This is a genomic window from Glutamicibacter creatinolyticus (assembly GCF_006094275.1).
Lineage (GTDB): Bacteria > Actinomycetota > Actinomycetes > Actinomycetales > Micrococcaceae > Glutamicibacter > Glutamicibacter creatinolyticus.
The window spans coordinates 2,679,550-2,733,961 of sequence record NZ_CP034412.1; the positions used below are offsets into that span (position 1 = coordinate 2,679,550).

Annotated in this window: 57 protein-coding genes and 1 pseudogene (1 of these 58 cut by a window edge); 20 read left to right on the forward strand and 38 right to left on the reverse strand. The window is 64.9% G+C overall.

All coding sequences use genetic code 11. From position 1 onward, the window contains the following. The first annotated feature begins 196 nt into the window (after positions 1 to 196). Positions 197 to 976 (forward strand): MerR family transcriptional regulator, encoded by a 780-nt coding sequence (locus GcLGCM259_RS12295; protein WP_138926769.1) that lies wholly within the window; start codon positions 197 to 199, stop codon positions 974 to 976. Between the two features lie 43 nt (positions 977 to 1,019). Here the strand turns inward: GcLGCM259_RS12295 and GcLGCM259_RS12300 are convergent, their stop codons facing one another. After that, positions 1,020 to 1,223: a helix-turn-helix domain-containing protein gene (locus tag GcLGCM259_RS12300; RefSeq protein ID WP_175419421.1), complete on the reverse strand. Its 204-nt coding sequence runs from the start codon at positions 1,221 to 1,223 to the stop codon at positions 1,020 to 1,022. Between the two features lie 220 nt (positions 1,224 to 1,443). Here GcLGCM259_RS12300 and GcLGCM259_RS12305 point away from each other — a divergent pair, with 220 nt between their 5' ends. After that, complete coding sequence (locus GcLGCM259_RS12305) at positions 1,444 to 1,929, forward strand: Lrp/AsnC family transcriptional regulator (protein ID WP_138175877.1); 486 nt, start codon at positions 1,444 to 1,446, stop codon at positions 1,927 to 1,929. Between the two features lie 29 nt (positions 1,930 to 1,958). On the opposite strand, the gene GcLGCM259_RS12310 is transcribed toward GcLGCM259_RS12305, so the two are convergent. The 6 genes from GcLGCM259_RS12310 to GcLGCM259_RS12335 form a co-directional block, all read right to left on the reverse strand. Next, positions 1,959 to 2,576: a TetR/AcrR family transcriptional regulator gene (locus tag GcLGCM259_RS12310; protein WP_138926771.1), complete on the reverse strand. Its 618-nt coding sequence runs from the start codon at positions 2,574 to 2,576 to the stop codon at positions 1,959 to 1,961. 120 nt (positions 2,577 to 2,696) lie between these two features. Next, positions 2,697 to 3,896, reverse strand: a complete 1,200-nt coding sequence (locus tag GcLGCM259_RS12315; protein WP_175419422.1) for an MFS transporter — start codon at positions 3,894 to 3,896, stop codon at positions 2,697 to 2,699. Between the two features lie 10 nt (positions 3,897 to 3,906). Next, complete coding sequence (locus GcLGCM259_RS12320; RefSeq protein ID WP_138175873.1) at positions 3,907 to 4,311, reverse strand: arsenate reductase/protein-tyrosine-phosphatase family protein; 405 nt, start codon at positions 4,309 to 4,311, stop codon at positions 3,907 to 3,909. 120 nt (positions 4,312 to 4,431) lie between these two features. Then, positions 4,432 to 5,943, reverse strand: coding sequence for an APC family permease (locus tag GcLGCM259_RS12325; protein ID WP_138175871.1), 1,512 nt, complete (start codon positions 5,941 to 5,943; stop codon positions 4,432 to 4,434). A gap of 70 nt (positions 5,944 to 6,013) precedes the next feature. Then, positions 6,014 to 6,883: a universal stress protein gene (locus GcLGCM259_RS12330; protein WP_138926773.1), complete on the reverse strand. Its 870-nt coding sequence runs from the start codon at positions 6,881 to 6,883 to the stop codon at positions 6,014 to 6,016. Continuing rightward, positions 6,880 to 8,304: a flavin monoamine oxidase family protein gene (locus GcLGCM259_RS12335; RefSeq protein WP_138926774.1), complete on the reverse strand. Its 1,425-nt coding sequence runs from the start codon at positions 8,302 to 8,304 to the stop codon at positions 6,880 to 6,882. Before GcLGCM259_RS12335 ends, GcLGCM259_RS12330 begins: the two co-directional genes overlap by 4 nt. Positions 8,305 to 8,411: 107 nt before the next feature. On the opposite strand from GcLGCM259_RS12335, the gene GcLGCM259_RS12340 reads away from it, so the two are divergent. Both GcLGCM259_RS12340 and GcLGCM259_RS12345 read left to right on the forward strand, forming a co-directional pair. After that, a complete protein-coding gene (locus tag GcLGCM259_RS12340; RefSeq protein ID WP_138926775.1) occupies positions 8,412 to 9,056 on the forward strand; it encodes a TetR/AcrR family transcriptional regulator in 645 nt (214 codons plus the stop codon). A 2-nt stretch (positions 9,057 to 9,058) separates the two neighbouring features. After that, on the forward strand, positions 9,059 to 9,274 hold the full coding sequence (locus GcLGCM259_RS12345) for a LapA family protein (RefSeq protein ID WP_138926776.1): 216 nt from the start codon (positions 9,059 to 9,061) through the stop codon (positions 9,272 to 9,274). A 41-nt stretch (positions 9,275 to 9,315) separates the two neighbouring features. Here the strand turns inward: GcLGCM259_RS12345 and GcLGCM259_RS12350 are convergent, their stop codons facing one another. The 3 genes from GcLGCM259_RS12350 to GcLGCM259_RS12360 form a co-directional block, all read right to left on the reverse strand. After that, complete coding sequence (locus tag GcLGCM259_RS12350) at positions 9,316 to 9,504, reverse strand: hypothetical protein (protein WP_138926777.1); 189 nt, start codon at positions 9,502 to 9,504, stop codon at positions 9,316 to 9,318. 172 nt (positions 9,505 to 9,676) lie between these two features. Beyond that, the gene (locus tag GcLGCM259_RS12355) at positions 9,677 to 10,048 is read right to left on the reverse strand and encodes a hypothetical protein (RefSeq protein WP_054821156.1); all 372 of its coding nucleotides are present in this window, start codon (positions 10,046 to 10,048) and stop codon (positions 9,677 to 9,679) included. A 418-nt stretch (positions 10,049 to 10,466) separates the two neighbouring features. After that, entirely contained in the window at positions 10,467 to 10,709 is a 243-nt protein-coding gene (locus GcLGCM259_RS12360; protein ID WP_138926778.1) for a hypothetical protein, read from the reverse strand. Between the two features lie 471 nt (positions 10,710 to 11,180). Between GcLGCM259_RS12360 and GcLGCM259_RS12365 the strand changes: the two genes are divergently transcribed. Then, positions 11,181 to 11,867 (forward strand): SDR family oxidoreductase, encoded by a 687-nt coding sequence (locus GcLGCM259_RS12365; RefSeq protein WP_138175857.1) that lies wholly within the window; start codon positions 11,181 to 11,183, stop codon positions 11,865 to 11,867. Between the two features lie 96 nt (positions 11,868 to 11,963). Here GcLGCM259_RS12365 and GcLGCM259_RS12370 read toward each other — a convergent pair whose 3' ends face one another. From GcLGCM259_RS12370 to GcLGCM259_RS12390, 5 genes are all read right to left on the reverse strand, one after another. Further along, positions 11,964 to 12,452, reverse strand: a complete 489-nt coding sequence (locus GcLGCM259_RS12370; protein WP_374700247.1) for an Lrp/AsnC family transcriptional regulator — start codon at positions 12,450 to 12,452, stop codon at positions 11,964 to 11,966. Between the two features lie 97 nt (positions 12,453 to 12,549). Then, positions 12,550 to 13,032: a DedA family protein gene (locus GcLGCM259_RS12375; protein ID WP_246049576.1), complete on the reverse strand. Its 483-nt coding sequence runs from the start codon at positions 13,030 to 13,032 to the stop codon at positions 12,550 to 12,552. A gap of 10 nt (positions 13,033 to 13,042) precedes the next feature. Next, positions 13,043 to 14,290 carry an MFS transporter gene (locus GcLGCM259_RS12380; protein ID WP_138926779.1) on the reverse strand — a complete coding sequence of 416 codons (1,248 nt, stop codon included), beginning with the start codon at positions 14,288 to 14,290 and terminating at the stop codon, positions 13,043 to 13,045. 16 nt (positions 14,291 to 14,306) lie between these two features. Then, positions 14,307 to 15,443, reverse strand: coding sequence for an NAD(P)/FAD-dependent oxidoreductase (locus GcLGCM259_RS12385; protein ID WP_138926780.1), 1,137 nt, complete (start codon positions 15,441 to 15,443; stop codon positions 14,307 to 14,309). After that, complete coding sequence (locus GcLGCM259_RS12390) at positions 15,444 to 15,761, reverse strand: bifunctional 3-phenylpropionate/cinnamic acid dioxygenase ferredoxin subunit (protein WP_246049577.1); 318 nt, start codon at positions 15,759 to 15,761, stop codon at positions 15,444 to 15,446. A gap of 183 nt (positions 15,762 to 15,944) precedes the next feature. Between GcLGCM259_RS12390 and GcLGCM259_RS12395 the strand changes: the two genes are divergently transcribed. Further along, positions 15,945 to 16,394, forward strand: coding sequence for a MarR family winged helix-turn-helix transcriptional regulator (locus GcLGCM259_RS12395; protein ID WP_054821294.1), 450 nt, complete (start codon positions 15,945 to 15,947; stop codon positions 16,392 to 16,394). A gap of 203 nt (positions 16,395 to 16,597) precedes the next feature. Continuing rightward, positions 16,598 to 17,029, forward strand: a pseudogene (locus GcLGCM259_RS12400) (transposase); the annotation flags it as partial. Between the two features lie 87 nt (positions 17,030 to 17,116). Here the strand turns inward: GcLGCM259_RS12400 and GcLGCM259_RS12405 are convergent. Continuing rightward, complete coding sequence (locus GcLGCM259_RS12405; protein ID WP_138926781.1) at positions 17,117 to 17,476, reverse strand: hypothetical protein; 360 nt, start codon at positions 17,474 to 17,476, stop codon at positions 17,117 to 17,119. 203 nt (positions 17,477 to 17,679) lie between these two features. On the opposite strand from GcLGCM259_RS12405, the gene GcLGCM259_RS12410 reads away from it, so the two are divergent. After that, complete coding sequence (locus GcLGCM259_RS12410) at positions 17,680 to 17,988, forward strand: hypothetical protein (protein ID WP_138926782.1); 309 nt, start codon at positions 17,680 to 17,682, stop codon at positions 17,986 to 17,988. Between the two features lie 266 nt (positions 17,989 to 18,254). Here GcLGCM259_RS12410 and GcLGCM259_RS12415 read toward each other — a convergent pair whose 3' ends face one another. Beyond that, positions 18,255 to 18,701, reverse strand: coding sequence for a hypothetical protein (locus tag GcLGCM259_RS12415; RefSeq protein WP_138926783.1), 447 nt, complete (start codon positions 18,699 to 18,701; stop codon positions 18,255 to 18,257). Positions 18,702 to 18,901: 200 nt separating this feature from the next. On the opposite strand from GcLGCM259_RS12415, the gene GcLGCM259_RS12420 reads away from it, so the two are divergent. Beyond that, the gene (locus GcLGCM259_RS12420) at positions 18,902 to 20,059 is read left to right on the forward strand and encodes a cytochrome P450 (RefSeq protein ID WP_138926784.1); all 1,158 of its coding nucleotides are present in this window, start codon (positions 18,902 to 18,904) and stop codon (positions 20,057 to 20,059) included. A gap of 97 nt (positions 20,060 to 20,156) precedes the next feature. Here GcLGCM259_RS12420 and GcLGCM259_RS12425 read toward each other — a convergent pair whose 3' ends face one another. Continuing rightward, positions 20,157 to 20,867, reverse strand: coding sequence for a FadR/GntR family transcriptional regulator (locus GcLGCM259_RS12425; protein WP_138926785.1), 711 nt, complete (start codon positions 20,865 to 20,867; stop codon positions 20,157 to 20,159). 45 nt (positions 20,868 to 20,912) lie between these two features. After that, entirely contained in the window at positions 20,913 to 22,592 is a 1,680-nt protein-coding gene (locus GcLGCM259_RS12430) for an L-lactate permease (RefSeq protein WP_138175843.1), read from the reverse strand. A gap of 145 nt (positions 22,593 to 22,737) precedes the next feature. On the opposite strand from GcLGCM259_RS12430, the gene GcLGCM259_RS12435 reads away from it, so the two are divergent. The 3 genes from GcLGCM259_RS12435 to GcLGCM259_RS12445 are packed head-to-tail and all read left to right on the forward strand — an operon-like array spanning position 22,738 to position 25,600. Beyond that, positions 22,738 to 23,502 (forward strand): (Fe-S)-binding protein, encoded by a 765-nt coding sequence (locus tag GcLGCM259_RS12435; RefSeq protein WP_054821375.1) that lies wholly within the window; start codon positions 22,738 to 22,740, stop codon positions 23,500 to 23,502. Continuing rightward, positions 23,499 to 24,971, forward strand: coding sequence for a LutB/LldF family L-lactate oxidation iron-sulfur protein (locus GcLGCM259_RS12440; protein ID WP_212743883.1), 1,473 nt, complete (start codon positions 23,499 to 23,501; stop codon positions 24,969 to 24,971). The genes GcLGCM259_RS12435 and GcLGCM259_RS12440 overlap by 4 nt, the downstream gene beginning before the upstream one ends. Further along, on the forward strand, positions 24,968 to 25,600 hold the full coding sequence (locus tag GcLGCM259_RS12445) for a LutC/YkgG family protein (RefSeq protein ID WP_138175841.1): 633 nt from the start codon (positions 24,968 to 24,970) through the stop codon (positions 25,598 to 25,600). Before GcLGCM259_RS12440 ends, GcLGCM259_RS12445 begins: the two co-directional genes overlap by 4 nt. Before the next feature lie 316 nt (positions 25,601 to 25,916). On the opposite strand, the gene GcLGCM259_RS12450 is transcribed toward GcLGCM259_RS12445, so the two are convergent. Next, positions 25,917 to 27,743: an L-aspartate oxidase gene (locus tag GcLGCM259_RS12450; protein ID WP_246049579.1), complete on the reverse strand. Its 1,827-nt coding sequence runs from the start codon at positions 27,741 to 27,743 to the stop codon at positions 25,917 to 25,919. A 92-nt stretch (positions 27,744 to 27,835) separates the two neighbouring features. Between GcLGCM259_RS12450 and GcLGCM259_RS12455 the strand changes: the two genes are divergently transcribed. Then, on the forward strand, positions 27,836 to 28,783 hold the full coding sequence (locus GcLGCM259_RS12455; protein ID WP_138926786.1) for a LysR family transcriptional regulator: 948 nt from the start codon (positions 27,836 to 27,838) through the stop codon (positions 28,781 to 28,783). On the opposite strand, the gene bioD is transcribed toward GcLGCM259_RS12455, so the two are convergent. The 6 genes from bioD to arfB form a co-directional block, all read right to left on the reverse strand. Beyond that, the gene (gene bioD, locus GcLGCM259_RS12460) at positions 28,749 to 29,537 is read right to left on the reverse strand and encodes a dethiobiotin synthase (protein WP_138926787.1); all 789 of its coding nucleotides are present in this window, start codon (positions 29,535 to 29,537) and stop codon (positions 28,749 to 28,751) included. The two genes, GcLGCM259_RS12455 and bioD, sit on opposite strands and share 35 nt — an antisense overlap. Then, positions 29,534 to 30,721, reverse strand: coding sequence for a cytochrome P450 (locus GcLGCM259_RS12465; RefSeq protein ID WP_246049581.1), 1,188 nt, complete (start codon positions 30,719 to 30,721; stop codon positions 29,534 to 29,536). The genes bioD and GcLGCM259_RS12465 overlap by 4 nt, the downstream gene beginning before the upstream one ends. After that, positions 30,718 to 31,947, reverse strand: a complete 1,230-nt coding sequence (locus tag GcLGCM259_RS12470; RefSeq protein WP_138926788.1) for an aminotransferase class I/II-fold pyridoxal phosphate-dependent enzyme — start codon at positions 31,945 to 31,947, stop codon at positions 30,718 to 30,720. Before GcLGCM259_RS12470 ends, GcLGCM259_RS12465 begins: the two co-directional genes overlap by 4 nt. Next, positions 31,937 to 33,277, reverse strand: coding sequence for an adenosylmethionine--8-amino-7-oxononanoate transaminase (gene bioA, locus GcLGCM259_RS12475; protein WP_246049583.1), 1,341 nt, complete (start codon positions 33,275 to 33,277; stop codon positions 31,937 to 31,939). The genes GcLGCM259_RS12470 and bioA overlap by 11 nt, the downstream gene beginning before the upstream one ends. Positions 33,278 to 33,330: 53 nt before the next feature. Beyond that, on the reverse strand, positions 33,331 to 34,599 hold the full coding sequence (gene bioB / locus GcLGCM259_RS12480; protein ID WP_138926790.1) for a biotin synthase BioB: 1,269 nt from the start codon (positions 34,597 to 34,599) through the stop codon (positions 33,331 to 33,333). Positions 34,600 to 35,115: 516 nt separating this feature from the next. Then, a complete protein-coding gene (arfB, locus tag GcLGCM259_RS12485) occupies positions 35,116 to 35,535 on the reverse strand; it encodes an alternative ribosome rescue aminoacyl-tRNA hydrolase ArfB (protein WP_138926791.1) in 420 nt (139 codons plus the stop codon). Between the two features lie 128 nt (positions 35,536 to 35,663). Between arfB and GcLGCM259_RS12490 the strand changes: the two genes are divergently transcribed. Together GcLGCM259_RS12490 and GcLGCM259_RS12495 are read left to right on the forward strand one after the other, a co-directional pair. Beyond that, entirely contained in the window at positions 35,664 to 36,056 is a 393-nt protein-coding gene (locus tag GcLGCM259_RS12490; protein WP_138926792.1) for a DUF4190 domain-containing protein, read from the forward strand. Between the two features lie 124 nt (positions 36,057 to 36,180). Continuing rightward, positions 36,181 to 37,164 carry a diaminopimelate dehydrogenase gene (locus tag GcLGCM259_RS12495; RefSeq protein WP_138926793.1) on the forward strand — a complete coding sequence of 328 codons (984 nt, stop codon included), beginning with the start codon at positions 36,181 to 36,183 and terminating at the stop codon, positions 37,162 to 37,164. Positions 37,165 to 37,274: 110 nt separating this feature from the next. Here GcLGCM259_RS12495 and GcLGCM259_RS12500 read toward each other — a convergent pair whose 3' ends face one another. Beyond that, positions 37,275 to 37,829 (reverse strand): YceI family protein, encoded by a 555-nt coding sequence (locus GcLGCM259_RS12500; RefSeq protein ID WP_246049585.1) that lies wholly within the window; start codon positions 37,827 to 37,829, stop codon positions 37,275 to 37,277. A 369-nt stretch (positions 37,830 to 38,198) separates the two neighbouring features. Here GcLGCM259_RS12500 and GcLGCM259_RS12505 point away from each other — a divergent pair, with 369 nt between their 5' ends. Next, positions 38,199 to 38,852, forward strand: a complete 654-nt coding sequence (locus tag GcLGCM259_RS12505; protein ID WP_138926794.1) for an isochorismatase family protein — start codon at positions 38,199 to 38,201, stop codon at positions 38,850 to 38,852. A gap of 197 nt (positions 38,853 to 39,049) precedes the next feature. Here GcLGCM259_RS12505 and GcLGCM259_RS12510 read toward each other — a convergent pair whose 3' ends face one another. The 4 genes from GcLGCM259_RS12510 to GcLGCM259_RS12525 all read right to left on the reverse strand — a co-directional run bounded on the left by GcLGCM259_RS12510 (position 39,050) and on the right by GcLGCM259_RS12525 (position 42,699). Beyond that, positions 39,050 to 40,030, reverse strand: a complete 981-nt coding sequence (locus GcLGCM259_RS12510; RefSeq protein ID WP_138926795.1) for a glycine betaine ABC transporter substrate-binding protein — start codon at positions 40,028 to 40,030, stop codon at positions 39,050 to 39,052. Next, entirely contained in the window at positions 40,027 to 40,755 is a 729-nt protein-coding gene (locus tag GcLGCM259_RS12515) for an ABC transporter permease (RefSeq protein WP_138926796.1), read from the reverse strand. Before GcLGCM259_RS12515 ends, GcLGCM259_RS12510 begins: the two co-directional genes overlap by 4 nt. After that, positions 40,752 to 41,936 (reverse strand): ABC transporter ATP-binding protein, encoded by a 1,185-nt coding sequence (locus tag GcLGCM259_RS12520; protein ID WP_138176147.1) that lies wholly within the window; start codon positions 41,934 to 41,936, stop codon positions 40,752 to 40,754. Before GcLGCM259_RS12520 ends, GcLGCM259_RS12515 begins: the two co-directional genes overlap by 4 nt. Positions 41,937 to 42,057: 121 nt before the next feature. Continuing rightward, complete coding sequence (locus GcLGCM259_RS12525; protein ID WP_138926797.1) at positions 42,058 to 42,699, reverse strand: ABC transporter permease; 642 nt, start codon at positions 42,697 to 42,699, stop codon at positions 42,058 to 42,060. Positions 42,700 to 42,911: 212 nt separating this feature from the next. Between GcLGCM259_RS12525 and GcLGCM259_RS12530 the strand changes: the two genes are divergently transcribed. From GcLGCM259_RS12530 to GcLGCM259_RS12540, 3 genes are all read left to right on the forward strand, one after another. Next, the gene (locus tag GcLGCM259_RS12530) at positions 42,912 to 43,769 is read left to right on the forward strand and encodes a fumarylacetoacetate hydrolase family protein (RefSeq protein ID WP_138926798.1); all 858 of its coding nucleotides are present in this window, start codon (positions 42,912 to 42,914) and stop codon (positions 43,767 to 43,769) included. A gap of 2 nt (positions 43,770 to 43,771) precedes the next feature. Beyond that, complete coding sequence (gene rraA, locus GcLGCM259_RS12535) at positions 43,772 to 44,269, forward strand: ribonuclease E activity regulator RraA (protein ID WP_138926799.1); 498 nt, start codon at positions 43,772 to 43,774, stop codon at positions 44,267 to 44,269. A 103-nt stretch (positions 44,270 to 44,372) separates the two neighbouring features. Next, positions 44,373 to 45,878 carry an alanine/glycine:cation symporter family protein gene (locus GcLGCM259_RS12540; protein WP_138926800.1) on the forward strand — a complete coding sequence of 502 codons (1,506 nt, stop codon included), beginning with the start codon at positions 44,373 to 44,375 and terminating at the stop codon, positions 45,876 to 45,878. A gap of 129 nt (positions 45,879 to 46,007) precedes the next feature. On the opposite strand, the gene GcLGCM259_RS12545 is transcribed toward GcLGCM259_RS12540, so the two are convergent. Beyond that, positions 46,008 to 46,853: an HpcH/HpaI aldolase/citrate lyase family protein gene (locus tag GcLGCM259_RS12545; RefSeq protein ID WP_138175807.1), complete on the reverse strand. Its 846-nt coding sequence runs from the start codon at positions 46,851 to 46,853 to the stop codon at positions 46,008 to 46,010. Between the two features lie 219 nt (positions 46,854 to 47,072). Here GcLGCM259_RS12545 and cycA point away from each other — a divergent pair, with 219 nt between their 5' ends. Continuing rightward, the gene (gene cycA / locus GcLGCM259_RS12550; RefSeq protein ID WP_175419423.1) at positions 47,073 to 48,533 is read left to right on the forward strand and encodes a D-serine/D-alanine/glycine transporter; all 1,461 of its coding nucleotides are present in this window, start codon (positions 47,073 to 47,075) and stop codon (positions 48,531 to 48,533) included. Positions 48,534 to 48,571: 38 nt separating this feature from the next. Here cycA and GcLGCM259_RS12555 read toward each other — a convergent pair whose 3' ends face one another. The 6 genes from GcLGCM259_RS12555 to GcLGCM259_RS12580 all read right to left on the reverse strand — a co-directional run. After that, positions 48,572 to 48,988 (reverse strand): DUF4262 domain-containing protein, encoded by a 417-nt coding sequence (locus tag GcLGCM259_RS12555; protein ID WP_175419424.1) that lies wholly within the window; start codon positions 48,986 to 48,988, stop codon positions 48,572 to 48,574. 159 nt (positions 48,989 to 49,147) lie between these two features. After that, positions 49,148 to 49,597: a DUF4262 domain-containing protein gene (locus GcLGCM259_RS12560; protein ID WP_138926803.1), complete on the reverse strand. Its 450-nt coding sequence runs from the start codon at positions 49,595 to 49,597 to the stop codon at positions 49,148 to 49,150. Between the two features lie 217 nt (positions 49,598 to 49,814). Further along, complete coding sequence (locus GcLGCM259_RS12565; protein WP_138926804.1) at positions 49,815 to 50,990, reverse strand: NAD(P)-dependent malic enzyme; 1,176 nt, start codon at positions 50,988 to 50,990, stop codon at positions 49,815 to 49,817. A gap of 338 nt (positions 50,991 to 51,328) precedes the next feature. Beyond that, a complete protein-coding gene (locus GcLGCM259_RS12570) occupies positions 51,329 to 52,930 on the reverse strand; it encodes a sulfatase family protein (protein ID WP_138175797.1) in 1,602 nt (533 codons plus the stop codon). After that, on the reverse strand, positions 52,927 to 53,748 hold the full coding sequence (locus GcLGCM259_RS12575; protein WP_054820595.1) for an ABC transporter ATP-binding protein: 822 nt from the start codon (positions 53,746 to 53,748) through the stop codon (positions 52,927 to 52,929). The genes GcLGCM259_RS12570 and GcLGCM259_RS12575 overlap by 4 nt, the downstream gene beginning before the upstream one ends. Further along, positions 53,745 to 54,412 carry the 3' portion of an ABC transporter permease gene (locus GcLGCM259_RS12580; RefSeq protein ID WP_054820594.1) on the reverse strand. Its footprint extends 109 nt past the window's final position, so 668 of the gene's 777 nt are visible here — the last part of the coding sequence; its start codon lies beyond the right edge, outside the window; it ends in the stop codon at positions 53,745 to 53,747. Before GcLGCM259_RS12580 ends, GcLGCM259_RS12575 begins: the two co-directional genes overlap by 4 nt.

The following is a 54,412-nucleotide window of genomic DNA, read 5'->3' on the forward strand; positions in this document are numbered from 1 at the left end:
GTTCTAGTAAATACGCATTCGACAGACTGAGCAATAGGCACATTAATCATTGATCAATCTGATCAAGCGACGACGAATCGCCTACCGATTCCTGGTCATTCTGCCGAAAAAGCTAGTGGATGTGACTTGCGACATATCTTATTGGACGCGAAACCCCCTTGACCCTGACGTTGCGTCAACCTTTAGCGTTGTGGGCATGCAAGCCAATTCCTCCCGCCCAGTCGAGCGCTACTCGATCCAACAGGTCGCCAAGGCCGCGTCGGTCACCAGCCGCACCCTGCGGCACTATGACCACATCGGGCTGCTTGAGCCGGTTGAGGTTTCCACCGCCGGATACCGCCTCTACGACCAGGCGTCGATCGTGCGGCTGCAACGGATTCTGCTGCTGCGCAACATGGGCATGGAGCTCAAAGCCATTGGCGCCATCCTGGATCAGGAGCAGGACCAGATTGCGGCACTCACCGAACACATTGAGGTATTGAAAGGACAGCGCGCGGCCTTGGATCGGCAATTGGAAACCCTGCAGAAAACCATTGAAAGGCTCAACCGAGGAGAGAGCATGGACTTAAATGAATCCTTCGAAGGAATCAACGAACAATACCGGAAGGAGGTCATCGAGCGCTGGGGTGAAGAGAGCTACACCGCTTCTGACCGCTGGTGGAAAGCCTTGTCCGCAGACGAGCGGGGAGATTTCATGGCGCAGTCCAAGGCCCTGATCGCGGCGTGGACCAATGCCGGGACACGGGGCCTGAGCCCCGATTCGGCCGAGGCCAAGCAGCTGGCGGCAGAACACGTGCGGTGGCTGCGTGGCATTCCCGGCACCCCGGGCCACGGGAGTGACGACCCCAGCGTCCTGCACCGGTACGTGCGCAACCTCGCGGAAATGTACGTGGCGGATCAGCGCTTTGGCGATACCTACGGGGGCCAGGCACAGTTTGTGCACGATGCCCTGATCCACCATCTCGACCAGCAGTAGCCCCGACCGGGCACCGGTCAATCCCCGGTGCCCGGAAGGGTTCTCACTTGGTTTCGCGGGCGACGTCCTCCCGCGCCTCCGCGTAACGCCGTTGAATGTAGTTCTCCAGCTCCACACGCTCCACCCGCCACATCCCGCGTCCACCGATCTGGATCGCCGGCAGCTCTCCGCTTTTGACCAGGGCACGCACCTGGGGCAGCTTCACATTCAACTCTTCGGCAACATCTTCGAGGCGTAGGAATCTCATAACCAACACGTTACGTCCATTAGCTGTCTTTGGGTTCGATTTATTGCGGTTTTGTGGATAACCGTGCGTTTCGGTTAGCCGAGAGGACCTTCCGGGCAGCCGACACATTACCGGGCATACCGTGCAACACGCTTGGGGATGGCTGATCATTTTGACTAGTATTTCACGAAGGCAACCCGCCTGATTGTTCGATTTGACGCTACCGCGCAGGAGAGACCCCATGATCCCGGAGACGTATCAGCTCGATGAAACCGACCGGCGGATCCTGCTGGCGCTGGACAATGATCCCCGGGTGCCGATCATGATGTTGGCCCAGCAGTTGGGCCTGGCCCGCGGAACCGTGCAGACCCGACTGGAGCGCCTGGCGCACTCCGGCGCCCTGCGCCCTAACACTGCACGCATTCGTCCGGCCGCACTGGGGCGTGGGGTCTCCGCTGTGGTCAGCGCCGAGCTGGATCAGGCGCGGCTGGATGAATCGATTGAGGCCCTGCGCCAGATTCCCGAGGTATTGGAGTGTGTGGCTCCGGCCGGGGACACCGACCTGCTGATCCGGGTGGCCGCCAAGGACCCGGATGACCTTTACCGCGTCAGCGAGGTCATCCGGCTGTGCCCGGGCATCACCCGCACCTCGACCTCGATGATCCTGCGCGACGTGATCCCCTACCGCACCACCGCCATGCTCAAGCACGACACCGCCACCAAGTAGCCGTGAGCCTTCCGGCTGCCCTGCCGGGCCTAGTTCACCGCAGCTTCTTCAGGCACATCCGCCCGCAATTCGCTGATGCGCCGGCGCAGGTGCCCGGCATGCTGTTGAATTGTTTCTTCCCGGTCATCAAGCTGAACCATCACGTGTGCCCCCACCGTCAGCGTCAGCAGCTCATCGGCCACCGTTGACGGGTCCCACCGGCTGTGCAGCTGCCCAAGGCTCACTGCCTGATGCAGGTACATCACGGCCAGGTTGCGCCAGGGACTGAGGTTGCGCAAGAATGCCTTGCTCAGTTCCAGGTTGCCAATGGACTGCTCCCAAAAGGTCAGCAGCACCCGGGCCAGTTCCTTGTTGTCCTGCCGGTCGGGCAGGGTCTGCTCGAAGATCGCCGAGACCGCGTCCATCCCCTGCAGCCCGGAGACGGTGCGCTGCAGACGCTCAACCAGGACCGCGGTGGCGTACTGGCTGGTGGCCATCAGGATCTCGTCCTTGCCCTCGAAGTATCGTTTGAGGGCACCATTGGCGTACCCGGCGGCCGCCGCGATCTCGCGCATGGTCGCCGCCCGGAAGCCGCCGTCGATGATCAGCTTTTTGGTGGCCAGCACGATTTCCAGGCGCCGCTGATCATGGTCGATAATTTTCGGCACCAAGTACCTCCTCGGGCTGAAGTTCAGCGTCGGGGTTTCCAGCTGGGAATTTCATGAGTGCAGTCCTCGTTCCCAGGGAACCTGTGATAGCGGGCCACACCAGCTTACTGAGCGTTGGGGTTAACTACCAGATTTTACCGGCTGCATCTTGGGTCCGGCCAACAGTGTCCGATTGCTGAGCACGCAAACCAAGCTGAGCACGCACAGCACCCCCAGCAGGAGGATGAAATATAGCGGGTCGGCGAACAGCCGCCACAGTGAGAGCAGCGTGGGAATCAGGAAGCCGATGTAGCACACCGAGTAAAACCGTCCAGTCAGCTTGCCCACCTCGCCGGGACCGGCCAACGCCAGCACCTGGCCCAGCCCACCCAGCAGCAGGATCCCGTTCGCGCAGCCGGCCAGCACCGAGGCCACCAGGCCCAGGGCGGTGGAACCGGTCAACGCCACGGGGATCATCACCAGGTAGGTGGTGATCGCGGTCAGCAGTCCAATGACCAGCAGCCTTGCCGTTCCCGGCCGGTCCCAGCGCCGGGCAAAGGGCTGGATCAGGGCCCCCAGGCCCATGGTGACCGCCACGGTGATGGTGGAGAACAACAGGCTCGCCCCGGCACCCCTACCGGTCAGCGCCGGGACCACCGCGAAGCCGCTGGTGGCCAGGCCAAAGACCCAGGGGGCCATGGGCAGTACCAGGCGGTTGAAGATCTTCAGGCCCTGCGCGCTGGTGCCCTGCACCGCCTGCTGCACCGGTTCCCGCCGGGGAGTGCCGGGTTGGAAGGCAATGAGCACCAGCCAGGCTGCGGCCGTGATCGCGTGCACCAGGTAGGCCAGTTCCGGGTTCCAGGTCGCCCCCACCAGGGCACCGGAGATCACCGGTCCGACCGCGAAGCCCAGCGACGTGCACAGTCCGGCGCGCACCGCACCGCTGGCCCCGGGGCTGACCTCCTTGATCCAGCTGGTCGCCGCAACCATGGCCAGGCCCATGCCCACCCCGGTCAGCACCCGGCCGGCATGCAGCCACACCTCGGCCTGGGCGCCGAGCATCAGCAGCACCGATCCCCCAATCGAGGCGATCAGCGCCAGCAGGGTGAAGGGCTTGCGTCCCAGCCGGTCCGCCCAGGAACCGGCGAACACCAGCATCGGCAGCAGACCCACCACGTAGCTGGCCAGCACCAGGAACGCGGCCACCTCGCTCAGCTCGCGGTGCTGCTGGTACCAGCCGATCAGGGAGACGTACTGGTTGGCGCACCAGCCGGTGAGCACCAGACAAATTCCGGGGAACCACCAGGAGCCGGCGCGCTGCGTCCGGATGGCCGCGGTCACCGCCGTGATGCTACTGCCCCAGGTCGTAGCTCAGCGAGCGGACACGCTCGGCGATCTCGTCACGGATCCGGCGCATCCGCTCGGCCCCGGTGTAGCCCTCGTCGCTGGGTTCGGAAAGGATCCAGCGTTCGGTGCGCACCGAGGAGTCGAACGTCGGCTGCGCCTCGCTGCCCAGGATCACCACCCGGTCCACGGTGGCCACCACCTGCGGGTCGATGGCCTTGGGTGTTCCGGCGGACATGTCCGCCCCGGTTTCGGCGATCACCTGCACCGATTCGGGGTTGATGCCCCCGCCCGGGTTGGTCCCTGCGGAGTAGGCGGTGATCTTCCCGTCGGAGAAGTGCTCCATCAGCGCGGCGGCCATCTGGGATTTGCCGGCGTTGCGCGAGCAGATGAACAGTACTGAGTTACCCATGCAGTCATTCAACCACCCCAACGAACAATAGCGGCAACCCGCCGTCCAATTGTTATGCCGTGGCCATGGTGGCCGTCCGGCGCAACAACCTGGCCGGTGCCGTTATTGCGTGGGGGGGTGCTAGCGCTTGGTCTTGATCGTCTCCCCGCGGAAGAACGCCGGGTGCTTGACGCGCATGACCAGCATGATCACCACGCCCAGGGCCAGCACGCCGACCCCGAGAATGAACACCATGCCCACCCCGCCAATCGAGGAGCCCGAACCGTAGGCGGGGTCCATGGAGTCGATGCAGGTGCGCACGAACATCACCAGCAGCACCACGCCGCCGATCAGCGGAGCCAGGAACTTGAACAGGATGTTGCGCACCGAGTCGAACAGTTCGGTGCGGAAGTACCACACGCAGGCCAGCGCGGTCAGCCCGTAGTAGAAGCAGATCATCATGCCCAGTGCGGTAATGGTGTCCCACAGCGCGTTCTCGGACAGGATGCGGGTCACCACGTAGAACCCGGCCGCGGCCACGGCCGCGGTGACGGTGGCCACCGACGGGGACATGAAGCGCGGGGAGATCCGCGCGTACTTCTCCGGCAGCGCCTTGTAGTAGCCCATGGACAGGATGGTGCGCGCCGGGGAGACCAGGGTGGACTGCAGCGAGGCGGCGGAGGAGGAGAGGATCGCCAGGCTCATCAGGATGGCCAGCGGACCCATCACCGGCCCGGAGAGCACCGCGAAGATCGATTCCTGGTTCTCCGGGTTGCCGGCGCCCAGGCCCTCGGTGCCGATGCCGGCGTAGTAGATCACGCCCAGGGACACGGCCATGTACAGGGCGATGATGATCAGCACCGTCAAGGTGGCCGCGCGCCCCGGAACCTTCTCCGGATCGGTGGTCTCCTCGTTCATGGTCAAGGTGACGTCCCAGCCCCAGAAGATGAAGATGGACAGGCTCACCCCCGCGGCAAAGGCGGTGAAGGACTCCACCGCGGCCGGGTTGAACATCTCCAGGGTGATCGGCGTGCGGTCAAAGGGCTCGGGGTTGGTGAAGCACATGATCGCGAACAACAGCAGCACCGCCACCTGGAAGCCCACCAGCACGTACTGGAACGCCTTGGTGGCGTTCAGCCCGCGGTAGGAGATCCAGGTCGCGGCCGCCACGAACACCAAGGTGGTGGGAATGTTGATCCACAGGTTGCGGGTCAGCTCCGCGATCCATTCCTGCCCGGTCAGCTGCGCGATGAGCAGGTAGAAGAAGTCCACCGCCACGGCCGCCAGGTTGGAGAGCACAATCACCGTCGCGGCGATCAGCCCCCAGCCGCCCATCCAGCCGATCAGCGGACCAAACGCGCGGGTGGCCCAGGTGAAGCTGGTGCCCGAATCGGGCATCACATTGTTCAGCTCCCGGTAGCCCAGCGCCACCAGCAGCATGGGCAGGAACCCGGCCAGGAAGATGGCCGGCAGGTTCGTGCCCACCTCGGCCACCGTCGGGCCCAGGGCGGCGGTGAGCGTGTAGGCGGGGGCGATACAGGAAATGCCGATCACCACGGTGCCCAGCACGCCCACGGTGCCCTTACTCAGGCCCTTTTCATGCAGGCCGCTATCGGACCCCGGCGGGTGCTCCCGCTGCACATCGTTAGACATCTACGGTTCCTTGCTCGTCGTTGAGGTGTACATCCCGGGCAGCTGGGTGCGCGGGCAGGAATGGAAGGCGCTACCGGCCCGACCCGCCGCTGCGGTGTGGAACCACCGCCATCGGCACGGGCAGGTGGCGCAGCATGCGCTGGGCCTTGGAGCCCAGGAACAACCGGCGCGGCGGGGCCAGGCGGGAGGAGCCGAAGACGGCCAGTTCCCCGTCCAGCCAGCCGATGGAGGCGATCGCCTCATCGATGCTGGCCCCGGTGACCACTTCCGGCTCCACGTGCTCGCCCAGCCCGCTGGTCAACTCGTCGAGCTGTTGGCGGGTGGCGCGCAGCACCGGGCTGTCTTCCCCGGCCTGCTCCTGGCTGGTCACCAGCGTGGCCACGCGCAGCCCAATGCCCAGGCGTTCGGCGCTGCGCACCGCCTGGTCGATGACCTCCCCGGCCCCGGGCAGGTCCCCGACGAAGGCGGTGATCCGCGAGATCCTGCCCTTGGCCTGGCGCAGCGCGGCCACCCCGCGCGGGTTGGACATCAGCACCGGCACCGGTGAGGCGTGCAGCAGGCTGGTGGCCACCGCGCCGGGGGCGAAGAACCCGGCCTTGTGGCGGCTGCGCCCGCCGAGCACGATCGCCTCGGCCCCGGTCTCGGCGGCCAGCTCGATCAGCCCGTGCGCCACCGAGGAGACGGTGCGGGCGGTGACCCGGGCGCTGATGCCCTCTGGCACCAGCGCCAGCGCCTGCTCGGCCCAGCGGTCCGCCTGGGCGGAGAGCACGGTGTGGTACCCGTGGTCCCCTCCCGGGTAGGTGGCCTGGAAGGGGGTGTCCTCCGGCAGCACCATGGCCAGTTCCAGCGAATCGACCGCGCGGTCGCTGATCAGCGCGCAGGCCAGCTCGATGGCCTCGGCCCCGCGCTCGTCTGCGGTGTAGCCGATCAGCAGTTTCATGCGCCGACCTTGTTGCCGGCCACGAAGGAGTCCACCCCGTCGTAGTTCTGGTCGTACTCGGTGCCCTCCAGGGCGGCCACGATGCGCGCGGCGGTGCGACGGCCCATGCGCACGGCCCCGTCCACGTGCTGGTAGCCCTCTCCGGCCAGGTCGGAGGAGGAGAAGTAGATCGGGCCGACGTTATCGTTCTGTGCCGGGCCGAAGCGGTACAGCCCGCCCAGGTCGTAGCTGGTGGCGTAGGCCCCGCGGGTCCATTCCTCGCTGCCGAAGTCGGAGAGGTAGAAGACCTTGGGCTCCAGGGCCTTGGGGCCCAGGTACTCCGCCATGGCCTTGAGGATGTGCTGCTTGCGTTCGGCCTCGTTGAGGGCGAAGACCTCATCGGCCTTCACGTCGGAGACGAAGCCGACCAGGGTGCCGGTGCTCTCCCCGTGGTAGGTGTTGTCGTAGATTTCCTGGACCAGGCTGGTCGGGCCGAAGCAGGTGCCCGACAGTCCCTCTTCACGCCAGAACGGGGTGTCGTAGACGGCGTGCACCTTGATGACCAGGCCCATGGACTGGTGCTGGTGGGTGATGTGCTGCTTGCGCGGCAGCGGCGGCTCGTAGCTGATGCGCGAGTACAGGTTCGGCGGGATGGCCAGGATCACCTTGCGGGCCTTGACGCTCAGGTCCTTGCCGTGGGCGGTGACCCCGTCCTCGGACCATTCCAGGCGCAGCACCGGGTTGTCCAGGAACAGCACGCCCTCCTCCAGGCGGGCGGCCAGGGCTTTGGAGACTCCCTGCATGGTACCCACGATGCGGCGGTCCAGGATGAAGTCCTCATCGACCAGGTTGTCGAAGGAGCCGGCGGAGGCGGCCATCAGCACGGCCTGCAGCGCGGAGAAGGTGTGGGCCGGCTTGGTGAGCATGCCCCCGGCGATGAACAGCCCCACGTTCTGGCAGGCGACCTCGTCATCGCTGTGCTGGGCCAGGAAGTGGTGGAAGGAGATCTTGTCCAGCTCCTGGGCCTGCGGGTGGTTCCACGGGTGGTCCGGATCCATCTGGGCGGAAAGGTCGTTGAGCAGCCCGATCAGCTTGTTCATCTCGGACACGGTGGATTCGGCGACCGGGAAGTCCTCGCCCTCATAGCGGATGGACTCGCCCTCGGCGGTGCGGTAGACGCTCTTGCCCTGCTTGTGGCGCTCGAAGGTTTCCAGGCCCAGCTCACCGATCAGCGAGTACAGGGCGGTCTGGTCCGGGCTGATCCACTGCCCGCCGATCTCGATGGTCGCCCCGTCCATGGTCTCGGTCCAGGTGCGCCCGCCCACGCGGTCGCGGGCCTCGAGCACGGCCACGGACTTGCCGGCCTTCTGCAGTTCGTAGGCCGCGGTCAGCCCGGAAGGTCCCGCTCCAACGATGACAACGTCGCGTTCCAGCTGTTTCATGATCGATCTCTCCTGAAGACTATAAAATGAACATGATTCATTTACGCATTAAAGCATAGAATGTTTTCAGGCAAATGTGAAGCAGACCACGTCAGGGGAGACATTTCATGGGCACGACGGCACCGCGGCGCGCCGGCCGACCACGCACGGCCATCCTGGACCGGGCACGGATTACCCAGCACGCCATGGGCGTGGTTCTTGAGTCAGGCTACGAGTCTCTGACCATGCAGCGCCTGGCCCGATCCCTGGGGGTCTCCCCCTCGGCGCTGTACAACCACGTCTCCTCCAAGAACGACCTGTTGCAATGGATCCAGGAAACGGTGATGGATGAGGTGGACCGGGACTGCTTTGACACGATGGAGCTGGGTGCGGCCCTGGAAACCTGGGCGGTGAGCTACCGGTCGGTGTTTGCCCGGCATGTTCCGCTCATCCCGGTGATCGCGGTGCTGCCGGTGGCTGACTCCCCGAACACCCTGACCATGTATGAACGGGTGGCGCGGGCGCTGCATGAGCACGGGGTGTCCCAGGAGCAGATCGTGCCGATCATCGTGGCACTGGAGTCCTTCATTTTCGGCTCGGCCATCGACACCTCGGCGCCTGCGGACATCTTCGACCCCGGAGAGCATCAGGCCAGCGCGCAGTTCTTTAGTCGCTCGCTGGATGCCCAGCAGGCCACGGGACGGCGCAACTCGGATGACGCCTTTGTGATCGGCCTGCGCGCGATGATCACCGGTCTGCTGAAGGGAAGGTAGGCATGCAGGAACAGAAGCCGCACTGGATTCAGCGCATCACCATCAAGCAGTGGAGCGCGGCGGCATTGACCGTGATCGCGCTGGTCTTCATCCTGCAGAACCTCTACCGGGTCCGCGTGCAGCTGTTGTTCTTCCACACCAGCGCACCGCTGTGGGCGGTCATGCTTGGCACGCTGGTGGTCGGCTACTTGATCGGGCGCTTCTCCACCCGGCGGTGACCCGGGTAAGGCGGATGGGCTAGAACCTCCCGGACTCGACGCTATTCGTCGAGGATGGCCCACTCCCCCACGGCTTCGTTGTTCGAATCGAACACGTCCTCCTGGGCGCCGGCCTCCATGGGATACAGCTCCAGGCTCTTCGCCCAGTGCCGCAAGATCTCCTGCAGCTCCTCACGGGGCTTGAGCTGCATGGTTTCCGTGTCGAAATTTACCTCTAGGACGAAACGCATCAGGAACTTCCAATCTCTCGGATTGTGGTCATCCTATGCCTTCGTGCGCCGAAAAAGCGAGAAACGCACACGTGAGTCGCGCAATGGCCTTCAGGGGCAGCGGCGGGCATGAAAAAAGCGGGACCATTGGTCCCGCGATTTTTCTCCCCGCCCACGGCGATCGCCGTGGCCTTTACATTGGGTAGTAGCTGTAGGCCGCCGACAAATTGTCCAGCAGCTCACTGCCTCCGACCTTGTAGGCCAGCAACAGCAGCCCGCCAAAGACTGCGCCGGTGAAGGCGCTGAATCCCAGCGACAGCTTCGCCAGCGAGCGAACTTCCTTGCGGCTCACGGCGGCTTCGTCGTTCAGGTAGGTCTGCACGCTCTGCCCGAAGGTGGCTGCCGGAGTCAACGCCGGCACGCCCAGCACGTTGGCGGCGGTGTCAGTGGCCCCGTCCCGCAGGTAAGCCACGGTCTGGCGGTTCTTGCGGTCCTGGCGCAGCTTTACGATGTTCGATCCGTGACGAGCCAAGAGGATGTCTTCACCGAGTGGGATCGTACTCATAATCGCTGCTCCTTAGAAAATTGTCGGGGTGTTATTTACAAGTTAACAGCCTTTTTTGACCCCTTAATACAAAACCCCGCTATTCGTTCACAACCTCACATGCCAATGTGAGCGGAACCGCATGATTCCGGGGCAAAACCGGTGACCTGGGGCACCTCACGCACCGCCGCGAAAGGATCTGGAGGCGGCCAAAACAAATGTTGTTGAACTTTTAACCAAACGTTTTTACCACGTTCGTTTAGTTCAGCGGAGGCAATGCTGTGGCAGGCGTCGGCCGCGGGTCGCTGCGCGGAAGGTCTTGCCGCCGCGCGACTACCGGTCGCCAAGGGGTGCGCCGGATGCCGGGCAGCGCATGGCAAAGGGTCCACAGCCTTCGCTGCGGACCCTATGCGGTCTCTTGCTGTATTTCTGAGCGTCGCTACGCTGCCTTGGGCTTGCCGCTGCGTGCCTCATGGCGCGCATGCTTCACCTGCGCGCGCAGCTCGTCGTTGCTCACTGCCGGATCCACGCGCAACCCCAGCTGCTGGGCCTTGGCCAGCAGGTCCTCGCGGATCTCAGTGGCGTGCGTACGCCGGTAGCCCACGACCAGGACAGCACTGATGATTCCCAGCGCCACAATGGTCAATAATGCGGTCAGTACCAACACGTCAAATTGCTGCATCTGCCATCCTCCTTCCAATCTCCCACTAGCTTCAACAACCGCAACCATCGATACATTCCCAAAACATGCCTAGTCACAACGGCAAGAGGGAAAACCCTGGAGCGGCAGAATCCAAAGAGGGGATTAACTATCCTAGCAAGAATATTCGAATAAAGCATACTTTGTGTTCAATTACGCTTTGGAGACGGAGCTAGCCAGTACTGCACGGGAGCCGCCCAGGGAGGCGCCCCCGGCTTTTATCGGTAAACCACCGGCGAAGGAACGGTCAGGCTTCGACAGCTTGATGCCGGTTCACGGACGGGCTTCCTAACCCCTGGCGTCATGCCATCTTGTGAACGTCCTGGCCAGGCGGTAGCGTCCACAGTAGGTCCTGAAAGCCGGGACAACGAAGACCAACCACGTCGGAGGGCCGGCGGGCCCAGGGCCTGCCGCGAAGACAGAAACTGTCGCCGATCACGAAGGAGTCGGATCATGGCTGAAAAGCGTCGTGTCGTAATTGTCGGGGGTCACGGAAAGGTGGCCCTGCTCGCTGCCCCGCGGCTCGTCCGGGAGGGGTTCGAGGTCCATTCGCTGATCCGCAATCCGGAACACATCACCGATATCCGTGCGGTGGGTGCCACCCCGGTGGAAGTTGATATTGAAACCGCCAGTGCCGAAGAACTGGCCAAGACCTTTACCGGAGCCGATGCCGTCGTGTTCTCGGCCGGTGCTGGCGGCGGAGATCCCGAGCGCACCAACGCCGTGGACTATGAGGCGGCGGTGCGCACCATGCAAGCCGCCAAGCAGGCCGGAGTCAACCGCTATGTCATGGTCTCCTACGCGCGCGCCCTGGTGGACGTCGACAACCTGGACCCGAAGGATTCGTTCTACCCGTATGCCAAGGCCAAGCACGACGCGGATGAGTACCTGCGCGGCACGAGCCTGGAGTACACCATCCTGGGGCCCGGCGCCCTGACCCTGGAGCCGGCTACAAAGAAGCTGCGCCTGGCCGACAGCCGCGGCCGCATTTCCGGGCACGAACCGGCGGGCACCGAGGGGCGCACCGCCCGGGAAAACGTTGCGGAAATGATCGCGTACGTGCTGGCCCACAATGCCGGAATCCGCCAGACCGTGAATTTCTTTGACGGAGACACCCCGATGAGCAAGATCGTCTCATAACGCTCAACGGACTTCAGTGGCCGGTTCCCAAGGCCTGAGCAACGAAACGTCCAGGGATGCACCGTGGTGCGGCCCTGGACGTTTTGCTGCGGGACTTCAGTATTCGGCGCTGCCGTGGCTGTGCTCAAAGACCAGTGAGGTCTGGGTGGTCGCCACGGCCGGGTTCGAGGACAAGTAGTCGAGCACGAACTGGCGCACGTCCGCGGAGTTGCGCACCGCCACGTGCAGCACGAAATCGTCGGCACCGCCCAGGAAGAACAGCTGACGCACCCCGGGCTTGGCCTGCATGTCCTGGGCGAAGGTCGACATCAGGTGCCGGGCTCCGGGACGGATGCGAACGAAGATCAGCGCCTCCAGCTCTCGTCCGAGCACCTGCGGATCCACCTCGATGGTGAACCTGGAAATCACGCCGGTGTCACGCAGCTGATTCAGCCGGGCCAGGCAGGTCGAGGGGGCGATGCCCAGCTCCTCGGCCAGGGAGTTGTTCGTGCGGCGGGAGTTCTCCGACAGCAGCCTGAGCAGTTTACGGTCCAGCTCATCGAGCTGCGCACGCTTGATCTCGGCCGAGACCGGATTATTCACCACTGTCGCACCTGCTTTCCCCTGGTTCGGCACTTGGGCGCCGGCCTGCAGTGCCGATACCTGCACCTTTGACTGACGTTGTGATTCACCATCATAGGTCTCACTTGATTTCTTCCGGGCCTATTACCCGGCGGGCGCGCTTCCTGCGACGCAGGATCAGCCACAGCACCAGCGCCACCAGCAGCACGATACCCACCAGCCACGGCCAGTCCAGCGCGATCCACGCATAGATGAACGCCAAGCCCACGGTGGTGTACACCAACGCCCAGATCAGACAGCCGACAATCACCGCCGGCAGGTAGCGCCGCAGCGGCATCCGGGTGATTCCGGCGGTCGCGTTCACCGCCGTCTGCACCCCCACGGTCAAGAAGCTCAGCGGCACGGCGAAGACGCCCCACCGGGCCAGCAGGGCCTGGGACTTGAGGTAGATCGGGCCGCGCAGCACCCGCTGGAAACGCGTCTGCTTCACCCCCGCGGCGATGCTGCGCCCGATCCAGTAGGTGGTGTTCGCGCGGATCATCGCCCCAAGGAAGAAGAACAGGTACGTCACCAGGTAGGGCGCGTCCTCGATCCACTGCATCATGGCAACGCGCCTACGGGACCATCTTGATGCGGCGCACCAGCAGCCCGCCGGCCACGCTGACCACTGCGGCGCAGATAAACAGGGTGGGGTACCCGCCCAGCCAGCTCACCGCGATCCAGGCGATCAGGGGCGCGAAGACCTGCGGCAGGGAGTTGGCGATGTTGATGACGCCCAGGTCCTTGGCCCGGGAATCGGCATGCGGCAGCACCTGGGTCAGCAGCGCGTAGTCCACCGCCAGGAAGGAGCCGAACCCCAGTCCGAGCAGCACCGCTCCGCCGATCGCCACCGGGAAGGAGGGGGCCACGGCCATGACCAGCGCCGCGGCGGCCACAATCAGGGAGGAGATCACCACGTAGCGCTTGCGCTTGCCGTCCCGGTCGGAGAGCTTGCCGGCCACCACCGAGGAGAGGATCACAAAACCGGCGTAGATGCTGCTGAGCACCAGCACCCCGGCGGCCGGTTCGGGATGATTCAACCCATCCTGCAGGAAGTACAGCAGGTAGACCAGGATCAGCTGGCTGGAAAGGTATAGCAGGAAGCGGGTCAGCCAGGCCCAGCCGAAGTCCGGGTAGCGGACCGGGTTGATCCAGAAGCTGCGCAGGAAGCTGCCCCAGGCGAACTCCTCGCGGGCGCTGGCCGGCAGCACCACGTCCTGGCGCAGCAGCACGAAGGGCACCGAGCACAGGGCAATCACCACCGCGACGATCGCGTAGCCGAACACCAGGTCGCTGGCGGCGACCATGCCGATGCCGGCGCCCACAAGGATACCCAGGGTCTGGGCCAGGGCGATCAGCCCACCCACGGTGCCGCGCTGGGCGACCGGGACCTTGTCCGGTACGACGGCGAGCACCGCGGCCAGCGCGGCGTTGCCCGCGGCCTGCATCAGTGCCCAGCCCAGCACCAGCACCGTGACGGTCTGTGCGGTGGACATCAGCAGCAGGGCCAGCGCACCGCCCAGGGTACCGGCCACGATCCAGGGGATGCGGCGGCCAAAGCGGGAGGTGGTTCGGTCGCTGAGGGCGCCGAACAACGGGTTCGCGATCATCGAGACGACCGCGCCCACACCGGTCACCAGCGACAGGGTGGCGTTTTTCTGCTGCGGGGAGATCGCCTCGGAGTGCAGTCCCAGCAACACCTGGATGGGTGCGAAGAAGCCCACGTTGATGCCGATGTGCACAATCAGTACTGCGGCGATCCAGCCGACGCCCACGCGAGCGGTGGGGGTCCGGAGTGCTTCGACTGCCTTGTTAGATTCCATGCTGCTGCGTACCCGCCTACCGTTTGCGACCCAGATTGCGCGGAGTGATCCCCGGGTCTTCCAGGTCGATGATGGGAGGGGTGATCTCCTGTTCAATCAATTTTCGCACGGCCCGGCCCATCAGCCCGCCATCGACCATGGAGGCGGCCACCAGGCGGTCCTGCCCATCCAGACCGAAGAGCACCTGAATCTTGCCCTGCCGGGTGTGGCGGGCCACGGTGCGCGCCACCGCGGTGAAGTCCCCGACGACTTCCACGTGGGATTCGTGGCGGTCGGACCAGAACCAGGGCACCTTGCGCCGTGGGGCGCCGGTGCCCATGATCGTTGCGGCGGCGAGCGCAGCATCCTCATTGGCCCGGTCCCAGTGACGCAGGGGGCGGGCACCGGCCTCGCGGGCCACATCCCCGATCGCCAGCACCTGGGGGACGCTGGTGCGCATGCCCGCGTCCACGATGATGCCGTTGTGCGTTTCCAGGCCCAGGGTGTCGGCCAGGGTGAGGTTCGGCTCCACCCCGATCGCGGCCACCACGATGTCGGCCTCGATGCTCTCCTGATTGACCTCGACGCTGTTTTCGGTGATCCGTTCGGCCATCCCGGTCACCACCCGGATCCCGTTCAGCCGATGGTCCTCGTGCAGCTGGCGGGCCATGGGTTCGCCAAAGGCGGTGACCAGCGGCACCTGCTGGTTGCTGATCAAGGTGACCATGGCGCCGAACTGTCGGGCCGCGGCGGCGAATTCGGCCCCAATGAGCCCGGCACCGATGACCACCACCTGGGTTCCGAAGGCGCCGAACGACAACTTCTGTGACAGGTCCTCGGCGTCCTTGGCCGTATGGATCACCCGGGCATGTTCGGCCCCGGGCACCTGCGGTCTCCTTGGTGTGGTTCCGGTGGCCAGCACCAGCCAGTCCTGTTCGGATTCCGGTGTCTGGACCTGGTCAATGCGCTGCGGCTGCAGCTGCACCGAATGCTCAATAAACCATGCAGGGGGTGCGAGGTTGACCCGTTCCAGCGTCTTGCTCAGGGGCGGGCGGTCGTAGGGCAGCCCCTCCGGATCGCTGAGCGTGATGTTTCCGGCATAGCCCGCCTGAACCAGCGTGTGGGCCAGGGAGAAACCGGCGACCCCGGCCCCGACGATATGCACTGAACCCATTTAGAAGTGCAGCTCCAGCATCCCGTCGATGACCTCCACCTTGTAGGTGCGCGCATCAACATAGGCTGGCAGGCACAGGACCTTGCCGGTCTTGAGGTTAAACCGGGAAGCGTGCAGCGGGCATTCGACTTCGCAGTCTTCAATCCATCCTTCGGACAGGGAGGCGACTTCGTGGGTGCACTCATCCTGCAGGGCGTAGAAGTTGCCGTCCTCGGCATGGAAGATGGCGATGTCCTCCTTGGCTCCGCTGTCATCGGATTCGACCTTCAGCGCCTCACCGACCGGAATCATGTCGACTGGACCCACCGTGTAGCTCACTGCTTCTCCTTCGGTTCTAAAATTAGTCTTTCTCATCTTGTCACCTTCTGCGGACGCTCACGTAGTATCTCGGTCACGTCCTGCTGGCCGTAGCCCTGGGCCAGCGATTCCGGCTTTGGCGTAGGAAGCCCGAACTGAGCGGGTAAATCATGGATGGGGTGTGCGCCCGCCTAGAATGATTCCATGCATGACGAAGAACTTTTCATCACGGTGGAAAGAGAGTTCACCACGACCTTGTTGCGCGCCCGCCAGACCCTGATGCGGCGCGCCAAAGCGATCCACCCGGAGCTGCAGGCCCCTGGTTACCGAATCCTGTCGATCCTGGTGCATCACGATTCCCAGCAGCAGGGGTTCCTTGCCGAATCGCTGCAGCTGGACAAGGCCACGATTTCCCGGCTGGTCAAGCAGTTGGAGACCCAGGGACTGATCACCCGGACCGCGGATCCCAAGGATGGCCGGGCCCAGCTGGTGTCCATCACCGATCGGGCACGTGACGCCTGGTATGTCAGCGGCCAGGCGCAGCGCCAGCGCCTGCGGGACAAGCTGGAGGACTGGTCCACTGAAGACGTGCAACGTTTCGCCGACCTGCTGCACCGTTTGAACGACAACTCCGACGCCGCCGACGCCGGTTAACCGCAGCCGCAGTCAAAGGGTGCGCAGCGTGATGCCGCTTGCCATGAGGGCCGGGGTGCAGCTGGAGGCAATACCTCATTGGTCCACCGCCGTGCTCCCCTATCGTCGGTAACCGTGGACAAGGCTAAGCCTTGATCTACCGATGGGGCGTGGGATGCAGCTCGCTGGTGGAAACGTAGGAACGTGATTTCGGGCAGGGGTAGGTGGCCGACCTTGAGCAGCAGCTGAACGAGCTGGTCAAAGCCAGCGAAGCGGCACCCTTATTGACTGAGACCGGCTTCAAGGCAATCACGGCAGCGAAGTGCTTCGTCGCGTGGTCCCATGAAGGGCGAGTGCGCAATGAAGCGGCATTTGCCTGCCTGGCTGGCGTGAATCCAATTCCTGCGTCGTCGGGGAACACGACCCGGCACCGGCTTAATCGTGGCGGTGATCGGTCGTTGAATGCTGCCCTGCACTTAGCAGCGGTCACGCGTATGACACATGACAAAGAGACGCGAGTCTACGTTGAGAAGCGTCGAGCTGAGGGGAAAACTGATCGCGAGATCCGCCGATGCATCAAACGCTATCTGGTCCGTCGCATCTTCAAGATTTTCAGTGCTTCAGCAATGGTTGAAGAGGTTCCAGCTGCGGCTTGACAGACATAGAAGAGTCAGCAGACCCCTACCTGGTGGCAACAAAAAGTGGTCATGAACTTTTGCTCATGACCACTCGGTTGCTGTTGGTTAGATCGCTGCCTGGTACGGGATGCCCATGCCGAAGAGGACCTCGACCAGCTCTCGTGCGACTCCTTCACTGATGATCCAACCGCTCTCGACAGGCTTTGGCTCATCAACCTCAATAGGGTAGCCCGGTGTAGTCTCGATCATGCGATCGGCAACACGGCACGACGCCACATCGGCCAGAGCTTCAACAACACCGTTTAAGTCACCGGTGCCATTACTCGTTGCGGTAACCAGACAGCCCTCATCCTGAACTGCCGGCGCGATAGTGATGCTCAGACCGCAGATGGGGTTGGGGCAGCCATCTCCGTTCGGGGTAGTGATGCCGAAGGTGCAGAACGTGCAATCTGGGGAAGCGATCATGGGAATTGTCCTTTGGTTTTAGAGAGGCCGGTTTGCTTCTCACCTATCTCTATGCGCCGAGTCCGCCGATGGCTGGCACCGGGACGAGGCAGTCCCCACTTGACGTTGATTGGTCTCCAAGTTTTACGTTCTAAACGTAAAAGGTTGAGCGTTCTGGTAGCCTCGACAAGGACATCGCAACCACGCACGAGAGAGGTATCCCGATGACTGAAGTAGTCCAGAAGCACGAAAAGCCCAAGAAGATCCACAAGATCGGCTCAGTGGTTGCAGCAGCCTGCCTGGTGGTGGGAGCCAGCTTTGGCACCGCAGCGCCGGCTCAAGCGGCAACGAAGGTGCTGTCTGGTTCTTCCAAACATTATCTGTCTTGCTATCGTGCGTATTCCGACGCGTCCAGGCATCTCGTCAAAGCTGGATACACCTCGCAGGTGCACAACGCGACGTGCGGCAAAAAATGGACCTGGAGCAAGGGTTACATTTATACATGGAAGATTACTGCCCGGACGCCACGCTGATCCACCTGAATCTTTTACGTTCATCACGTAAAAGCTAGCTCTGCGCAGTGCCGCGTCCTAAGCGTCGCTCTTCTTGCCGTCGAAGAGCGCTAGAGGGGTAGTCCTCAGGTTTTGCGTTAAGAACGTAAAAGCCTGCCCCGTAGTAGTGCCCCGAGTGGGCGCTGTTGCAGCGGAGATTTACGTTAACAACGTAAAAGCTATGGTCAGGCAGTCAATCCGCCTTTTACGTTAAGAACGTAAAACAGAGCTCTTCACCGGTGTCATTTTTAGGTTAAAAACGTAAAATTCCAGCCAAGATCGGCCAATCCAACTCTTACGTTAAGAACGTAAAAGTTCAGACAGGCAGCAGTAGAGCCAGCTTTTGCGTTAAGAACGTAAAAACTATCTCCTTGCGCGTTTTGGCGTCCCTGTATCTTGGCCGCGCCAACGATCAGCATGCCGACCACCATACAGATGATCGACATGCCAATCAAAAAACTCCTAGGCTGCTTCTGCCATGGCGGGTCCAGCGCAAGCTTTAGCAAAGCCAGCAGCCACACCAGCTTCCCAACCAACCGATGCAGCATCGCGATAGAGCAGATTCGCAAAGGCCATACGCAGGGAAGGGATGCTCCTATCCAGCATTGGGGCAGCCCGCTCCAACCAAGCACGGAGCTCAGCAACACCTGCAACCGGTTGAGGCAACTCGCCAGCCATGGAATAAAGCGGGGCACAGCATCTCATCTGAAATCGTGACCGAACGCTATCTTGAGCTGCAGCGGGTGGTCGATGAGCACTGCCCGGTGCTGGACGTTTTCAAGAACCCGGTGCCGATGAGCGTCAACGTCCTCGTGTCCGGACGCTAGCCAGGGCCTTGTCCGGTCCGCCTGCCAGCGCGTAGCCTGAGGCCAGGCGAGCATTGGAGGAATGCAGCATGTCAGCATCAGCCGCGCCGGACTGGGACCCACGGTCCCCGGAGGTGCTAGAGGACCAGATTGCCGCCTACGACCGCCTCCGGGCCCAGTGCCCCGTCGCCCACAGCGAGTTCCTCGGCTACTCGGTGCTGGGGCACGAAGATGCGCTGCGGGTGCTGCATGATCCGGAAACGTTCAGCAACGCCGTCTCCCAGCGGCTGACCGTGCCCAATGGCATGGATCCACCGGAGCACACCGTCTACCGGGCGGTCAATGACCGCTACTTCACCCCGGAGCTGATGCGCCGCTTCGAGCCGGTGTGCCGGGAAGTGGCGCTCAGCCTGCTCCGGGAGCTGCCGCTGCACGAACCGATCGACGTGATTGAGCAGCTGGCCGAGGTCTATGCACTGCGCGCCCAGAGCGCGTTCCTGGGGTGGCCGCGGGAGCTGGAGGAACCGCTGCGCGCCTGGACCGCGAAGAACCGCACGGCCACCTTGGCCCAGGACCGACCGGCGATGAAGGCCATCGCCGTGGAGTTTGACGGATACATTCGCCAGCTGCTCCAGCAGCGGCGCGAGGCCGGCCACCGCGCGCCGAAGGACCTGACGACCCAACTGCTGCATGAGCAGGTGTACGGCCGGCCGTTGAACGACGAGGAGCTGGTCAGCCTGTTGCGCAACTGGACGGTCGGTGAGCTGAGCACCATTGCCGCCAGTGTCGGGATCCTGGCCAATTTCCTGGCCACCCACCCGGAAATCCAGACCCGTCTGCGCGAGGATCCCTCGCTGATCGGGGCGGCCAACGACGAGATCCTGCGGGCGCACGCCCCGCTGATTGCCAACCGCCGGGTGGCCACCCGGGATGTGGAGGTCAACGGGCGGCTGATCCCGGCCGGTGAGCGGGTGACCGTGGTGTGGGCTTCGGCCAACCGCGATGAGAGCGTCTTCGGGGACCCGGATGAGTTCCGCCTGGACCGGGATCCGGGGCTGAACCTGCTGTACGGGGCGGGCATCCACATCTGCCCGGGGGCGCCGCTGGCACGGCTGGAGTTGCGGGTGCTGGTCGAAGAACTGCTCAAGCGCACCAGCAGCATTACCCCGGCCCCCGGCGCCCAGGCACCGGCCCGGGCCCACTACCCCGGCAGCGGGTACTCCACGCTGCCGCTGCAGCTGGACTGAACCGGCCGCGAGCCACAAACCGCCAGCAGGCGCCGTCCCCCTTGGTGGGGGACGGCGCCTGCTGGCGGTAAGGAAGCTGCCGGGTCCGGAACCCGGCCTAGAAGCGGGTCTGCTGGTAGAACCAGTTGATGTGTTCCTCCAGCATGTGCGCGGCCCGTTCCCGGTTGTTGTTGGCAAACGCGCGGTGGATTGCCTTGTGCTGGCGGCGCAGCACCTTCACGATCGGCTGCCAGGTCGCATCGTCCGGGATGGCCGAGGCCACGTAGTCGCTGATCGAGTGGCGCAGGGATTCCATCATCGCCTCCACCACCGAGTTGCCGGCCATCGAGGAGAGCAGCACATGGAACTCGGCGTCAATGCGGTGGAACTCGTCGCGGGAAAGCTGCGGGTCATCCATGCGCATGATCAACACCGCGGTGCGCTCGATCACCTGTTGGGCGTGGATCGGGTCGCGCGGGGTCATCTGCGCCGCCCAGGTCTCCAGCAGGATCCGGGACTCCACGATCTCCCGAACCTGGATGCCCTTGGCCGCCACGTGCAGGCGCAGCGCCTGGGACAGCCCGGCCGAGGGGTTGGAGATGATCACCGCCCCGGAGTTCGGGCCCGAACCGGTGGAGGTGCGCACCACGCCCATCACGTCCAGAATGCGGATTGCGTCGCGCACCGAGGCCCGGGAGATCCCATGGGCTTCGGCCAGCGCCCGCTCCCCGGGCAGCTGATCGCCCAGATTCAGCTTCCCGGTTCGCAGGTCACGCTCAATGGCCTCCAGGACCACCTGATAGGCACGCGGAGTTGGCTTTGTAGACATCAGAACCCATTTTAGTGTGTTGCGCCGTTGGCCAGGGCCACGGGCCTAGTGCGGCAGCATCCAGCTGAGCACCGGGGTGGACTGCAGGTAGACCAGCACGCACAGCACCAGCAGCATGCCCACCGACCAGCCGGCCACCTTCTTCAGGATCACCGACTCTTGGCCTTCCATCTTCACCGCGGTCGCCGCGATGGCCAGGTTCTGCGGGGAGATCAGCTTGCCGACCACGCCGCCGGAGGTGTTGGCGGCCACCAGCAGGGTCGGGTCGATGCCCGCGTTGACCCCGGCGGTCTGCTGCAGCTTGGCGAACAGGGCGTTCGCGCTGGTGTCCGAGCCGGTCACCGCGGTGCCGATCCAGCCCAGGATGGGCGAGAGGAAGGCGAACGCGCCACCGGCCCCGGCCATCCAGGTGCCGATGGTGATGGTCTGCCCGGACAGGTTCATCACGTAGGCCAGGCCCAGCACCGAGAGGATGGTCAGCGCCGCAAAGCGCATGTTGTACACGGTGCGCCCGATCTCGGCGATCGCGTTGCCCACGGCGATCGGGTACTTGCCCCCGTCATCGAACTTGGAGTACACGATGGCCACGATCAGCCCGGTGATCAGCAGCAGGGTGCCGGGGGTGGAGAGCCAGTTGAAATTGTAGATCGTCGAGGAGACCGCCTCGCCGTTGCCGTCCACGATGTTCCCGTGCAGCCCCGGCCAGCCGAACTTCACGTCGGTGGCGGCCAGCGCCGCCGGGATGTCCACGCCCAGGCGCCACAGCTTGGCCACACCGAAGATCAGGATCACCAGCACATAGGGGAACAACGCCATCCAGGTCGCCCCCGGGCGCAGGTTGCGGTTCGCGTCCACCGGCTTGGCCAGCGCCTCGGGGGTGAGGATGCGCTCGCGGGCCTCGTCGGCGCCCTTGGGCTTCCACACCTGCAAGAAGAGCACCGCAACGCCCAGGCCCACCAGCGAGGCGACGATGTCGGTCAGTTCATAGGAGAAGTAGGTCGCGCACAGCCACTGGGCGATGGCGAAGGAAATGCCGATCACCAGGGTCACCGGAAGGGTCTGGCGCATGCTGCGCCACCCGGCGATGACCAGCACCAGCACGGTGGGGACGAACAGGGCCAGCACCGGGGACTGGTGTCCGACGGTGGCGCCGATCTCCGCGGCCGGGATCCCGGTCAGCGCACCGGCGGTGGTGATCGGGATGGCCACGGCGCCAAAGGCCACCGGGGCGGTGTTGGCGATCAGCACGGCACTGGCCGCTCGCAGCGGGGAGAGTCCCAGGGCCAGCAGCATGGTGGCGGTGATCGCCACCGGGGCACCGAACCCGGCCAGCGCCTCCAGCAGGCCGCCGAAGCAGAACGCGATCAGCACCGTCTGGATGCGCACATCCCCGCCGCCGATCACGTCAAAGACCCGGCGCAGGTCCTCGAAGCGCCCGGAGACCACGGTGACCTGGTAGAGCCAGATCGCCATGACCACGATCCACACGATGGGGAAGGCGCCGAACACCACGCCCATCACCCCGGAGTTGATGGCCAGCCCCACCGGCATCTGCCAGCCAAAGATCGCCACGATGATTGCGACCAAAAGGGAGCTGAGTCCGGCATAGTGGGCCTTGACCTTAACTACGGCCAGCATGACAAAGAAGGTGAGCAGCGGGATCAGGGCGACCAGCGCGGAGATGGCCACGCTGCCGGCGATCGGCTCGGTTGATGGTGTAAACACGGTGTGGGCGTCCTTACTAGTGATGGTCAGACCACATATGGTCAGACCACCGATAATACAAGGTGAGTGCTATCACAACAAGTCTTGACGGGATTCGAAAGATGCGCCTAGTATGGTCAGACCACACAGCGAGAGAGTTATTCTTATGCGTATTGCACTCTTTGCCACCTGCATCGTCGACGCGATGTACCCGGAAACGGCCAAGTCCACGGTGAAAATCCTGGAACGCCTTGGCCATGAGGTGATCTTCCCGGCCGGCCAGGCCTGCTGCGGGCAGATGCACATGAATTCCGGCTACATGCCCGAGGCGCTGCCGGTGGTTGAAAACCATGTCCAGGCCTTCGAGCGCGCCGACTACGACGTGGCCGTGGCACCCTCCGGATCCTGCGTCTCCTCCCTGAAGCACCAGCACGGCATGCTGGCCGAGCGGCTGGGCAAGCCGGACCTGAAGTCCCGCGCCGCGGAGGTCGCCGGACGCACCTACGAGCTCTCGCAGCTGCTCACCGACGTCTTGGGCATCACCAACGCCGCCGAACAGCTGGGCAGCTACTTCCCGCACAGCGTCACCTACCACCCTTCCTGCCACGGCATGCGCCTGCTGAAGCTGGGCGACCGGCAGCTGGACCTGCTCAAGTCGGTGGGTGGGATCACCGTGGAGGAGCTGCCCGAGGCAGACCAGTGCTGCGGCTTTGGCGGCACCTTCTCCATCAAGAACTCCGATGTCTCCTCGGCGATGCTGCAGGACAAGGCCCGCAACATCGCCTCCACCGGCGCCTCGCTGTGCGTCGGCGGGGACGTCTCCTGCCTGATGCACATCGGTGGCGGGCTCTCACGCAATGGCCAGAAGCCGGGCACCATGCACCTGGCCAACATCCTGGCCAGCACGAAGGAAGAGATGGTGGCACTGTGAGTCAGGTATTTTTGGGCATGCCGGCGGCCGGGGAAGGCAACCTGTTTGCCGATGAGTCCTTCCCGAAGGCCGCCCACCACGAGCTGCAGAACACCCAGCTGCGCGCGAACCTGCGCCACGCCACCCACTCCATCCGCGACAAGCGGCTGCGCGTGGTCGGCGAGCTGCCGGACTGGGAGTCGCTGCGCAACGCCGGGGAGGCGATCAAGAACCAGGCGATGGCACGGCTGGATGAGCGCCTGGAGGAGTTCGAGAAGAACTTCACCGCCCGCGGCGGCATCATCCACTGGGCCCGCGACGCGGCCGAGGCGAACCAGATCGTCACCGACCTGATCAAGCAGACCGGCTCCACCGAGGTGGTCAAGGTCAAGTCCATGGCCACCCAGGAAATCGGCTTGAACGAGCACCTGGAAACCCAGGGCATCGCCGCCTTCGAAACCGACCTGGCCGAACTGATCGTGCAGCTGGACCACGACAAGCCCAGCCACATCCTGGTCCCGGCGATCCACAAGAACCGCACCGAGGTGCGCGACATCTTCCTGCGCGAGATGCCGGATGTGGATCCGAACCTAACCAATGAGCCGGCCAAGCTGGCCGAGGCCTCGCGCAAGCACCTGCGCAAGAAGTTCCTCTCCACCAAGGTGGCGATCTCCGGGGCCAACTTCGCCCTGGCGGACACCGGCACCCTGGGCGTGGTGGAGTCCGAGGGCAACGGGCGCATGTGCCTGACCCTGCCCGAAACCCTGATCACCGTGATGGGGATCGAGAAGGTGCTGCCCTCCTGGCAGGACATCGAGGTCTTCATGCAGCTGCTGCCGCGCTCCTCCACCGGGGAGCGGATGAACCCGTACACCTCGCTGTGGACCGGGGTCACCGAGAACGACGGGCCGCAGAACGTGCACCTGGTGCTGATGGACAACGGGCGCACCCGGGCGCTGTCGGACCGCTTCGGGCGCAGCGCGCTGAACTGCATCCGCTGCTCGGCGTGCATGAACGTCTGCCCGGTGTACGAACGCACCGGCGGGCACGCCTACGGCTCGACCTACCCGGGCCCGATCGGCGCGATCCTCTCCCCGCTGCTGACCGGCATCGAGGCCGAGGAGAACAACTCCCTGCCCTACGCCTCCTCACTGTGCGGCGCCTGCTTTGACGCCTGCCCGGTGAAGATCAACATCCCCGAAATCCTGGTGCACCTGCGCGGGGAGGACGTGGATTCCCAGCGCGGCAAGAAGCTGCTGCCCACCCAGATGGACCTGCTGATGAAGGGCGGCTCCTGGGCGCTGGGCAAGGGCCGGAACCTGGACCTGCTGGAAAAGGGGCTGCCGCTGGGCAAGCTGGCCGCCGGCCGGGACAAGAAGATCAAGCGCCTGCCGGGCATCGCGGCGGGCTGGACCGCCAGCCGCGACATCCCGGCACCGCCAAGCAAGTCCTTCCGCGACTGGTGGAAGAGCGAGAAGGAGGGCAAATGAGCGCCAAGGAAGAGATCCTGGGCCGGATCCGCACCGCACTGGCCGATAACCCGCACGTGGAACCGGTGGTGCGCGACTACCGCACCACCTCGCAGCTCAGCGAAACCGAGGTCATCGAACTGCTGGTGGACCGCCTGGTGGACTACAAGGCCGGGGTGGATGTCATCGAGGCCGAGCAGATCGCCACCCACGTCGCCGCGAAGCTGGCCACCGCCCGCTCGGTGGTCTACCCGCACGGGCTGGACACCGGTTGGCTTCAGCAGCTGCCCGAGTCCATTGAGCGGCGCATCGACGCCCCGGGCCACGCCCTGGACATCCCGGTGCTCGATGAGACCAGCGCCGTGGTGACCTCCTCGGCGGTGTCCATCGCCGAGTCCGGCACCATCATCCTGGACGGCGAACCCGACCAGGGCCGGCGCGCGATCTCCCTGGTGCCCGATCACCACGTGTGCATCGTGCCGGTCTCCACGATCGTGCAGCTGCTGCCCGAGGCCATGCCGCGCATGGACGTGACCCGCCCGCAAACCTGGATTTCCGGGCCGAGCGCCACCAGCGACATCGAGCTGGAGCGCGTCGAGGGCGTGCATGGGCCGCGCACCCTGGATGTGCTGATCGTGCGCGGGCTATAGACCCCTGCGCCCCCATTCGATGGCCGGTTTCCCCGTTCCAAAATCTCCAAGGGAAGCCGGCCATTGCTTGTACGACCGCCCAATAGGCTGCGCATCGCGCGCAGAAGATTCGGCTGCTCGGGAATGCTGGATGCTCCCCCTACCCCTGGTCGCGACATGCTCCACTATGAGGGATTATTGTGTCCTTTTGCCTCGGTAAATTGACGAATGCACGGTTTCTTCGGTGCCGAACTGGGCGAACTTCCGGTTGTTGTCCTCAGCCTGCTTAAAGCCCCGCAGGAGTGCGATGGCTCCAACGGTCTCTAAACTCGCGGGACTACTCCACCAGCTTCCCGGCCGTGTCCACCTCACCGATCAGCTCACTGATCTCGGCGGGCACCGGCGGGATCGACTCGCGCACCACCCCGCCGTGCGGGGACCAGACCAGGTTCACCTGCAGCTGCGGATCCTGCTCGGGGTAGTCGCTGCGGTTGTGGCAGCCGCGGGTTTCGCGCCGTTCCAGCGCCGCCTCCAGGGTGGCCCGGGCGGAGAGCGCCGCGGATTTCAGGTCATAGGCGTGCGCCAGGTCCTGGAAGCCGGCAATGTCCGGGTGGATTCCCACGTTGGCCATCCGCGCTTCGATCTCATCCAGCCGGCGCAGCCCTTCGAGCAGGCCCGCCTCGTCACGCACCACCCCGGCGCACTCGGTCATCATGTCCCGGATCGCCCGTTGCAGGGAGCGCACGTTTTCCTGTCCGTCGGCGGCCAGCAGCCGCTCCAGCTCGCTGCGGGCCCGCGTCACCGCGGCGGCCGAACGGGTGTGGGACTCAAGCCCGGCCGAATACTCGGCGGCCGCCCGGCCCACGATCCGCCCAAACACCAGCAGCTCAATCAGCGAGTTGCCGCCCAGGCGGTTCGCCCCGTGCAGGCCACTGGAGGCCTCACCGATCGCGTACAGCCCCTCCACGTGCGTGGAGTGGTCTTCGGGACGCACCCACACCCCACCCATGGAGTAGTGCGCGGTCGGCGCGATCTCGATGGGTTCGCGGGTGATGTCCAGCATCTGCACCTCCAGCATGGTCTGGTACACCCGCGGCAGCCGCTCCATGATCAGCTGGCGCGGCAGGTGGGAGATGTCCAGCCAGACCCCGCCCTTCTTGGTGCCGCGTCCTTCCTTGATTTCCGTGTAGGCCGCCAGCGCCACCCGGTCGCGGGTGGACAGTTCCATGCGCTGCGGGTCGTAGCGTTCCATGAACCGCTCCCCCAGCCCGTTGCGCAGGATGCCGCCCTCGCCGCGGGCTGCCTCGGAGATCAGGGTGCCGGCCGCGTTTTCCGGTTCAATGATCCCCGAGGGGTGGAACTGCACCAGCTCCGGGTCGCGCAGCCGGGCCCCGGCCTCCACCGCCAGGCGGAAGGAGTCCCCGGTGTTCTCATCGCGCCGGGAGGAGGTCCGCCGCCAGATGCGGTTGTGTCCGCCGGCGGCCAGAATCACCGCATCGGCGTGGATCAGGTAGCGGGTGCCGTTGTTCACGTCGAAGCCGTACGCGCCGAACACGCGGTTGTCATGAGTGAGGATGTCGGTGATGTACACGGTATCCAGGATGGGGACCTGCAGCTGTTCACTGCGGCGGACCAGGCTGCGCTGGATTTCCAGGCCCGTGTAGTCCCCGGCGAACGCGGTGCGGCGGAAGGTGTGGGCACCAAAGAAGCGCTGGGAGATCCGTCCGTCCTCTTCACGGGCAAAACCCATCCCGTAGCGTTCCAGGTCCGCGATGCCCTCGGCCGCTCCCTGCGCCACAATCTGCACGGTGTGCGGGTTGGCCAGGTAATAGCTTTCCTTGATGGTGTCCGCCGCATGCTGCTGCCAGCTGTCCTCGGCGTCCATGGTTCCCAGCGCGGCGTTGATGCCCCCGGCGGCCAGGGAGGTGTGGGCGTCGTGGCGGGGGCGCTTGCCCACGGCCAGCACGTCCACCCCCAGTTCGGCCAGTTCAATGGCTGCGCGCAGCCCGGATCCGCCGGTGCCGATCACCAGCACGGCGGTGGAGATCTTGCGTTCCCGGATCTTGCCGGTGCCGCCGTCGAACCGGTGGCCGGTGGCGTTGTCGTTGGATTCGTTGTTCGTGGTGTCGCCGTTGTTGCCCGCGACGGAGCTGTTCATACCCATGGCTTCCACGCTAGAAACCCGACAACTATTAGTCCAATGAATTATTTTTCTGGTTTCGATGCGTTTTGACTATCGTCCTTTAGGCTGGAGCCATGAACCTCGACCAGCTCAAGAGTTTCCTGACCGTCGCGGACCTGGGTCACTTCACCCGGGCCGCCGAGCAGCTGCACCTGGCCCAGCCCTCGCTGAGCCGGCAGATCGCCACTCTGGAATCCGAGCTGGGATCCCAGCTTTTCCACCGCGCCCGCGGCAACATCACCCTCACCCCGGCCGGGGAAGCGCTGGTGCCGCTGGCTTCCCGGATGCTGGCCGATGCCGACCGGATCCGCCACCAGATGCAGGAGCTGGCCGGGCTGCGTGCCGGCCGGGTGCGGCTGGGTGCCCCGCCCTCGATGTGCATTTCCCTGGTCGCCATGGTGCTGGGTGAGTTCCACCGGCGCTATCCGGGAATCGAGCTGCACTTGAGCGAGGCCGGTTCGCGTCTGCTGCTGGAGCAGCTCTCGGCCGGTCAACTGGATTTGGCCCTGGTGGTGGCCTCCGAGCACGAACCGGCCGCCTTCGAGTCCCTGGATGACATTCCGCTGCTCTCGGAGGAGCTCATGGTCATTGCCGCCAAGGCCGGCCAGCTGCCGGCGGGGCAGGGCCCGCTGAGCCTGGCCCAGTTGGCCCCGGTGCCGCAGATCGTCTTCTCCCCCAGCTATGACCTGCGGGCAGCCACCATGCAGGCCTATCGCAGCTGCAATCTGGAACCGAACGTGGTCCTGGAGGGCGGGGAGATGGATGCGGTGCTGCGTTTCGTGCAGCTCGGCCTGGGGGTGGCGGTCGTACCGGCCACGGTGCTGCTGGACCGCAGCGAGTTCCATACCCGCCGGCTGGAGCAGCCCTCCCTGACCCGCACCATTTCCCTGGCCCACCGCAAGGATGTGGGGTTGACCCGGGCGGCGGCGGCCATGCAGCAGATGATCACCGCCACCGCCGCGCAGCTGGCCGGGCGCAGCCCCGCGATCAACGCCCTGGCCGCACCCGGTGCGCAGCGCTGACCCGCGCTTCCCACAGCTCCCCGGTCTGGGCAATCTTCTGCCCGGCGGCGTGCAGTCGTGCGGTGAGCGTTCCCGCGCCCTGCCGAACCACGCCAGCCAGCGGGCCGGGCGCCCACGTCCAGCCGAAGTTTGCGGCCAGCCCGCGCAGGTTCGCGCGGTTCACTTCGTGCAGCGCCTGCGGTTGCCCCGGCCAGCTGCCCATCACGAGCAGGCCCTCACGCAGCCCACGCTGGCTGGCCGCTTCCAGCGTCAGTTCGGTGTGGTTCAGGGTTCCCAGATCCGGTCGCGTCACCAGGACCGGCCGGGCGTGCAGTTCCCTGGCCAGGTCCGCCAAGGTCTGCTGCTGCTGCGTGAGCTTCACCAGCAGGCCGCCGGCCCCCTCCACAAGCACCACCTGATGGGTGCGGGCCAGTTCCCCCACCCGACGCACATGCTCCTGCAGACTCGGCAGTGAACCGGCGCCGCCGCTGGGACGACGCCGCGCTTCCTGGCCCAGCGCATCCAGTGGCGCCATCGCCGGGGCCAGACGCACCCCTTCGGCCACGGTGAGCTGGGCGGGGTGCGACAGCCAGCGCGCGACCGCCTGCACGTCCCCTTCCTCGCCCGGCCCCACCCCCGTCTGGGTGGGCTTGTAGACCGCCACGCGGTGGCCGCGCTGCAGGGCGGCTGCGGCCAGGACCGCGGTGACTACGGTCTTGCCGACCTCGGTATCGGTCCCGGTGACCGCCAGGATCCTGGCGGCATCCCCGCTCATGCCCGCACCCCGGCCGCAGCCAGCCGTGCCGGTACCGTGAGCGGGGCCTGGAAGGAGAGCAGATGCAGCCAAGGCGTTTCCGGCTCGGTCAGGGTCAGTCCCGGGAGCTGTTGCGCTGCGGTGCGCAGCACTTCCTCGGCCTGCATCCGGGCCAGCCCGGCCCCCAGGCACCGGTGCACTCCCAGTCCAAAGGCCAGCGAATCATCCTGCTCCCGGCCCAGTTGGCCTCCGGACAGCTGCAACACCAGCTGCTGGCCAGCCAAGAATTGCTCACCGCCACATACCGTGTCCCGGGCCACGACGCGCCGCCAGGTCGGCACCGAGGACTGGGCGGCCAGAACCGCACCGACCAGCTGCGCGGCGGTGTGTGGGTTGTGGGCGCACTGCTCCCAGCGGCCCCGGTCCAGCGCGGTGTGCAGGACGGTGTGGATGAGCAATGCCGTGGTCTCCTGGCCGGCGATGGTCAAAAAGTAGCCCAGCGAGCGGATCCGGTCCGCGTCCACCCCTTCCCGGTGCAGTTCGGCGTAGAGGTTTCCGTCCCCGGCGGCGATGGCCTGCAGGACGCTATGGCGCAGCCAGGCGTGGAATTGCGCGGCGGTGCGTGCCAGCTCCAGCTGGCGCTGGTGATCCGGCCACCCCCAGAACAATTCCAGTGAGTGGCGGCTGAAGCGCTTGAGCAGGTCCGCCGGCGGCACCGGCACCCCGCTCAGGCGCTGCATCACCTCTGCCGGAATCGGCGCGGCCAGCCGTGCGCTCAGGTCCACCGGTTCCCTCTCGGTCCCGGCGGCCAGATCCTCGCAGATCTCCCGCGCCCGACGCTGCACGAACCCGCGTTGGGCGGCCACCTTGGCGGGGCTGAAGAACCCGGCAACGATGCGCCGCACCCGGCGGTGCTCCTGCCCGCTGGCGCTGGCCAGCACCGGTGGCAGGAAGAACTTTTCGGCCGCGAGGATCCGCAATGCGCTCGGGGCCAGGTCGATCGCGGTGAGCAGCGCATTATCCGGGGTGAACAGTTCCGGGCGCAGCAGGATCCGGCGCACCTGCTGCGGATCCTCGATGATGCGGTAGCGTTCGGTGATTTGTGGCGGGTAGGCCCGGTGCAGGTTTCCGCCCAACGGCGCCCGTCGTGTTGTCGTTGCCGGTGGGCCGGGCATGCTGGGTTCGGTGGCGAACGGGCAGCTCATGAATGCTCCTCCTGGGTGACGGTGCTGATGATGGCGTGCAGTGCCTCCTGCAGCACAGTGGTTTCATGGTGGGCGTGCCCGGTGATGCGCAACCGGGAGATGCCATCCGGAACACTGGGCGGGCGAAAGCAGGCCACGGAAATCCCCTGCACCGCCAGGCATCCGGTGGCGCGGACCGCGGTGGCGGGACTGCCCATCCGCACCGAAAGGATCGGCCCGGTCCCACGCTCCACCCGCGCGTCCCAGCCGGGAGCCGCGACCAGGGTGTTCCCGATCAGCTCAACGTTGCGCATCAGCCGGGCGCGCCGCGGGGCGTCGGCCAGCTGCAGGGCTGCGCGGGCGGCCCCGGCGGCGGCGGGGTTCAATGCGGTGTCAAAGATAAAGGTCCGTGCGGTGTTCAGCAGGTGCTCGCGCAGCAGGCCCGCCTGCTGACCACCGAGCAGCACTGCCCCGCCTTGGGCGGCCAGTGCCTTGGACAGGGTTGCGGTGACCAGCACGTGGGCGCTGTGCTGCAGCCCGGCAGCACGCACTGCGCTGCCGCCGGGGGTGGCCGCCAGGGAGTGCGCCTCGTCAACCACCAGCAACGCACCGTACTCTTGGCATAAGCGGGCCGCAGCGCCCAGGTCGGCACTGTCCCCCAGCACCGAGTACAGGGACTCAACCACCACCGCCACCCGTGAGGGCGCACGGCTTGCCCGGGCCTGCTGCCGGTGTTCCTCCAGGATCCGTCTCATCCCAGCCAGGTCATTGTGCCCGGCGGTGCGCACCGCGGCCCCGGAAAGCCGGGCGCCGTCCACCAGGCTCGCATGGGCGTGGGCGTCGAGGATGAACAGACTGCCGGGACCGCCCAGTGCCTGCAACAGGCCCAGGTTGGCGGTGTACCCGCTGGAGAACACCAAAGCGGCATCCCGTCCGGTGTAGCGGCACAAGGCGTCTTCCAGCTCCCGGTGCACCGGCAGCGTGCCGGTGGCGATGCGGCTGGCTCCGGCGCCGGCGCCCTGCTCCTGCAGCGCCTGGGTCGCGGCCTGCCGCACCGCCGGGTGCCCGCACAGCCCCAGGTAGTCGTTGGACGCCAGATCCAGCAGCCCGGTCCGACTGGTGTCGCGGCGTTGGAAGTGACGGACCTGGCGCACCCGTTGCCGCCCGGCGAGCCACCCGTGCCAGTGCTCCGGCAGTTCCCCGCCTCGTGCCGATTCCTGCGCTGGGCTGTGGAGGCTAGCGTCCATGGACTTGGCCTACCGCCGCCACGACCGCCTGCCCCAGCTGCTCCAGTTCCCGGCTGCCGGTGACATAGGGCGGCATCACGTAGAGGAGGTCGCGGAAGGGGCGCACCCACGCACCCCGGCGAACCGCGGCGGCGGTCACTTCGGCCATCCGCACCGGCTCACGCAGCTGGATGACCCCGACCCCGCCCAGTACCCGCACCTGGCGGACACTACTGAAGCCGCTCGCTTCGCCCAGTGTCCGGCGCAGCCCGTCCTGCAGGGCGTTGACCTGCCCCTGCCAGCGGGCGGCGCCCTTGTCCTGCGGATCCGGTTCGCTCAGCAGCCGGAGCGACGCGTTGGCCACTGCGCAGGCCAGCGGATTGCCCATGAAGGTGGGCCCGTGCAGCAGCGGTGAACCGCTGCGCTCCAGCGTCTGGGCCACCGCGGTGGTGCACAGCGTCGCAGCCAGGCTCAGGTAGCCGCCGGTCAGGGCCTTGCCCACGCACATGATGTCCGGGATGACCCCGGCCCATTGGCTGGCGAAGAGGCGCCCGGTGCGGCCAAATCCGGTGGCGATTTCGTCAAAGATCAACAGCAGGCCGTGCTCGTCGGCCAGTTGGCGCAGCACCCCCAGCACCTGCGGCGCGTAGACGTGCATGCCTCCGGCGCCCTGCAGCACCGGTTCGCAGATGATGGCGGCCAGCTCCCCGGAGTGCGCAGCGATCCCGGCCCGCGCCTGGGTCTCCCACTCCGAAAGCTCGGTCTCATCAACCTGCCAGCCGCCCCCTGGTTCGGGCACGGCGGAGGGCGGGCGGGGCAGAAATACGTGCTCGGGTCCCTGGCCGCTGAATTGCGCGTGCATCCCGTCCACCGGGTCGCAGATTCCCATGGTGGCGAAGGTGTCCCCATGATAGCCCCCGCGCAGGGCCGCGACGCGTTGACGTTCTCCTTGCCCCCGGGCGTGCTGGTACTGCAGCGCCAATTTGAGTGCCACTTCCACGCAGATGGATCCCGAGTCGGCCAGGAACACGTGGTTCAGGCTGCCCGGTGTCAGGGCCGTCAGGCGTTCGGCCAGTTCCACGGCCGGTGCGTGGGTCAGTCCCCCGAACATTACGTGGCTGAATTGCTCCAGCTGTTTCCGCGCGGCCGTATCCAGCCGCGGGTGGCGGTACCCGTGGACGGCGGACCACCAGGAGGACATGCCATCGATCACCCGGTAGCGCCCGGAGGCATCGGCGAGATTCAGCCAGACGCCCTCGGCCTCCTGCACCTCATAGCGGGCCCCGGCCCCCAGGGTACTGTACGGATGCCAGAGCAGCCCGGCATCCCTGTCCAGGACGCTGCCGGCCAAGGGCGGGGGCGGTGCCGCGGGTCCAGGGTGGAGCGCAGATTTCCCGGCGGGTTTCATGCGTTCGGGCTTTCGCTGGTGCCTGCACCGCGACGGCGCAGCACCGGTTCGACGCCCGCAGCCGGTCCCGCGGCGCCGATCGGGCATCCGGTCCCGGCGGTGCCGCAGGTGCTGGCGCATCCGCCGCCGCAGCCTGTGGCCGGTTGGCGGGCATCGCGGTTCTTCGAGGCGTGCACGCGGCGGGCCAGCTCGTTGGGATCCACGTCTTCCTGGCCCAACACCATGAATCCGGCGTCGGCGATCATCGCCAGGTCAGCGGCGGCCGCCTGCCCCTCGCTGGTCAGGTAGTCCCCCAGGAAGATCGAGTTGGCCACCTGCAGGGCGGCCGGTTGCTGCGTGCGCAGGTGCATTTCACGACCACCGGCCATGCGCAGTTCGGCCTGGGGGCAGGCCAGGCGCACCAGCGCCAGGATCCGCAGGCAGCCCAGGGGCGTCAGCAGCCACGTGCCTTCCAGCGGGGTCCCGTCGAAGGGCATTAGGAAGTTCACCGGGATGGAGTCGGCTTCCAGGTCACGCAGTGCGAACACGGCCTCGACCAGCTGTTCCGGGTTCTCTCCCAGGCCCACGATGAGTCCCGAGCAGGGTGAGAGCCCGGCGTGGCGGGCCTGGCCGACCGTGTCCACCCTGTCCTGGTAGGTGTGCGTGGAGCAGATTTCCGGATAAAGGGATTCGGCGGTATTCAGGTTGTGGTTGTACGCATCGGCCCCGGCGGCGTGCAGCTTCGCGGCCTGCCCCTCCTTCAGGATGCCCAGGCAGGCGCACACCTCCACCTCGGGGTGCTCGTCCTTCAACTGTCCAATCATGGTGGCCACCCGGTCCACGTCGCGGTCGGTGGGTCCCTTGCCGGAGGCGACCATGCAGACCCGCGAGGCTCCACCGGCCACGCCCAGTCCGGCCTGGTGCACCGCCTCCTGGGGTTTGAGCCAGGTGTATTTCAGGATTTCGGCCTTGGACCCCAGGCGCTGTGAACAGTAGGTGCAGTCTTCTGGGCAGAGCCCCGATTTCAGGTTGACCAGGTAGTTGACCTTGACGGTGTTGCCGAAAAATTTCTGGCGCAGCCTGCCGGCGGCCGCCACCAGGGTGTGGGTTGCCGCATCGGGAACTCGCAACACGGCCAGGGCCTCCTCCCGTGTCAGCCGGTGCCCTGCCTCAATGCGTGCAGCCAGCTCATACACGTCCAGCTGCCCGTCCAGGGTCGGCGAGGCGGCGGCCTGCTGAGATAGCGGTGGCGCTGCGGCGTGCGTCCTGCTGTTGATGGTGGTCATAATGTGGCCGGCCTTTCGCGCGGTACATGTGCCCGGCACACCAAGAGCGGAATGCTGAACACTGTTCAATAAAAGGTATGTCAACTGTATACCGTTTTATTGAACAGCGTTCAAGTCTTTGCCGCGAGATGCCGTCTCCACGAGCTGCCACCGACGCACCGCAGGCATCGCGGACCGGTACGCGTGGTCTCTCAGCATGATGGCACGCCGAGTGAACTTTTCTGCCAAACCAGATTGCTCAAGTGGTCGGTTATGCTCCGCCACCTCGGAGCGCCCCGGAGAATTCATTGCCGTTCTCCATCTCGACCAGCTGCGTTCCACAGCAGAATCGAAGTCCCACCGCAAAAGACGCTCTGTGCGATGTGCGAGACCAACGGCCAACGGCCAACGGCCGAAAATACGACGCGTTGCGCCTGGGCATGGCCCCATGCTTCGCCGGGAACTGATGGAATCTCGCAGGCATGGGAGCGGCCCTGATTGCGGCACATTCGTCGGATGAGCGTGCACCGCCTCGGCTTACAGGGTTGGCCGCCGCCGCTGCGCCTTGGTCTGCGAGCGCTGGGCCTTGGCCTCCAAACGGCGGCGTTGGGATCCCTTCGTTGGCTTCGTTGCCCTGCGCTTGGGCGGATCCGGGGCGAGCGCAGCGGCGATGATCTGACCCAGCTTTTCCTGGGCGCTGCGCCGATTGAGCAGCTGCGAACGCTGCTCCGCGGCCGAAACCGTGATGCTCCCGTCGGTCAGCCGGGAGGACAGCCGTTCCAGCAGGCGTTCGCGCTGCCCCGGTGAGAGGGCATGGGAGGCGGCGATGTTCCAGGACAGTTCGACCCGGGTGGACGAGGTGTTCACATGTTGGCCGCCGGGTCCCGAGGCCCGCGAGAATCGCCATTCCAGCTCGACGGCCGGAATGCTCAACGTGCGAGAAACCCTCAGATCCATCCTTCCAGCATGGCACACCCACGCACCCAGGCCACCCTGGGAGCCTAGAACTCACCGCAGTGGCTGGTCGCCCGGTGGCGAACCTGCTTGAATTGAAATCAGCCGCCACCAGTGGAATGAGAATCGACATGTCAACGCCGAGCAACGAACCGACCAACCCGTACTCACAGGGCGCACCGTCCTACGACTCGGGTTCCTTCAATCAGCCGCCCCAGTTCCATGGCCAGACCCCCGGCGGCACGCAGCAGCCGCAGCAGTACAATTCCCGCGAACAGTTCACCGGCGGCCAGCTGGCCCAGACCTCGATGATCCTGGGCATCCTGGCCTTGGTGTTCAGCGCCCTGGGCATCATCCTGGGGCCGATTGCCATCTCCAAGGCCAACAAGGCCGAACGCGATTACAATACGGCGGCAACGGTCGGAAAGGTCACCGGCTGGTTGGGCACCTTCCTTGGCGCACTGTGGGTGCTGGCCGGGCTGCTCGTGCTCTTTGGCATGGCCAGCTTCTACTCCAATAGCTAGCTTCACCCAGTTCCAGGCCGGCGCCTTCCCACGCGCCGGTAATATCCGTTCCTGCGTTTAACCCCCGCCGTGGCCAACGGCTAGCGTAAGGGAAGGAATTATTGCGCCAAGGAATAGGAAGCACGTGCCTGAGAAGATTCGAATTGGAATTGCCGGTTACGGGAACCTGGGCCGCGGGGTCCAGGCGGCCGTGGCGAAGAATGCCGACATGGAACTGGTGGGGGTCTTCACCCGCCGCGACCCGCAGAGCCTTGAGCTGGCTTCCCCGGCCCCGCGCTACGCGATGGCCGAGCTGGATGCCCACACCGACGCCATTGACGTGCTGATTCTCTGTGGCGGTTCCAAATCCGATCTCCCCGAGCAGGGACCGGCGCTGGCCGCGAAGTTCAACACCGTGGACAGCTTTGACACCCACGCCAGGATCCCGGAGTATCACGCGGCCGTGGACGCCCCGGCCCGGGCCGGCGGCAAGACCGCACTGATCTCCGCCGGGTGGGATCCGGGAATGTTCTCCATCAACCGCGTCTACGGCGAGGCGCTGTTGCCCGACGGGGAAACCTACACGTTCTGGGGCCGCGGGCTGAGCCAGGGCCACTCCGACGCGGTGCGCCGCGTGCCGGGGGTGGCCGCCGGGGTGCAGTACACGATCCCCAGCCAGGAAGCGATCGACCTGGTGCGCGCCGGCCAGCGCCCCACGCTGAGCACCCGGCAGAAGCACCAGCGCGAATGCTATGTCGTGCTGGAGGATGCAGCGGATCCCGAGGTGGTGCGCGAGGCGATTGTGAGCATGGAGCACTACTTCGATCAGTACGACACCACGGTGCACTTCATTGACGCCCAGACCCTGGCCGCCGAGCATTCGGACATGCCCCACGGCGGATTCGTGATCCGCTCGGGCAACACCAGTGCCGAACAGAACCAGGTCATCGAATACTCCCTGGCGCTGGGTTCGAACCCCGAATTCACCTCCAGCGTGCTGGTGGCCTACGCGCGGGCGGTGCACCGGATGAACCGCGCCGGGATCACCGGCGCGCAAACCGTGTTCGATGTGGCCCCGGGGCTGCTGTCGCCCAAGTCCCCGGACCAGCTGCGCGCCGAGATGCTCTAGCAGCGCGCCTGGCCCGCAACGGCCCTTAAAACAGCGCAACGCCAGCGACCTTTTTCATGGAAGGTCGCTGGCGTTGCTCATTCTTGCGGTGTGTGCCCCCAGGCGGTGTATTACTCGGCAGCCGGCAGGACGAAGGCCGCGTCGATCTCGATCTTGACCTTGTCGCTGACCAGCATTCCGCCGGCCTCCAGGGCGGCGTTCCAGGTGATGCCGAATTCCTTGCGGGAAATGGTTGTGGTGGCGCTGAAGCCGGCCCGGGTCATGCCGAACGGGTCAACGGTCTGGCCGCCGAACTCCGCCTCCAGCTCAACTTCCTTGGTGACGCCCTTGATGGTCATTTCACCGATCAGGGTGAATTCGTCCCCGCCCTCGGCGCGCAGCGAGCGGAAGCTCATGACCGGGAAGTTCTCCGCGTCAAAGAAGTCCTCACCCTTTAGGTGGGCGTCGCGGTTCGCATCCTTGGTGCTTACCGAGGCAACCTGGATGGTCGCCTCAACGGCGGAGTCGGCCAGGGAGTCACCGACGGTCAAGGTGGCGTCGAAGTCAGTGAAGTTGCCGCGGACGCGGGAGATGCCGGCATGGCGAACGACGAAGCTGACTTCACTGTGGGCGGCGTCCAGGTTCCAGGTTCCGGTGGTCAGGTCGGTAGCTGCGGCAGTAGTCAAAAGGTTGCTCCTTGTGTGTCGTATGGGCGGTAGCGCAACGCCAAAAAATGATTGACGCTTCAACTGCTTCGCTCTTAACCATTGCACACCCGATGGTGATGCGTCAACTAATTCGCCACACTTCGACATATCCCGTAGTGCGTCAGCCGCCTCCGGCTGCCCCAAAGCACCCCGCGCACCGCGGCACTCGACACGGGGCGGACCCGCCGCTATCGTGACGCCCACGACACAGCTCCCGGTGGCGCACCTCATGCGCGGGGCCGGGAATGGATCGGGAACCCAATGGGTTACAGGATCTACATGCAAACACATGGAAATCGGATTCCGAGGGCACCCGCCCGCGGGACACCAACCGAAAGGCAGGACAAGATGACCGAGCTAGCCGGATACCCCAATGACCGCCTGACCCCCGAGAACACAGCCATCCTGCTGGTCGACCACCAGTCCGGGTTGATCCTCGGCGTACAGGACCACGATCAGCTCGAAGTACGTCGCAACGCCCAGGCCCTGGCCAAGATCGGCAAGGTCTTCGATGTACCCGTCGTCGCCACCACTTCCGCTCCCACCGGCCCCAACGGTCCGCTGATCCCGGAGCTGACCCGAGAACTGGGTGATGAAACCCCGATCATTCACCGCACCGGTGAAGTCGACGCCTGGGACGACCCGGCCTTCGAAGAAGCGGTGAAGGCCACCGGGAAGAAGAACCTGGTGATCGCCGGCGTCATCACCGATGTTTGCCTGATGTTCGCCTCCCTTTCGGCCCGGGCCCGCGGCTACAACGTGCATGCCATCGTTGACGCCTCGGGCACGACCAACAAGCTCGCCCGGGAAACCTCGCTGCTGCGCCTGCAGCAGGCCGGGGTCACCCTGAACAGCACCGTCGGTGTCATTTCCGAGCTGCTGCGCGACTGGAAGAACCCGGGCGGTGCGGGCACCGCGGAAACCTTCGCCGAACTGGCCATGCCGTTCTACGGAGCGGTCATCGAAAGCCACACCGCGGCCAGCGGCGGCGAGGAGAAGTAGTCTTCCCACGCCGCTCGGTGCCGGGGCGGCGGACAGACCCCGCCGTCCCTGCACCCCTCACCCGTTCCCCCGCATCACATCCTGAGCGCTATCCAGTGCGGGGGAACGCAAAGAGCACAGGGCCCGCAGAGTAATCTGCGGGCCCTGTGCTCTTTGCTGGGCGCGGATCACCGGCTCCTCGCCGATCCGCGGCCCGGTCAGGGTTCGGTGACCAGGCCTTCCTGGACCATCCATGCGAAGGCCACGTCGGCCGGTTCCCCGCCCTCAACGTCAACCTGGTAGTTCAGGTCCATCAGCACCTCATCGGTGAGCAGCGGGGCGATCTGTGCCATCACGTCCGCCACCTGCGGGTACTGCTCATAGAACTCACCGTTAATGACCGGGGCCATGTTGTAGCTGGGGAAGTACTCCACGTCATCCTCCAACACCGTCAGGTTCAGCGCCTTGATGCGCCCGTCGGTGGTGAAGACCTCGCCAAAGTTGCACGCCCCGTCCGCGGTGGCCGAGTAGATGGCCCCCACGTCATAGAGCCCGACGTTGGATTCGGGCACGTCGCTGCCGCGCTTGAGCCCGATCGCCTCCAGCATCGGGGTCAGCCCGTCACGCCGGGAGTTGAACTCGGGGTCCACGCAGAACGTCAGCTCGGACTTGTCCAGGTCCTTGAGCTGGGAGAGCTTGGTGACCCCCAGCTCCTTGGCCGTCTCTTCATTCATCGCCATGGCGTAGGTGTTGTTCAGCGGCGCCGGAGCACCCCAATAGAGCCCGTTCTTGGCGTCCTCATCACGCACCGCCTTCCACTGCGCCTCGGCGCCGGGCACCGGCTCCTCGTGGCCCAGGTAGGTCAGCCAGGCGGTGCCGGTGTACTCCCAGACCATGTTGGCCGCGTTGCTCACCAGCAGTTCACGCGCCGGCTGCGAACCAGGCACGTTGGTCAGGTCGGTGACGTCGAACCCGGCGGTCTGCAGTGCGATGACCGCGATTTTGCCCACGATCAGCTGCTCGGTGAAGGACTTGGAGGTCACGGTGACCTTCGGCTTCTCCTCGGACAGGCCCGGGATGGGCTGGATCTCGCCGGGGGCGGAGGGCGGCACGGTGCCGGTGGACGGGGAGAGCCCGCAACCGGTCAGGCCGAGCAGCGCCGCAGCGCCCAGCGCGGTCAGCTTCAGCTTGTTTTTCACGACAGTCCTTTCGGTCGAGCCGCGGTTTCCACCACGCGTCCGATCCAGTCAACGCTCACCGCCAGCAGGGCCACCAAGAGCGAGCCGGCCACCAGCACCGTGTTCAGCGACAGGTTCACCCCGGTGGTGATCAGGATGCCCAGTCCGCCGCCGTTGATGAACGTGGCCAGGGTGGCGGTACCCACCAGCAGCACCAGGGCGGTGCGGATGCCCGAAAGCATCACCGGAACCGCCAGCGGCAGCTCCACCTTGAACAGGACCGCCATCTGGCTCATCCCGATCCCGCGGCCGGCTTCCACCAGCCGCTGGTCGACCTGCTGCAGGCCGATGATGGTGTTGGACAGGACCGGAAGGATCGCGTAGAGCACCAGCGCCACCACGGCGGTCATCGGCCCGTAGCCGAGCCAGAACGCCAGCAGCACCACCAGGCCAATGGCTGGGGCGGCCTGCCCGACGTTGGCGATCGCGCGCACCGTGGGCGCCGCCTTGCGGATGCCGGGACGGGTGAGCAGGATCCCCAGCGGGATCGCGATGACCAGCACCACCAGGGCGGCGAGCACCGTGATCTGCAGGTGCTCCACCGTGTACCCCCAAATGGTGGACGGGTCCAGCGTCTGGCGTTCGGTGTCGCTCAGGTCTGCGGTCAGCAGCCAGGCCACCAGCAGCCCGAAGGCCACCAGGATCCCGATCAGCTGGTAGAGCAGTCCACGTCGTTCGGCGGTCATTGGTCCTCACCGTCCTGCAGGGCGACCTGGCTGATCGCCCCGGAGTTCAGGCCCACCGGTGCCTCGTGGTCCGCCCCGGCGGCCGCGTTGGCCGCGGAGATCGCCTCCATCACCGTCTGCACGGTGATGATTCCGGCGTATGCATCGCGCCGTCCGGTGACGATGGCGGATTCGGTGCTGGAGACCAGCATGGTGTCCAGCGCGTCGTTTAGGGTCGCCTGCCAGCCCACCGACGGCAGGTTCGGGTCATAGGTGCCCTCGATGATCTGCGCGCGGGAGAGCTGGCGGCGGGTGAGCCGGCGCAGCGGGCGGCCGCGCGAATCGAGCACCACCGCGTACTTCGCCCCGGCGCCCTGCACCTGGGAGAGCACATCGGAGGCGCGCTGGCCGGGGGTCGCGGTGACCGCGTCCTCCAGCTCGACCTCGTTCACGCGGGTCAGGGTCAGCTGCTTCAGCCCGGCACCGGAGCCAATGAAGTTCTCCACGAACTCGCTGGCCGGGTTGGCCAGGATGCGTTCGGGCGAATCGTACTGCTCCAGCTGGGCGCCCTCGTTGAACACGGCGATCCAGTCGCCGAGCTTGACGGCCTCATCGAAGTCGTGGGTCACGCACACGATGGTCTTTTGCACCTCGGACTGGATGTTCAGCAGCTCATCCTGCAGGCGCTGGCGGGTGATCGGGTCCACGGCGCCGAACGGCTCATCCATCAGCAGCACCGGCGGGTCGGCGGCCAGGGCGCGGGCCACGCCCACGCGCTGCTGCTGTCCGCCGGACAGCTCCTTCGGGAAGCGGTCGCGGTACAGCTCCGGATCCAGGGAAACCAGCTCGAGCAGCTCGTCCACGCGGGCTGCGATCTTCTCCTTGGACCAGCCCAGCATCTTGGGCACCATGCCGATGTTGGTGGCCACCGTCATGTGCGGGAACAATCCACCGGCCTGGATCACGTAGCCGATGCGCCGGCGCAGCTCATCACCGTTCATCTTGGTTACGTCATCGCCGTTGATCACGATCTGCCCGCTGGTCGGCTCGATCAGCCGGTTGATCATCTTCAGGGTCGTGGTCTTGCCACAGCCCGAGGGGCCGACGAACATCACGATGGAGCCGGCCGGAATCTCCAGGGTCAGTCCGCCCACCGCGGACTTCTTCTGCCCCGGATAGGTCTTGGTGACTTCCTGCAGCATGATCGAGGCGCCGGTGACGCCCTCAGCGGCGCCGTTCGCGGCGGTGCTGCCGGTGCGGGCACCGTCCTGGCCTGCGGTCTTGCCGTTAGCGGCCATGTTGTTGTCTTCTCTAGCGTTGTTCTCAGACACGGATACCTCGCGGGGTTGTGAGCCGGCCGATGCCGATCAGGATCAAATCAAGAATCAGGGCCAGGATGACCACTCCCACCACGCCGACAACGACGGATTCCAGGGAGTTGGCGCCACCGAGGCGGGAAAGGCCGGAGAAGATCATTCCACCCAGACCCGGGCCGAGCGAATAGGCGGCGATCGCCGCGACGCCCATGACCATCTGGGCGGAAATCCGGATGCCGGTCAGGATCACCGGCCACGCCATGGGAATCTCAACCTTCAGCAAGGTGCCCAGGCGGGTCATTCCGATGCCGCGGGCGGATTCGACCAGGCTGGGTTCAATATTGTTCAGGCCCACGATCGCGTTGCGCAGGATCGGCAGCGCGGCGAAGAAGGTCACCACAATGACCGCGGGGGTAACGCCGAAACCGACCGGCACAATCAGCAGGCCGATCAGCGCGAAGGAAGGGATCGTCAAACCAATGGCGCTGATGCCGTTGGCCACGCCCGCCAGCGCCTTGCTGCGGTACACCAGCACCGCCAGCACTACGGCAATGACGGTGGCCAGGATCAGGCATTGACCTACCAGCGAGAAGTGTTGCCAGGAGGCCAACAGTATTTGGCGATATCGCTCGCCAATGAAATCTCCCACATCAAAACCTGCTTCACTCTAGTTACGAAAAATGCACCAAATCCGCGGAATTTCGCGGTCCGGCATCCTCTAGCTTAGCTAGTTGGCTAGATCACTTCCAATTGATACACCGGTATTTCTCGTCTGACTTGGGCTTATTAGTTCACTCACGAACCACAATAGAAAATGACATCGACTGGCGTGCCGCAGGCCACTTGTAGTGAGATGGGGGCATGAAACTTGCCACCCTTCGCACCCCCGATTTAGCGGCGCCCACGGCCGCCGCGCTGATCAGCGACCACGGCGCCCAGCTGCTTCCCGGATTCCCGGATGTGCAGCATTTCCTGCGGGCCGAGGAGGAGCGGCGGCAGCAGGCCCTGGAGCAGGCCCGGGCCAGCCAGCCGCAGCCGCACGCCGGGCTGGTGTACGCCACACTGATCCCCAATCCCTCCAAGGTGCTGTGCATTGGGCTGAACTACCGCAACCACATCGCCGAGGTCCAGATGGAGGAACCGAAGTACCCCACCATCTTCGCCAAGTTCGCCTCCAGCCTCACCGGCGCCAACGACAGCGTGGAAATCCCCGGCGAGGACCACCGGGTGGACTACGAGGGTGAGCTGGCGGTGATCATCGGCGCCCCGGGACGGCGGATCCCCGCCGAGCACGCGCACCGGCACATCGCCGGGTACGCCATCTCCAATGACATCTCCATGCGCGGCTACCAGGGCCGCACCCGGCAGTGGCTGCAGGGCAAGGCCTGGGACGCCTCCACCCCGGTCGGCCCATGGCTGGTCACGGCCGACGAATTTTCCCCCGGGGCGCGGATCACCACGAAGGTCAACGGGCAGCTGGTTCAGGACGACTCCACCGATGACCTGGTCTTCAATGTGGCCGAATTGGTCAGCTACATTTCGGCGATGACCGAACTGCAGCCCGGGGACCTGATCCTGACCGGCACCCCGGCCGGGGTGGCCGTCTCACGCAAGGACGAAAACGGCCGCCGCCCCTGGCTCAAGGCCGGCGACGTACTGGAAACCAGCATCGAAGGTCTGGGCACCAGCCGGCTGACCTTCCACCCACAGGAGGACTAGGCATGCACAACACCAACGCTTCGGCACCCCAGGATTTTTCCACCTGCGATCTGTTCGACGACGACGAGACCCTGCAGTCGGTCTCCACCCAGCTGCGCAACTTCGGCGGGCGGACCAAGTTCAGCGGCCCAATCCGCACCCTGCGCTGCTACCAGGACAACTCCATCCTCAAGCAGATTGTCGCCACCCCCGGCAACGGGCAGGTGCTGGTGGTTGACGGAGCCGGATCCCTGGACTGCGCACTGCTCGGTGACATGGTCGCCAAGACCGCACTGGAGAACGGCTGGGCCGGATTGGTCATCCACGGCGCCGTGCGGGACTCGGCGGAACTGGCCACCTTGGACCTGGGAATCAAGGCGCTGGGCACCAACCCGCGCAAGAGCCAGAAACTGGACTCGGGCTCCCCTGACGTGGAACTGCGCTTCGGTTCGGTGACTTTCCGTCCCGGGCTGATGCTGCACAGCGACGAAGACGGGATCCTTCTGGACCCGATCGGCTGAGCCCGCAATAAATGGAGATCCAGGTCACCATGATGGGTTAGTGTATTACCTTGACGCCACCAGCGTCATGAACATCACACTCGCATCACTGGAGGACCAACACATGGAAGCCCTCACGACCCTGTTTGGCGACATCTCGTCCGTCATTTGGGGGCCATTTGTCCTGATCCCGCTTCTGCTGCTCACCGGGCTGTACCTGACGATCCGGCTGGGCCTGATCCAGCTGGTCAAGCTCGGTCCGGCACTGCGCCTGGGGATCATCAAGCGCAAGGACGCCGGTTCGGAGGGAGACGTCTCCCAGTTCCAGGCTTTGACCACCGCCCTGGCCGCCACCGTGGGCACCGGCAACATCGTCGGGGTGGCCACCGCCATCGGCATCGGCGGGCCCGGTGCGCTGTTCTGGATGTGGATCACCGGCATCTTCGGCATGGCCTCGAAATACTCGGAGGCCTTCCTGGGTGTGCGCTTCCGCGGCACCGACGCCGCCGGTGAAAAGTCCGGCGGCCCACAGTACTACCTGCAGCGCGGCATCAAGGGCCCGTTCGGCAAGTTCCTGGCCCTGTTCTTCGCCATCGCCGCGGCGATCGCCAGCTTCGGCATCGGCAACCTGACCCAGGCCAACTCGATCTCCGCGAACCTGGAGAACTCCTTCCAGGTGCCGCTGTGGGTCACCGGCGCGGTGCTGACCGTGCTCTCCCTGGCCGTGCTGGTCGGCGGCATCAAGTCCATCGGCCGCATCACCGCCGGGTTCGTCCCGGTGATGATCATCTTCTACGTGGGCGCCGCCATCTACATCCTGCTGGCCAACCTGGGCCAGATCCCCGCCGCGTTCGCCACCATCTTCACCGACGCGTTCACCGGCACCTCCGCCGTGGGTGGCTTCGCCGGCTCGGCCATCATCATCGCCGTGCAGTTCGGCGTGGCCCGCGGCATCTTCTCCAATGAGTCGGGCATGGGCTCGGCGGCCATCGCCGCCGCCGCTGCACAGACCAGCCACCCGGTGCGCCAGGGCCTGGTCTCGATGACCCAGACCTTCATCGACACCATCATCGTGGTCACCTGCACCGGCCTGGTCATCATCACCACCGGCACCTGGAACATGATTGACCCGGAGACCGGGGAGCAGATCTCCGCCGCGCTGATGACCGGCCAGGCCTTCACCCACGGCCTGCCTGGCCAGTGGGGACACTGGATCGTGACCATCGGCCTGGTGATGTTCGCCTTCTCCACCATCCTGGGCTGGTGCTACTACGGTGAACGCCAGATGGAGCGCCTGTTCGGTCGCGCCCTGGTGATGCCGTTCCGCGTGGTGTTCTCCCTGGTCGTGTTCGTGGGCGCCACCACCGAGCTGGCCGTGGTGTGGAACTTCTCCGACATGATGAACGGGCTGATGGCCCTGCCGAACCTGTTGGGTCTGCTGATCCTCTCCGGACTGGTGGCCCGCGAAACCAAGTGGTACCTGAAGAACGACCCGAAGCTGGAAGCCACCAAGGACCAGATCGAGACGTTCATGGCCGGACGTCCGGGCTGGGATGAGTGGAAGGCCGGCGACGTCATCGGCTCCGCCCATGCCCAGGCCACCGGCAAGACCGAGGTCCACGAACGCTAAGGGCGGGCGCTGCCAGCTGCCCCTCAGACACAAGAGCCAGTCCCGTTCAGGGACTGGCTCTTGTACTTTGTTCAGGTATTCAACGGCTGTTGCGCCCAAGCCGGCCGGGCGCCGCGAGCAGCTAGGCGGCTAGGCGTTCCACAGGCCGTAGGAGTCGGCCAGGTCGGCGATCTTCTGCGCACGGGCCAGACGCGGCAGGTAGGACCCGTCGCCCACTGCGGCACCGGCGGCGTGCGCCTCCAGCAGCTCCATGGCCCAGGACAGCTCATCGGCACTCGGGGCCAGGGCGGCGTTGATGCCATCCACGTGGTCCCGGGAGAGCGAGAGCTTGCCGGTCATGCCCATCGACGCGGTCACCTGGGTTTCCTCGCTGACCACCCCGGCGTCGGCCCCGGCCGGGGGTGGGCCGTCGATCGCGCCGGGCAGCTTGCCCACGCGGGAGGCGACGACCAGCTTGCCGCGGGCGTAGGCCAACGCCAACGGAGAATCCGAGACACCGGTGTCCTTGCGGAAGTCGTTCACGCCAAAGGCCAGACGGAAGGTGCCGGGGGCCGAGGCGATCGCGGTGGCGTTTTCGATGCCCAGCGCCGATTCGATCAGCGCCAGCACCGGGGTACCGGCACGCAGGCGCATGGCGCTGAGCGTGACCTGCTCAGGCTTCTCGGTCATGGCCAGCATGATGCCACGCAGTCCCGGCGCCTCGGAGAGGGCTGCCAGGTCATCGGCCCAGAACTCGGTGTCAATGCCGTTCACGCGCACCCAGGCGGTCATTCCCGTGGACAGGGCGTTGACCACCGCGTCACGGGCCTCGCCCTTCTTGTCGTCGGGTACGGCGGCTTCCATATCGAAGATGACCGAGTCCGCCTCGCAGGCCAGGGCCGGCCCGAATTCCTCTGGCTTCGCGGCGTTGACCAACAACCAGGAACGGGAAAGTTTTGCGGGGAGAGCTGCTGCTCGACGATTACGGAATGCCATACCACTACCCTACTCACTACGCATCACCGGCACCCAGAACTGCCTGCGGTGTTGCGGCCGCTCACTAGGGCATGTGACGCCAATTACGGTTTTCTCCAGTTAGAGAGTAACGTGTTTTCCCGGGTTCGGTGGTTTAAGGGAACGACCATCGGCTTCAGGGACGCATAATTTTGCCTTAGCACCGTGAGCACCGGGGCGGGGCCGAGGAAGGAGACGACCGTGGCTGGCGAAATCACGCAGCAGACACAGTCGCAGGACAATCAAAAGCTCGAACGGGCGCTGTCCAACCGGCACATCCAGCTAATCGCCATCGGCGGGGCCATCGGCACCGGCCTGTTCATGGGTTCGGGCAAGACCATCGCCGTCGCCGGCCCCTCGGTGATCTTCGTGTACATGATTATCGGGTTCATGCTCTTCTTCGTCATGCGGGCCATGGGCGAGATCCTGCTGAGCAACCTGGAGTACAAGACCTTCTCCGAGTTCGCCGGTGACCTGCTCGGTCCGTGGGCCGGCTTCTTTACCGGGTGGACCTACTGGTTCTGCTGGGTGGTCACCGGGATCGCCGACGTGGTGGCGATCGCCCACTATGTGGCCTTCTGGTGGGGCGACCTGCCCCTGTGGATTCCGGCACTGACGTGCATCGTGCTGCTGGTTGCCCTGAACCTTCCCAGCGTGAAGAACTTCGGTGAAACCGAGTTCTGGTTTGCGCTGATCAAGATCGTGGCGATCCTGGCGCTGATCGTCACCGGGCTGGCCATGATCGTGCTCGGTTTCGAGGCCGACGGAACCCGCGCCTCGTTCTCCAACCTGTGGAACTACGGAGGACTGTTCCCCACCGGCATGATGGGCTTCATCGCCGGATTCCAGATTGCCGTGTTCGCCTTTGTGGGCATTGAACTGGTGGGCACCACTGCAGCGGAAACCAAGGACCCGGAAAAGACCCTGCCGCGCGCGGTGAACTCGATCCCGCTGCGCATTATCCTGTTCTACGTCGGCTCGCTGGTCATCCTGATGTCGGTCACTCCCTGGGTCAAGTTCTCCCCCGAGGAATCCCCGTTCGTGGGCATGTTCGCGCTGGCCGGACTGGTCGGTGCCGCCGGCGTGGTGAATTTCGTCGTGCTCACCTCGGCAACCTCCAGCGCCAACTCCGGGATCTACTCGACCTCGCGCATGATCTACTCGCTGGCGGTGGACGGGGATGCGCCCAAGCGCTTTGGCAAGCTGACCAAGAACCAGGTGCCGCGCAACGCCCTGCTGTTCTCCTGCATGTTCCTGCTGGCCGGCGTCGTGCTGCTCTACACCGAGGGCTCGGTGGCCGAGGCCTTCACCCTGGTCACCACAATCTCCGCACTGTGCTTCATGTTCGTGTGGACGATGATCCTGCTCAGCTACCTGGTGTACCGCAAGCGCCGCCCGCACCTGCATGATCAGAGCAAGTTCAAGATGCCCTTTGGCATGCTGATGCCCTATGTGGTGCTGGCGTTCTTCGTGTTCATCCTGTGGACCTTGACCACCCAGCCCGACACGCTCCAGGCCCTGCTGGCCACCCCGGTCTGGTTCGCCATTCTTGGGGTGTGCTACCTGAAGCTGCGCAAGAACCCGCAGCATCAGGCCCTGCGCCAGGCGCATGCCGCCAAGGTCGAGGAGGAGAACCAGGCCGCGGCACTGTACCGCGGCTAATCTCCCCGCCTCCCCTGGCGGTTCAGGGCAACCGTTGCTCAGGCGGCCTCGTTCGGTGCTTTCCGGACGGGGCCGCCGTGCTTCATCAGGTGCACCTCCAGGACCCTTGCCACCAGCCCATAGCGCCGGTGCACTCCCAGGGTGTACTTGCCCGCACCGGTCTTCAGGGCGAAGTACATCAGCCGCCCGTCCTTCCAATCCGCGGTGTGGCCGTGGTCGTAGTATTCGCCGCGCAGCACCTGGCGTGCCAGCCCATTGAGCATGATCAATGTGTCTTCTTCGCTGATGCCCCGCACCAGGAATTCCGGCTGCCCCAGGCGGGTCAGACCCACGGTGTACCCGAACACGCGTTTGGGGTTCGGGTCCTGGATGCAGTAGACGGCGTAGCCGTTCTGGGCGATCTGCCCGTTGATGTGTGCTTCAACTTCGGCGGCGGACATGCCATCGCACATCATGCACATGGTCCTCACTCCTTGGATGGTGTTTGCTTCTCCGGCTTTCCCAGTGTTGACCCGGGCAAGGGTGTTCTTGGGCTTGATCGCGGATTTGTGGATAACTTCCTTCGTGGGGACCGCTGCCTCCAGCCGGGCAACACCCCACCGGCTTGACCGGGTTCACCGACCGCGCCGGTCGTAGGGTTCATCCTCGTCCTCCAGTTCGAGGTAACCCCCGTCCTGCTCCTCGGCGGGGACAACCATGAGCACCCTGGTCCCTTCGCCGTAGCGGCACATGGCGATCGGGGCGATTTCCTCAACGTTGACGATCTCCTCGAAAGTCAACGCGAACCCGAACCAGTAGGTGATGTCATCACGTTCGAAGCGTTGGCCATGGTGGACGATGCCGTGCGCCAGGTTGCGCAGCATCTTCACCACGAACGTGGTGTCTTCCTCCCAGATCATCAGCTCCGGGTGCCCCTTGGCGCTGAGACCGATGGTGTGCCCGAAACGCGTTGTCTCGTCCGGGTTTTGGTACAGCATCACGCTGCATCCGTCGTTCTTGATGTCCTGGCTGATGTCCCGGTTCAGTTGAGCCTGGGGCGAATCAGGGGCGCAAATCGTGCACATCTGAAATCACTTCCTCAATCGGCGCGCAGCCGTTGGGCGGTTCCACGGCGGTCGTCGCGGATAGATTCCAGTGTCGTGCCGATATGCCTCGGCAAACGGTGCCCGGCAAATCTGTGGATAAGAAAGCGCGCTTAAAACGAAGGACGCACCCACGGTGATCCGTTGGATCGTGGGTGCGTCCTTCGTGCGGCCGTGGCCCGGCCCTACAGCATGCTGCCTACTGGGCGGATTCGGCCGCCGCGCCAACTGCCTTGGCTACCGCGGGCATGACCCGCTCGTCCAGGGCGGAGGGGATGATGTAGTCGGCTGCCAGATCCTCGCCGACCAGGTCGGCGATCGCATGTGCGGCGGCCACCTTCATCTGTTCGGTGATCTTCGCAGCCCCGGAATCCAGTGCACCGCGGAAGATGCCCGGGAACGCCAGCACGTTGTTGATTTGGTTCGGGAAGTCGCTGCGCCCGGTAGCGACCACCGCCGCATACTTTTTGGCGTCCTGCGGCATGATCTCCGGGTTGGGGTTGGACAGTGCAAAGATGATCGCGTCCTTGTTCATTCGCGCCACGGCTTCCTCATCGAACTTCGACGAGGACAGCCCGACGACCACATCGGCGCCATCCAGTGCCTCGGCCAATCCGCCCATCACGTCCTCATGGTTGGTGATGGCCGCCAGCTCCGCCTTGGTTGCATTCAGGTCATCCCGCTCACGGTGGATGGTGCCGCGTGAATCCAGGACGATCACGTCCCCCACACCGGCCTGCAGCAGCAGCTTCGTTACCGCCACGCCGGCCGAGCCGGCACCGGAGATGACGACCTTCAGCGCGGAGAGGTCGCGCTGGGTGTAGCGGGCCGCGCCGATCAGGGCCGCCAGCACCACCACTGCGGTACCATGCTGGTCATCGTGCATCACCGGGATGTCCAGGGCTTCAATCAACCGGCGTTCGATTTCAAAGCAGCGGGGAGCGGAAATGTCCTCCAGGTTCACGGCACCAAAGCTGGGACGAAGACGGATGATGGTGTCCACAATTTCGTCCACGTCGGTGGTTTCAAGAACCAGTGGAATCGAGTTCAGTCCGGCAAATTCCTTGAACAGCGCGCATTTGCCCTCCATGACCGGCAGTGACGCGGCGGCCCCGATGTTCCCCAGGCCCAGGACCGCAGTGCCGTCGGAAACCACGGCCACCAGGCGGGAGGCCCAGGTGTGTGAATCATGCTTGGCCGGGTCGTCCGCGATGGCCTGGGAAACCTTGGCCACGCCCGGGGTGTAGGCGATCGACAGATCGCGCTTGCTGCGCAGGGGCATCTGGGAGATGACGCTCAGCTTGCCACCCTCATGGGCTTCGAAAACTTCGGCGTCGGTGATCTTGGACAGGTCTTGGGTGGAGTCAACAGACATTGGACTTCTTCTTCCTTCAGAAAGTGCTGAAAACGGCATAACGCATTGCCCACGAAACTTGTGGCATAGCGCAGGAACGCGCAAAACCAAGCATCCGGCCACGTTCAGGTAAAGCGAGCACGCATCAGGCTCGAACTTCACGTCACAAACGCACGAAACAACAACGCCGTTGCCAGGTAAGGCATCTCGTCACGTCATTGCGTGCCGCAATGATGGTTGGTCAGTACTTTCTTTAGACCTTGGTTTCCACCATACGGGAACCGTTCATCGCGTGACAACTCCCGCTCGTCGCATATGCGTCATAAATTCCCCAGCCGTCCTACCTCGTTTTCGCTCCATTAGGCGGCTGCTGTGGGACGCGACCGTGCTGTTGCCAGGTTGACCAATTGTTCGCTCAAGGCGGTCTGCAGGCGATGGGCCAGTTGAGTCCCCTCCACGGTGCCGGCGAGGTTCTGCAGTTCATCAGGGTCCGATCGATGGTCGTAGAGTTCGCTGATTGGCGTTCCCATGTACCGGGTCAGACGGCCCTCGCTCGTGATTACAGTTCGCATGCGCACCGGGGCGGGAAGTCCGTCGAGGGAGAACGGCTGGTCCTCCTCGATGAGCAGTGCTTCTGCTCCGGTTCCCAGCGCAAGGTTCCCGTGACCGTCGACCAGGCTGCGGCCCTGGATACCGCGAAATGCCGGCACGCCAGCCAAGTCGAGCATGGTCGGTGCGAAGTCAGCACTGGAAACCAGTTCGCTGCTCCGGCGTTGATCGTCTTGCCCGGGAACGCGGATGATTAGGGGAACACGCGTCACCGCCCGATAGTGGGAGAAGTGCTTGAGCATCAAGCCATGGTCCCCAAAGAGGTCCCCGTGGTCCGCGGTAAACACAACAATGGTGTCCTCCGCCTGACCGGTCTCCTGCAGTGTCTCCAGCACCTTGCCGATCTGCTCATCCATGAACTCAATCAGCCCATACTGTGCGGCCGCGGCGGCCCGATACTGGTCTTCGGTCACGGCGAAAGTCATGGTCGGATCGCTGTTCGGCGTTCCGCGTTGTTGATGCATGCGACGAATGTGTTCGGGGGACCGGGCATGATCCTGGTCGAACCCCACCGGGAGTGTCAAGTTCTTCGGGTCGTACCGGCGCGCGTACTCACGTGGCGGCGCGAATGGGTGGTGTGGGTCCGGGAACGAAACGAACATGAAGAACGGTTCGTCGTCGCGTGCGGCGGCCCGCACGCGTTCCACCGCCTTCTCGCCAATGTAGCTGGTGGGATGCACCTCGGCGGGAATCGCGGAGGTATAGACCTGTTCCCAGCTGGCCAGAACATCGGACCCCGCTGCCGGGCCCCCCAGTTCCCGTGGCTCGACTCCCTTTCCACGAGCCCAATGCAGCCAATGCCCGCCGGGGGCGTCTCCGTGACCGATGACCAGGTCTACGTCCTGGTAGCCGTAATAGTCATCGGGCATCGCGACGTATCCGGCTTCATGTCGTGCACGGTTCTCCCATTGGTCCCAACCGGGTTCACGCCGTGCGACGACGGCATCGGGCAGTTCGGGATCGAGAAGTCCCGGTGCGCTTTCCAGGATTTGCTGCCGCTGTTCCGGTTCGAAGTCCCATCCCATGTTTTGGTGATGGAGTTTTCCCACAGCGCTCGTGCGGTAGCCGCAGCGGGAAAGCTGGCGCACGAAGGTGGAGGCATCAGGATTCACTGGAATCCCGTTGTACTGTGTGCCATGCCCGCTAGGCCAGCGGCCCGTGAGCAGGCTGGCCCGGTTCGGCATGCAGGTGGGGTTCGCGACATGCGCGGAGTCGTAAACGGTTGAAGACGCCGCCAACCGGTCCAAGTTCGGTGTGCGCACCTCGGTGTTGCCGTAGGCTCCCAGGTGATCCGCCCGCAGCTGGTCCGCAATAAACACCAGAATGTTGGGGGACTTGCTCTTTGGGCTCATACCTGGGCCTCCCGGATCAGGGAGAGCACCTTGGTGCGCTGCTCAGAGAATTCGGGCAAGGCGCGGGTGGTGATCTGGTTACGGGACCGCGGAAGGTCCACGTCCATGACTTCCAAGACGGTGGCGGGCTTATGCCCGATCGCGACAATTCGGTCGGAGAGGTAGACCGCTTCATCGATGTCGTGCGTTACCAGCAAGATCGTCATCCCCAATTCATCACGAATCTTGAGGCAGAGGTCCTCCAGCTCAAAACGGGTTTGTGCATCAACGGAGGCGAAGGGTTCGTCCATGATGAGGATCTCGGGGCGGTAGGCCAAGGCCCGGGCGATCGCCACACGCTGCTGCATGCCGCCCGAGAGCTGCCAGGGATAGCGCTTTGCGGCGTGGCTCAAACCGACTTCGGCGAGGGCCGCTTCCACTCGGGCGCTGACCTCCGTCGCGGGAAGGCGCAGGTGCCGAAGGGGTAGGCGCAAGTTTTTCTCGACCGTCAGCCACGGCATCAGCGAGCGCGAGTAGTCCTGGAACACCAACGCCATTTCCGCTGGCGGGCCACTGACCACCTTGCCGTCAATCTTCATGCTGCCGCCGCTGCAGGAATGCAGCCCGGCAAGGCACTTCAGCAACGTCGTTTTGCCAACCCCGGAAGGGCCAACGATGCACACCATTTCCCCGGCGTTGACGCTGAACGACAGGTTTTCGATGACCTCGACCGATTTTGGACCCGTGCCGTAGGTTTTGGCTAGTGCCTCGACTTGCAGTCGCGGCACCCGTGTCGTGGGCTCGGTGTGCTGAGTCGGGTTGTCAATCGTGGAGTTCACTGTACTTTCTCCAGTTTCTTGGATCCGATGTACCAGGACAAGGCCCGGTTCTTGAAGATGTCAAAGACCATATTGCTGGCGAAGCCGATGAAACCCAGCAAGAGAATCCCGGCCCACATGTCCGCAGCCATGAAGGTCTGTTGGGCCAACAGCGTCATGGCACCGATCCCCTGTGCAGTGCCCATCATCTCCGAGGCGATCATGACGATGAACGCCACCAACAAACTGACCTGCATGCCCGCTGCAATCTGCGGTCCGGCGGAGGGAAGATACACGGACATGAGCCGGTCGCGGCGGGACAGCTGGTACACGGTGCACACATCCTTCAAGGAAGAATCCACCGCTTTGATGCCATCCATGGTGGCGATCATGGTGGGAAAGACCGCGGCGATCACGATGGAAGCAATACGCATCTCGTCACCAAAACCGACCAAGGTGATTAGAATCGGCACCAGCGCCACCGGCGGAATCCCGCGCAACAGGTGCAGGCTGGGTTCGAACATGGCCCGCAACAACGGGACCGTAGCCAGGACGAACCCGATCAATACACCGAGCACTACCGCGATAAGGAACCCCAGAACGAGATTTTTCATACTCGGCAGAATGTCACTGACAAAGTGCTCGAATAACCATAGATCGGCGAAGCGGGAAAGAATTTGCCGCA

What these genes read in the sequence shown, in the direction of transcription:
- GcLGCM259_RS12395 (WP_054821294.1), top strand. Translation starts at nt 15,945, where the DNA reads ATGCATGACGAAGAACTTTTCATCACGGTGGAAAGAGAGTTCACCACG.
- bioD (WP_138926787.1), bottom strand. Translation starts at nt 29,537, where the DNA reads ATGAGCGGGGATGCCGCCAGGATCCTGGCGGTCACCGGGACCGATACC.
- GcLGCM259_RS12530 (WP_138926798.1), top strand. Translation starts at nt 42,912, where the DNA reads ATGAAACTTGCCACCCTTCGCACCCCCGATTTAGCGGCGCCCACGGCC.
- GcLGCM259_RS12380 (WP_138926779.1), bottom strand. Translation starts at nt 14,290, where the DNA reads ATGGAATCTAACAAGGCAGTCGAAGCACTCCGGACCCCCACCGCTCGC.
- GcLGCM259_RS12455 (WP_138926786.1), top strand. Translation starts at nt 27,836, where the DNA reads ATGAACCTCGACCAGCTCAAGAGTTTCCTGACCGTCGCGGACCTGGGT.
- GcLGCM259_RS12365 (WP_138175857.1), top strand. Translation starts at nt 11,181, where the DNA reads ATGGCTGAAAAGCGTCGTGTCGTAATTGTCGGGGGTCACGGAAAGGTG.
- GcLGCM259_RS12325 (WP_138175871.1), bottom strand. Translation starts at nt 5,943, where the DNA reads ATGTCTAACGATGTGCAGCGGGAGCACCCGCCGGGGTCCGATAGCGGC.
- GcLGCM259_RS12555 (WP_175419424.1), bottom strand. Translation starts at nt 48,988, where the DNA reads ATGATGTGCGATGGCATGTCCGCCGCCGAAGTTGAAGCACACATCAAC.
- GcLGCM259_RS12505 (WP_138926794.1), top strand. Translation starts at nt 38,199, where the DNA reads ATGACCGAGCTAGCCGGATACCCCAATGACCGCCTGACCCCCGAGAAC.
- GcLGCM259_RS12340 (WP_138926775.1), top strand. Translation starts at nt 8,412, where the DNA reads ATGGGCACGACGGCACCGCGGCGCGCCGGCCGACCACGCACGGCCATC.
- GcLGCM259_RS12350 (WP_138926777.1), bottom strand. Translation starts at nt 9,504, where the DNA reads ATGCGTTTCGTCCTAGAGGTAAATTTCGACACGGAAACCATGCAGCTC.
- GcLGCM259_RS12405 (WP_138926781.1), bottom strand. Translation starts at nt 17,476, where the DNA reads ATGATCGCTTCCCCAGATTGCACGTTCTGCACCTTCGGCATCACTACC.
- GcLGCM259_RS12295 (WP_138926769.1), top strand. Translation starts at nt 197, where the DNA reads ATGCAAGCCAATTCCTCCCGCCCAGTCGAGCGCTACTCGATCCAACAG.
- GcLGCM259_RS12450 (WP_246049579.1), bottom strand. Translation starts at nt 27,743, where the DNA reads ATGGGTATGAACAGCTCCGTCGCGGGCAACAACGGCGACACCACGAAC.
- GcLGCM259_RS12355 (WP_054821156.1), bottom strand. Translation starts at nt 10,048, where the DNA reads ATGAGTACGATCCCACTCGGTGAAGACATCCTCTTGGCTCGTCACGGA.
- GcLGCM259_RS12560 (WP_138926803.1), bottom strand. Translation starts at nt 49,597, where the DNA reads ATGTGCACGATTTGCGCCCCTGATTCGCCCCAGGCTCAACTGAACCGG.
- GcLGCM259_RS12545 (WP_138175807.1), bottom strand. Translation starts at nt 46,853, where the DNA reads ATGGCATTCCGTAATCGTCGAGCAGCAGCTCTCCCCGCAAAACTTTCC.
- GcLGCM259_RS12470 (WP_138926788.1), bottom strand. Translation starts at nt 31,947, where the DNA reads ATGGACGCTAGCCTCCACAGCCCAGCGCAGGAATCGGCACGAGGCGGG.
- GcLGCM259_RS12570 (WP_138175797.1), bottom strand. Translation starts at nt 52,930, where the DNA reads ATGAGCCCAAAGAGCAAGTCCCCCAACATTCTGGTGTTTATTGCGGAC.
- GcLGCM259_RS12425 (WP_138926785.1), bottom strand. Translation starts at nt 20,867, where the DNA reads ATGTCTACAAAGCCAACTCCGCGTGCCTATCAGGTGGTCCTGGAGGCC.
- GcLGCM259_RS12515 (WP_138926796.1), bottom strand. Translation starts at nt 40,755, where the DNA reads ATGACCGCCGAACGACGTGGACTGCTCTACCAGCTGATCGGGATCCTG.
- GcLGCM259_RS12465 (WP_246049581.1), bottom strand. Translation starts at nt 30,721, where the DNA reads ATGAGCTGCCCGTTCGCCACCGAACCCAGCATGCCCGGCCCACCGGCA.
- GcLGCM259_RS12305 (WP_138175877.1), top strand. Translation starts at nt 1,444, where the DNA reads ATGATCCCGGAGACGTATCAGCTCGATGAAACCGACCGGCGGATCCTG.
- GcLGCM259_RS12385 (WP_138926780.1), bottom strand. Translation starts at nt 15,443, where the DNA reads ATGGGTTCAGTGCATATCGTCGGGGCCGGGGTCGCCGGTTTCTCCCTG.
- GcLGCM259_RS12375 (WP_246049576.1), bottom strand. Translation starts at nt 13,032, where the DNA reads ATGATGCAGTGGATCGAGGACGCGCCCTACCTGGTGACGTACCTGTTC.
- rraA (WP_138926799.1), top strand. Translation starts at nt 43,772, where the DNA reads ATGCACAACACCAACGCTTCGGCACCCCAGGATTTTTCCACCTGCGAT.
- GcLGCM259_RS12520 (WP_138176147.1), bottom strand. Translation starts at nt 41,936, where the DNA reads ATGCTGCAGGAAGTCACCAAGACCTATCCGGGGCAGAAGAAGTCCGCG.
- GcLGCM259_RS12445 (WP_138175841.1), top strand. Translation starts at nt 24,968, where the DNA reads ATGAGCGCCAAGGAAGAGATCCTGGGCCGGATCCGCACCGCACTGGCC.
- GcLGCM259_RS12420 (WP_138926784.1), top strand. Translation starts at nt 18,902, where the DNA reads ATGTCAGCATCAGCCGCGCCGGACTGGGACCCACGGTCCCCGGAGGTG.
- GcLGCM259_RS12540 (WP_138926800.1), top strand. Translation starts at nt 44,373, where the DNA reads ATGGAAGCCCTCACGACCCTGTTTGGCGACATCTCGTCCGTCATTTGG.
- GcLGCM259_RS12435 (WP_054821375.1), top strand. Translation starts at nt 22,738, where the DNA reads ATGCGTATTGCACTCTTTGCCACCTGCATCGTCGACGCGATGTACCCG.
- GcLGCM259_RS12300 (WP_175419421.1), bottom strand. Translation starts at nt 1,223, where the DNA reads ATGAGATTCCTACGCCTCGAAGATGTTGCCGAAGAGTTGAATGTGAAG.
- GcLGCM259_RS12410 (WP_138926782.1), top strand. Translation starts at nt 17,680, where the DNA reads ATGACTGAAGTAGTCCAGAAGCACGAAAAGCCCAAGAAGATCCACAAG.
- GcLGCM259_RS12330 (WP_138926773.1), bottom strand. Translation starts at nt 6,883, where the DNA reads ATGAAACTGCTGATCGGCTACACCGCAGACGAGCGCGGGGCCGAGGCC.
- bioB (WP_138926790.1), bottom strand. Translation starts at nt 34,599, where the DNA reads ATGACCACCATCAACAGCAGGACGCACGCCGCAGCGCCACCGCTATCT.
- GcLGCM259_RS12490 (WP_138926792.1), top strand. Translation starts at nt 35,664, where the DNA reads ATGTCAACGCCGAGCAACGAACCGACCAACCCGTACTCACAGGGCGCA.
- GcLGCM259_RS12335 (WP_138926774.1), bottom strand. Translation starts at nt 8,304, where the DNA reads ATGAAACAGCTGGAACGCGACGTTGTCATCGTTGGAGCGGGACCTTCC.
- GcLGCM259_RS12320 (WP_138175873.1), bottom strand. Translation starts at nt 4,311, where the DNA reads ATGGGTAACTCAGTACTGTTCATCTGCTCGCGCAACGCCGGCAAATCC.
- GcLGCM259_RS12360 (WP_138926778.1), bottom strand. Translation starts at nt 10,709, where the DNA reads ATGCAGCAATTTGACGTGTTGGTACTGACCGCATTATTGACCATTGTG.
- arfB (WP_138926791.1), bottom strand. Translation starts at nt 35,535, where the DNA reads ATGGATCTGAGGGTTTCTCGCACGTTGAGCATTCCGGCCGTCGAGCTG.
- GcLGCM259_RS12565 (WP_138926804.1), bottom strand. Translation starts at nt 50,990, where the DNA reads ATGTCTGTTGACTCCACCCAAGACCTGTCCAAGATCACCGACGCCGAA.
- GcLGCM259_RS12345 (WP_138926776.1), top strand. Translation starts at nt 9,059, where the DNA reads ATGCAGGAACAGAAGCCGCACTGGATTCAGCGCATCACCATCAAGCAG.